The organism is Pseudomonas sp. WHRI 8519, from assembly GCF_040224055.2.
Lineage (GTDB): Bacteria > Pseudomonadota > Gammaproteobacteria > Pseudomonadales > Pseudomonadaceae > Aquipseudomonas > Aquipseudomonas putida_X.
In genome coordinates this window covers 967553-1023469 of record NZ_CP167996.1, presented here as the reverse complement: position 1 = coordinate 1023469, position 55917 = coordinate 967553, and the positions used below count along the sequence as shown (strand labels likewise).

Annotated in this window: 54 protein-coding genes and 1 other RNA gene (2 of these 55 only partly in view); 18 read left to right on the top strand and 37 right to left on the bottom strand. The window is 61.6% G+C overall.

Annotated elements, in window-relative coordinates; translation table 11 throughout:
- Nucleotides 1-771: the 5' portion of a DUF481 domain-containing protein gene (locus ABRP30_RS04700; RefSeq protein WP_349976479.1), read on the bottom strand. Its footprint begins 240 nt before the window's first position; 771 of the gene's 1011 nt are visible here — the first part of the coding sequence; the start codon lies at nucleotides 769-771; its stop codon lies beyond the left edge, outside the window.
- A gap of 152 nt (nucleotides 772-923) precedes the next feature.
- Between ABRP30_RS04700 and ABRP30_RS04695 the strand changes: the two genes are divergently transcribed.
- Together ABRP30_RS04695 and ABRP30_RS04690 are read left to right on the top strand one after the other, a co-directional pair.
- The gene (locus ABRP30_RS04695) at nucleotides 924-1277 is read left to right on the top strand and encodes an MGMT family protein (protein ID WP_241804735.1); all 354 of its coding nucleotides are present in this window, start codon (nucleotides 924-926) and stop codon (nucleotides 1275-1277) included.
- A gap of 43 nt (nucleotides 1278-1320) precedes the next feature.
- Nucleotides 1321-2868, top strand: a complete 1548-nt coding sequence (locus ABRP30_RS04690; RefSeq protein ID WP_349976480.1) for an AmpG family muropeptide MFS transporter — start codon at nucleotides 1321-1323, stop codon at nucleotides 2866-2868.
- Between the two features lie 63 nt (nucleotides 2869-2931).
- On the opposite strand, the gene ABRP30_RS04685 is transcribed toward ABRP30_RS04690, so the two are convergent.
- The 3 genes from ABRP30_RS04685 to ABRP30_RS04675 form a co-directional block, all read right to left on the bottom strand.
- On the bottom strand, nucleotides 2932-4176 hold the full coding sequence (locus tag ABRP30_RS04685) for an MFS transporter (RefSeq protein WP_349976481.1): 1245 nt from the start codon (nucleotides 4174-4176) through the stop codon (nucleotides 2932-2934).
- A gap of 222 nt (nucleotides 4177-4398) precedes the next feature.
- Entirely contained in the window at nucleotides 4399-5241 is an 843-nt protein-coding gene (locus ABRP30_RS04680; RefSeq protein ID WP_267821182.1) for a mechanosensitive ion channel family protein, read from the bottom strand.
- A 113-nt stretch (nucleotides 5242-5354) separates the two neighbouring features.
- Complete coding sequence (locus tag ABRP30_RS04675) at nucleotides 5355-5840, bottom strand: YajQ family cyclic di-GMP-binding protein (protein ID WP_267821180.1); 486 nt, start codon at nucleotides 5838-5840, stop codon at nucleotides 5355-5357.
- A 102-nt stretch (nucleotides 5841-5942) separates the two neighbouring features.
- Here ABRP30_RS04675 and ABRP30_RS04670 point away from each other — a divergent pair, with 102 nt between their 5' ends.
- Genes ABRP30_RS04670 through ABRP30_RS04660 form a run of 3 tightly spaced genes read left to right on the top strand, consistent with a single transcriptional unit; the run spans nucleotide 5943 to nucleotide 9496 of the window.
- The gene (locus tag ABRP30_RS04670; protein WP_349976482.1) at nucleotides 5943-6860 is read left to right on the top strand and encodes a putative 2-dehydropantoate 2-reductase; all 918 of its coding nucleotides are present in this window, start codon (nucleotides 5943-5945) and stop codon (nucleotides 6858-6860) included.
- Nucleotides 6861-6897: 37 nt separating this feature from the next.
- Nucleotides 6898-8928, top strand: coding sequence for an ATP-binding protein (locus ABRP30_RS04665; protein ID WP_267821176.1), 2031 nt, complete (start codon nucleotides 6898-6900; stop codon nucleotides 8926-8928).
- A gap of 1 nt (nucleotide 8929) precedes the next feature.
- Entirely contained in the window at nucleotides 8930-9496 is a 567-nt protein-coding gene (locus tag ABRP30_RS04660; RefSeq protein ID WP_349976483.1) for a cob(I)yrinic acid a,c-diamide adenosyltransferase, read from the top strand.
- A 40-nt stretch (nucleotides 9497-9536) separates the two neighbouring features.
- On the opposite strand, the gene ABRP30_RS04655 is transcribed toward ABRP30_RS04660, so the two are convergent.
- The 4 genes from ABRP30_RS04655 to secA form a co-directional block, all read right to left on the bottom strand.
- The gene (locus ABRP30_RS04655; RefSeq protein ID WP_349976484.1) at nucleotides 9537-10481 is read right to left on the bottom strand and encodes a Nudix family hydrolase; all 945 of its coding nucleotides are present in this window, start codon (nucleotides 10479-10481) and stop codon (nucleotides 9537-9539) included.
- Nucleotides 10478-11110, bottom strand: a complete 633-nt coding sequence (locus ABRP30_RS04650; RefSeq protein ID WP_349976485.1) for a glutathione S-transferase family protein — start codon at nucleotides 11108-11110, stop codon at nucleotides 10478-10480. The genes ABRP30_RS04655 and ABRP30_RS04650 overlap by 4 nt, the downstream gene beginning before the upstream one ends.
- A 131-nt stretch (nucleotides 11111-11241) precedes the next feature.
- Nucleotides 11242-12459 carry a bifunctional glutamate N-acetyltransferase/amino-acid acetyltransferase ArgJ gene (gene argJ / locus ABRP30_RS04645; protein ID WP_349976486.1) on the bottom strand — a complete coding sequence of 406 codons (1218 nt, stop codon included), beginning with the start codon at nucleotides 12457-12459 and terminating at the stop codon, nucleotides 11242-11244.
- Nucleotides 12460-12646: 187 nt separating this feature from the next.
- Nucleotides 12647-15382 (bottom strand): preprotein translocase subunit SecA, encoded by a 2736-nt coding sequence (gene secA / locus ABRP30_RS04640; protein WP_267821166.1) that lies wholly within the window; start codon nucleotides 15380-15382, stop codon nucleotides 12647-12649.
- A 311-nt stretch (nucleotides 15383-15693) separates the two neighbouring features.
- Here secA and ABRP30_RS04635 point away from each other — a divergent pair, with 311 nt between their 5' ends.
- Both ABRP30_RS04635 and ABRP30_RS04630 read left to right on the top strand, forming a co-directional pair.
- Nucleotides 15694-16161, top strand: a complete 468-nt coding sequence (locus tag ABRP30_RS04635) for a DciA family protein (RefSeq protein WP_349976487.1) — start codon at nucleotides 15694-15696, stop codon at nucleotides 16159-16161.
- Between the two features lie 100 nt (nucleotides 16162-16261).
- A complete protein-coding gene (locus tag ABRP30_RS04630) occupies nucleotides 16262-17221 on the top strand; it encodes a hypothetical protein (protein ID WP_349976488.1) in 960 nt (319 codons plus the stop codon).
- A gap of 83 nt (nucleotides 17222-17304) precedes the next feature.
- On the opposite strand, the gene lpxC is transcribed toward ABRP30_RS04630, so the two are convergent.
- The 18 genes from lpxC to rsmI all read right to left on the bottom strand — a co-directional run bounded on the left by lpxC (nucleotide 17305) and on the right by rsmI (nucleotide 36647).
- Complete coding sequence (gene lpxC / locus ABRP30_RS04625; protein ID WP_267821162.1) at nucleotides 17305-18216, bottom strand: UDP-3-O-acyl-N-acetylglucosamine deacetylase; 912 nt, start codon at nucleotides 18214-18216, stop codon at nucleotides 17305-17307.
- Nucleotides 18217-18328: 112 nt separating this feature from the next.
- The gene (gene ftsZ / locus ABRP30_RS04620; protein WP_003251871.1) at nucleotides 18329-19525 is read right to left on the bottom strand and encodes a cell division protein FtsZ; all 1197 of its coding nucleotides are present in this window, start codon (nucleotides 19523-19525) and stop codon (nucleotides 18329-18331) included.
- Between the two features lie 55 nt (nucleotides 19526-19580).
- On the bottom strand, nucleotides 19581-20837 hold the full coding sequence (ftsA, locus tag ABRP30_RS04615) for a cell division protein FtsA (RefSeq protein WP_012312872.1): 1257 nt from the start codon (nucleotides 20835-20837) through the stop codon (nucleotides 19581-19583).
- 14 nt (nucleotides 20838-20851) lie between these two features.
- Nucleotides 20852-21721 (bottom strand): cell division protein FtsQ/DivIB, encoded by an 870-nt coding sequence (locus ABRP30_RS04610; RefSeq protein ID WP_241804720.1) that lies wholly within the window; start codon nucleotides 21719-21721, stop codon nucleotides 20852-20854.
- A 4-nt stretch (nucleotides 21722-21725) separates the two neighbouring features.
- Nucleotides 21726-22682 (bottom strand): D-alanine--D-alanine ligase, encoded by a 957-nt coding sequence (locus ABRP30_RS04605; RefSeq protein WP_267821159.1) that lies wholly within the window; start codon nucleotides 22680-22682, stop codon nucleotides 21726-21728.
- Complete coding sequence (murC, locus tag ABRP30_RS04600) at nucleotides 22679-24127, bottom strand: UDP-N-acetylmuramate--L-alanine ligase (RefSeq protein ID WP_046784854.1); 1449 nt, start codon at nucleotides 24125-24127, stop codon at nucleotides 22679-22681. The genes ABRP30_RS04605 and murC overlap by 4 nt, the downstream gene beginning before the upstream one ends.
- Nucleotides 24120-25199, bottom strand: coding sequence for an undecaprenyldiphospho-muramoylpentapeptide beta-N-acetylglucosaminyltransferase (murG, locus tag ABRP30_RS04595; protein ID WP_349976489.1), 1080 nt, complete (start codon nucleotides 25197-25199; stop codon nucleotides 24120-24122). Before murG ends, murC begins: the two co-directional genes overlap by 8 nt.
- Entirely contained in the window at nucleotides 25189-26403 is a 1215-nt protein-coding gene (ftsW, locus tag ABRP30_RS04590; RefSeq protein ID WP_277818126.1) for a putative lipid II flippase FtsW, read from the bottom strand. Before ftsW ends, murG begins: the two co-directional genes overlap by 11 nt.
- The gene (gene murD / locus ABRP30_RS04585; protein WP_349976490.1) at nucleotides 26400-27746 is read right to left on the bottom strand and encodes a UDP-N-acetylmuramoyl-L-alanine--D-glutamate ligase; all 1347 of its coding nucleotides are present in this window, start codon (nucleotides 27744-27746) and stop codon (nucleotides 26400-26402) included. Before murD ends, ftsW begins: the two co-directional genes overlap by 4 nt.
- A 6-nt stretch (nucleotides 27747-27752) precedes the next feature.
- Complete coding sequence (gene mraY / locus ABRP30_RS04580; RefSeq protein ID WP_241804716.1) at nucleotides 27753-28835, bottom strand: phospho-N-acetylmuramoyl-pentapeptide-transferase; 1083 nt, start codon at nucleotides 28833-28835, stop codon at nucleotides 27753-27755.
- Nucleotides 28835-30202 (bottom strand): UDP-N-acetylmuramoyl-tripeptide--D-alanyl-D-alanine ligase, encoded by a 1368-nt coding sequence (gene murF / locus ABRP30_RS04575; protein WP_349976491.1) that lies wholly within the window; start codon nucleotides 30200-30202, stop codon nucleotides 28835-28837. Before murF ends, mraY begins: the two co-directional genes overlap by 1 nt.
- On the bottom strand, nucleotides 30195-31685 hold the full coding sequence (gene murE, locus ABRP30_RS04570) for a UDP-N-acetylmuramoyl-L-alanyl-D-glutamate--2,6-diaminopimelate ligase (protein ID WP_349976492.1): 1491 nt from the start codon (nucleotides 31683-31685) through the stop codon (nucleotides 30195-30197). Before murE ends, murF begins: the two co-directional genes overlap by 8 nt.
- The gene (locus ABRP30_RS04565; protein WP_267823888.1) at nucleotides 31682-33415 is read right to left on the bottom strand and encodes a penicillin-binding protein 2; all 1734 of its coding nucleotides are present in this window, start codon (nucleotides 33413-33415) and stop codon (nucleotides 31682-31684) included. Before ABRP30_RS04565 ends, murE begins: the two co-directional genes overlap by 4 nt.
- A complete protein-coding gene (gene ftsL, locus ABRP30_RS04560; protein ID WP_012312861.1) occupies nucleotides 33415-33708 on the bottom strand; it encodes a cell division protein FtsL in 294 nt (97 codons plus the stop codon). The genes ABRP30_RS04565 and ftsL overlap by 1 nt, the downstream gene beginning before the upstream one ends.
- On the bottom strand, nucleotides 33705-34652 hold the full coding sequence (gene rsmH / locus ABRP30_RS04555) for a 16S rRNA (cytosine(1402)-N(4))-methyltransferase RsmH (RefSeq protein ID WP_372490406.1): 948 nt from the start codon (nucleotides 34650-34652) through the stop codon (nucleotides 33705-33707). Before rsmH ends, ftsL begins: the two co-directional genes overlap by 4 nt.
- Nucleotides 34649-35104: a division/cell wall cluster transcriptional repressor MraZ gene (gene mraZ / locus ABRP30_RS04550; protein WP_011535546.1), complete on the bottom strand. Its 456-nt coding sequence runs from the start codon at nucleotides 35102-35104 to the stop codon at nucleotides 34649-34651. The genes rsmH and mraZ overlap by 4 nt, the downstream gene beginning before the upstream one ends.
- 308 nt (nucleotides 35105-35412) lie before the next feature.
- An RNA gene (rnpB, locus tag ABRP30_RS04545) (RNase P RNA component class A) lies at nucleotides 35413-35786 on the bottom strand.
- Nucleotides 35787-35852: 66 nt separating this feature from the next.
- The gene (gene rsmI / locus ABRP30_RS04540; protein ID WP_372490469.1) at nucleotides 35853-36647 is read right to left on the bottom strand and encodes a 16S rRNA (cytidine(1402)-2'-O)-methyltransferase; all 795 of its coding nucleotides are present in this window, start codon (nucleotides 36645-36647) and stop codon (nucleotides 35853-35855) included.
- A gap of 268 nt (nucleotides 36648-36915) precedes the next feature.
- Between rsmI and ABRP30_RS04535 the strand changes: the two genes are divergently transcribed.
- From ABRP30_RS04535 to ABRP30_RS04515, 5 genes are all read left to right on the top strand, one after another.
- Entirely contained in the window at nucleotides 36916-38733 is a 1818-nt protein-coding gene (locus ABRP30_RS04535) for a penicillin-binding protein activator (RefSeq protein WP_267821145.1), read from the top strand.
- Nucleotides 38733-39104, top strand: a complete 372-nt coding sequence (locus ABRP30_RS04530; RefSeq protein WP_267821143.1) for a YraN family protein — start codon at nucleotides 38733-38735, stop codon at nucleotides 39102-39104. Before ABRP30_RS04535 ends, ABRP30_RS04530 begins: the two co-directional genes overlap by 1 nt.
- A gap of 86 nt (nucleotides 39105-39190) precedes the next feature.
- Nucleotides 39191-39784 (top strand): phosphoheptose isomerase, encoded by a 594-nt coding sequence (locus ABRP30_RS04525; protein WP_008097558.1) that lies wholly within the window; start codon nucleotides 39191-39193, stop codon nucleotides 39782-39784.
- Nucleotides 39781-40359 (top strand): BON domain-containing protein, encoded by a 579-nt coding sequence (locus tag ABRP30_RS04520; RefSeq protein ID WP_267821140.1) that lies wholly within the window; start codon nucleotides 39781-39783, stop codon nucleotides 40357-40359. Before ABRP30_RS04525 ends, ABRP30_RS04520 begins: the two co-directional genes overlap by 4 nt.
- 79 nt (nucleotides 40360-40438) lie before the next feature.
- Nucleotides 40439-40657: a YgdI/YgdR family lipoprotein gene (locus ABRP30_RS04515; protein ID WP_349976493.1), complete on the top strand. Its 219-nt coding sequence runs from the start codon at nucleotides 40439-40441 to the stop codon at nucleotides 40655-40657.
- 52 nt (nucleotides 40658-40709) lie between these two features.
- On the opposite strand, the gene ABRP30_RS04510 is transcribed toward ABRP30_RS04515, so the two are convergent.
- From ABRP30_RS04510 to rplM, 7 genes are all read right to left on the bottom strand, one after another.
- The gene (locus tag ABRP30_RS04510; protein ID WP_267821138.1) at nucleotides 40710-41141 is read right to left on the bottom strand and encodes a ClpXP protease specificity-enhancing factor; all 432 of its coding nucleotides are present in this window, start codon (nucleotides 41139-41141) and stop codon (nucleotides 40710-40712) included.
- Nucleotides 41142-41151: 10 nt separating this feature from the next.
- A complete protein-coding gene (locus ABRP30_RS04505; RefSeq protein ID WP_241804707.1) occupies nucleotides 41152-41775 on the bottom strand; it encodes a glutathione S-transferase N-terminal domain-containing protein in 624 nt (207 codons plus the stop codon).
- Nucleotides 41776-41895: 120 nt separating this feature from the next.
- Nucleotides 41896-42675: a cytochrome c1 gene (locus ABRP30_RS04500; protein WP_267821134.1), complete on the bottom strand. Its 780-nt coding sequence runs from the start codon at nucleotides 42673-42675 to the stop codon at nucleotides 41896-41898.
- A complete protein-coding gene (locus ABRP30_RS04495) occupies nucleotides 42675-43886 on the bottom strand; it encodes a cytochrome bc complex cytochrome b subunit (RefSeq protein ID WP_241804923.1) in 1212 nt (403 codons plus the stop codon). The genes ABRP30_RS04500 and ABRP30_RS04495 overlap by 1 nt, the downstream gene beginning before the upstream one ends.
- The gene (petA, locus tag ABRP30_RS04490; RefSeq protein WP_267821132.1) at nucleotides 43886-44479 is read right to left on the bottom strand and encodes a ubiquinol-cytochrome c reductase iron-sulfur subunit; all 594 of its coding nucleotides are present in this window, start codon (nucleotides 44477-44479) and stop codon (nucleotides 43886-43888) included. Before petA ends, ABRP30_RS04495 begins: the two co-directional genes overlap by 1 nt.
- 263 nt (nucleotides 44480-44742) lie before the next feature.
- Nucleotides 44743-45135, bottom strand: coding sequence for a 30S ribosomal protein S9 (gene rpsI, locus ABRP30_RS04485; RefSeq protein WP_012312849.1), 393 nt, complete (start codon nucleotides 45133-45135; stop codon nucleotides 44743-44745).
- A 14-nt stretch (nucleotides 45136-45149) separates the two neighbouring features.
- Nucleotides 45150-45578: a 50S ribosomal protein L13 gene (rplM, locus tag ABRP30_RS04480; RefSeq protein ID WP_008097538.1), complete on the bottom strand. Its 429-nt coding sequence runs from the start codon at nucleotides 45576-45578 to the stop codon at nucleotides 45150-45152.
- A gap of 257 nt (nucleotides 45579-45835) precedes the next feature.
- Here rplM and ABRP30_RS04475 point away from each other — a divergent pair, with 257 nt between their 5' ends.
- Together ABRP30_RS04475 and ABRP30_RS04470 are read left to right on the top strand one after the other, a co-directional pair.
- Nucleotides 45836-46876, top strand: coding sequence for an NADP(H)-dependent aldo-keto reductase (locus ABRP30_RS04475; protein WP_267821129.1), 1041 nt, complete (start codon nucleotides 45836-45838; stop codon nucleotides 46874-46876).
- A gap of 222 nt (nucleotides 46877-47098) precedes the next feature.
- Nucleotides 47099-48019, top strand: coding sequence for a GlxA family transcriptional regulator (locus ABRP30_RS04470; RefSeq protein WP_267823885.1), 921 nt, complete (start codon nucleotides 47099-47101; stop codon nucleotides 48017-48019).
- 110 nt (nucleotides 48020-48129) lie between these two features.
- Here the strand turns inward: ABRP30_RS04470 and zapE are convergent, their stop codons facing one another.
- From zapE to ABRP30_RS04455, 3 genes are all read right to left on the bottom strand, one after another.
- Nucleotides 48130-49224: a cell division protein ZapE gene (zapE, locus tag ABRP30_RS04465; RefSeq protein ID WP_267821127.1), complete on the bottom strand. Its 1095-nt coding sequence runs from the start codon at nucleotides 49222-49224 to the stop codon at nucleotides 48130-48132.
- 85 nt (nucleotides 49225-49309) lie between these two features.
- Nucleotides 49310-50659, bottom strand: a complete 1350-nt coding sequence (locus ABRP30_RS04460) for a tryptophan--tRNA ligase (protein ID WP_267821125.1) — start codon at nucleotides 50657-50659, stop codon at nucleotides 49310-49312.
- 25 nt (nucleotides 50660-50684) lie between these two features.
- Complete coding sequence (locus ABRP30_RS04455; RefSeq protein ID WP_349976500.1) at nucleotides 50685-51320, bottom strand: alpha/beta fold hydrolase; 636 nt, start codon at nucleotides 51318-51320, stop codon at nucleotides 50685-50687.
- A gap of 136 nt (nucleotides 51321-51456) precedes the next feature.
- Between ABRP30_RS04455 and ABRP30_RS04450 the strand changes: the two genes are divergently transcribed.
- Together ABRP30_RS04450 and ABRP30_RS04445 are read left to right on the top strand one after the other, a co-directional pair.
- Complete coding sequence (locus ABRP30_RS04450; protein WP_241804702.1) at nucleotides 51457-51894, top strand: YhcB family protein; 438 nt, start codon at nucleotides 51457-51459, stop codon at nucleotides 51892-51894.
- A 165-nt stretch (nucleotides 51895-52059) separates the two neighbouring features.
- Entirely contained in the window at nucleotides 52060-52737 is a 678-nt protein-coding gene (locus ABRP30_RS04445) for a hypothetical protein (protein ID WP_349976494.1), read from the top strand.
- Nucleotides 52738-52799: 62 nt separating this feature from the next.
- On the opposite strand, the gene ABRP30_RS04440 is transcribed toward ABRP30_RS04445, so the two are convergent.
- Nucleotides 52800-54005 carry a methionine gamma-lyase gene (locus ABRP30_RS04440; RefSeq protein WP_349976495.1) on the bottom strand — a complete coding sequence of 402 codons (1206 nt, stop codon included), beginning with the start codon at nucleotides 54003-54005 and terminating at the stop codon, nucleotides 52800-52802.
- Between the two features lie 127 nt (nucleotides 54006-54132).
- On the opposite strand from ABRP30_RS04440, the gene ABRP30_RS04435 reads away from it, so the two are divergent.
- Together ABRP30_RS04435 and ABRP30_RS04430 are read left to right on the top strand one after the other, a co-directional pair.
- Nucleotides 54133-54612: an Lrp/AsnC family transcriptional regulator gene (locus tag ABRP30_RS04435; RefSeq protein WP_241804699.1), complete on the top strand. Its 480-nt coding sequence runs from the start codon at nucleotides 54133-54135 to the stop codon at nucleotides 54610-54612.
- 113 nt (nucleotides 54613-54725) lie between these two features.
- Nucleotides 54726-55917 carry the 5' portion of an S-type pyocin domain-containing protein gene (locus ABRP30_RS04430; protein ID WP_349976496.1) on the top strand. It continues 1148 nt past the right edge of the window, so the window shows 1192 of its 2340 coding nt (coding positions 1-1192); its start codon is at nucleotides 54726-54728; the stop codon falls past the right edge of the window.

The following is a 55917-nucleotide window of genomic DNA, read 5'->3' as shown; positions in this document are numbered from 1 at the left end:
CACCGCTGCCGCATAGAAGTTGTCCTTGCTGCCATCCTGGTATTCGAAGTCGGTGCGGTTGATCAAAGAGCCGAGCGAGAACGCGCCCAGTTCGTCATCCCAGAACTGGTAACCGGGGCCGGTACCCACGGTGCGCTGGCGCGCCAGATCCTCGATGTGATCACGCTTGTACTCAAGACGGCCCTGCCAGAACCACTTCTCGGTGATGAAGCGATCGAGCGCGTACTCCGCGCTCCAGTTGTTGGTCGTGGTGACCTCGTCCTTGGTCTCGCGGTTGTACTCGCCTTCAGCGTTGTGCCGCCAACGGCCATGGCGGGCCGTGGTCTTGAAGCCGATGTCATAGTCATCGGTATCGTTCTCCGCGCGTTTATAGTCCAGCGCGGCATCGACATTACCTTTCCAGACCAAGTCCTCGACCACAGGCTTGGGCTTCATGATCTGCTCGATGCTGGCAAGCTCGACAGTCTTGGGCGCGTCACCATTGGCCAGGGTCACCTTGCCCGGTTCAGCGGCCTTCAACGACTTGGCCCGTTCCCCGTTGTAGGCATCCTGCTTGACCAGCAACTCCTGGTCGCTCTCCAAGGTCCGCACCTGTTTCCAATCCAGCGAGATAGAGCCACCGTAAGGGGTCTCCAGCAACAACTTGCCACCGTCAAAAACGCGAATCTTGCCGCTCAAGCGGTCACCGTTCTTCATCCACACGGTGTCGGCGAACGCAGAAGAAGCGCACAAGGAAACGGTCAGCAGGCACAGCAAGGATCTAGAATGCATAAGCGAAATACAGGTTCGATTAGACGAATGAGCCGGGCATTATCCGGATGCGGACGACCAGAGCAAGGAAAGACCCACCACCATGGCGTTGAGTTCAATACGCATTTACCGTGACCATTGGTCCGGTTTCACTTCAGGCCAGGGCTGCCGGGATGTCTGAGGGATATGAGCACGCGCTGGAAACACCCGAGGCCCGACGAACGGCGCTTTATTCGGTACTGGGCCAGGTGCCTGCCGGCAAGGTGGTCAGCTACGGTCAGCTCGCCGAATTGGCAGGGCTTGGCCGAGCGGCGCGTTGGGTTGGCAGGACCCTTGGCCAGCTGCCTGCGGACACCCGCCTGCCGTGGCACCGAGTGCTGGGTGCCGGCGGCCGTCTGAGCCTGGCGCTGGGCACGCCATCGGGTGACGAACAAAGGGCGCGGCTGCGTGCGGAAGGCGTGAATGTAGCCAATAATCGTGTGGATATGATGCGCCATGGCTGGCGCCCGATGGAGCACAGCGGTTAGAGTGCGCGTTTTGTTTTCGCAAACTTGAGGCAGATGTTGGCCCATGCCCCGTAAAACCTGGCGCGCTGCGCTCGCTGCCTATGCCAGCCCGTCAACCCTGGTGCTTCTGCTGCTCGGCTTCGCTGCCGGTCTGCCCTACATGCTGGTGTTTTCGACCCTGTCGGTGTGGCTGCGCGAAGCTGGCGTGGCGCGCGAAACCATTGGCTACGCCAGCCTGATCGGCCTGGCCTATGCCTTCAAATGGGTATGGTCCCCGCTGCTCGATCAGTGGCGGCTGCCGCTGCTCGGTGGGCTGGGTCGCCGGCGCTCGTGGCTGTTGCTGTCACAGGCACTGGTGGTGATCGGCCTGGTGGGCATGAGCCTGTGTGACCCCCAACAGCACCTGTCGTGGCTGATCGCTCTGGCTGTGCTGGTCGCGTTCGCGTCGGCCACCCAGGACATCGCCGTCGACGCCTACCGCCTGGAGATTGCCGACGATCAACGTCAGGCCGCCCTGGCCGCAAGCTACATGGCCGGTTACCGGATCGCTGCGCTGCTCGCCACCGCTGGCGCCCTGTTCTTTGCCGAGTGGTTCGGTTCCACGGGCTTCAGCTACCTGCACAAGGCCTGGGCCGGCACTTACGTCCTGTTCGGTGTGATGATGCTGCCGGCGCTGTTCACCACGCTGGTGATGCGCGAACCTCCCGTGCCCCTGCGCACCCAGTTGTCGGCAGCCCGCTACGGGCTTATCCACCAACTGGCTTCGGTGTTCGTGCTGATCATCCTTTTGGTATCGGTGCCGGCAAGCTTCACCCAGCTGTTCAACACCGATTGGGCCAGCGTCATCTTCGGCGATGCCACACCACTGGACCTGCTGCTCGAAGACCGCGCCTTCCTGCGCCTGATTCTCTATATACTGCTGAGCTGGGCGTGCCTGTCGGGCATGGGCCGTCGCGGCCTGGCGCCAGTGCTGACGCCAGTCAATGATTTCATCACCCGTTACCGCTGGCAGGCCCTGCTGCTGCTGGGGCTGATCGCCACCTACCGGATGTCGGACACGGTGATGGGCGTCATGGCCAACGTGTTTTACATCGACATGGGCTTCACCAAGGACCAGATTGCCAGCGTCAGCAAGATCTTCGGCCTGATCATGACCTTGGTGGGCGCAGGCGCAGGTGGGCTGCTGATCGTGCGCTTCGGCATCCTGCCGATCCTGTTCATCGGCGGTGCGGCTTCGGCGGCGACCAACATCCTGTTCCTGATGCTGGCCGACATGGGGCCGAACCTGCAAATGCTGGTGGTGACCATTTCCCTGGACAACTTCAGCTCGGGCCTGGCGACATCGGCGTTCGTCGCCTACCTGTCGAGCCTGACCAACCTGAAGTTCTCGGCCACGCAATATGCCCTGCTGAGCTCGATCATGCTGCTGTTGCCACGCCTGATCGGCGGCTATTCGGGGGTGATCGTCGAGAAGTTCGGTTATCACGACTTCTTCCTGATCACCGCCCTGCTGGGTGTACCGACCCTGATCCTGATCGCCTTGCAATGGCGACAGGAAGCAGGCCGCGGGAAACAGGCACCGGTGGATAACTCGGCGACCGAGCAGCACTGAGGGACACTCGCGGACGTTACCAGCCCCATCGCCGGCTTGCCGGCAATGGGGCCACTGCCATCGCTACTGAGCGACAGCACCCTCATCAGGCCGGCCACCTACCACAGACCACAACGGCCAGAGCGCCAGCGCCCCCGCTACCCCTGCCGCCAGTGCGAAGTGCATCAAGCTCGACCCCGCCCCGATCATGGCCATGAGCGCCCCGCCCAGGCCCAACAAGGCAATGGTGATCATCCCCAGCATCGCAGACACCAACCCTTTGCTCTGATCGCTGGAGAACAGCGTCATGCGGTACAGCACCGCATTGGCCACGCCCAGGCCCAGCGCATACAGCGACATGCCCGCCACCACGCTGGTCACGCTGGGCCAGTACCAGGTGGCTAGCACCATCAGGCCCAAACCTGCCAGGTACGGCCACAGCGCGCCGCGCACCAGCGCCGGCAGCGGATAGCGATCAGCGATGCGGTTGATGATCAGGTTACCCAGGATCAGCCCGCCGAATACCGGCAACTGCCACAGGGCATATTCCATCGTGCTGAGCCCCTCGTCGTGGATAAGCAACACGGGAGAGAGGCCGATCCAGCCGATCAGCGGCAGGCCCACCAGGCCCAACGCCGCGCTGCCGGCGACGAAACGCCGGTTGGCCAGCAGCTGGCCATAGCCCGCCAGTAGCGGCAGCAGGTGGATCGGCGTGAACGGCAAGCGGGAGCCGTCGCGCCGCTCCACACCCAAGGTCTCGGGCATCAAGCGGTACAGCAGCCCCCACACCAACACCGCACCGGCGGCGAACGCCACGAACAGCCAGCGCCAGTCCAGCCATTGCAACATCAAGGTACCCACCAGCGGGCCGAGCAGTGGCGACAGCAAGGCAATATTGGCCAGCAACGCCATCATCCGCACCGCATCGGCCTCGCTGAACGCTTCGTTCAGGGCCGGGTAGCTGACCGTCACCACAAAGCCCAGGCCGATGCCCTGCAATAGCCGCAGCAGGTTGAAAAGGCCAATGTCTTGCACCCAATAGGTGGCCAGGCAAGCGGCACCAAACAGCGCGCAACCGGCCAGCAGCAGTGGACGACGACCATAACGGTCGGCCAGCGGGCCGATCAGCCACTGCAATACCACACCACCGAGCAGGTACAGGTTCAATGCGTGGGGGATGTAGTCGGGGCTGGCCTTCAGGTGGTCGACCACCACCGGCATGGCCGGCATGACAGCGTCGCTGGCGAGGTAGGTCAGCAGTTCGAACAGGGCCAGGGTCAGGCCGAACAACAGGGCTCTGAGAGGGTTGATGTACAGCAATGGTTTCATGGTGAGTATCGGTGCAAAGGCAGGTGGGGCTAGGCTATATGCCAGAAATGACGCGGCTTGGCTGTGAACAAGTGTAACGACAAGGGGCCGCTGCGCGCACCAATCGCCACCAAGCCGGCCCCCACAGGCTCACTGCAAACATCCGGCGCAGTGCATTAACTGTGAGAGCCGGCTAGCCGGCGATTGGGCCACACGGCGGCCCCTTTGTCATAACCTGAAGCGTTACTGCACGGCAGACTCCTGGACCACTCGAATCACCCGCTGCGGGAACGGAATGTCGATGCCTTCGGCCTTCAGGCGATCACGCGCATGTTCATTGAGCATGAACATCACATCCCAGTAATCGCTGGTCTTGGTCCACAGGCGCAGCGAAACGGTGATCGAGCTGTCACCCAGGGTCGACACCACGGCCTGCGGCGCAGGGTCAGCCAGCACGCGAGGGTCCTGCGCAAGCTCGAGCAGGACGTTGCGTGCCACCTGGAGGTCGGCCTCGTAATCCACACCCACGTCGAACACCACCTTGCGGGTCGGCTGACGGTTGGTGTTGGTGATGATGCCGTTGGACAGGCTGCCGTTAGGCATGATCACTGTCTTGTTGTCACCGGTGCGCAACACGGTGTGGAAGATCTGAATGCTGTCTACCGTTCCCGCCACACCCTGCGCCTCGATCCAGTCGCCGATGCGGAACGGGCGGAACATCAGGATCAGCACGCCGCCAGCGAAGTTCGCCAGGCTGCCCTGCAAGGCCAGGCCGATGGCCAGGCCGGCGGCACCGATGGCTGCAACGAAGGAGGTGGTTTCGATGCCGATCATCGACGCCACGCTGACCACCAGCAGCACTTTCAGCACGATGTTGGCCAAGGTGCTGATGAAGCCCTGCAGCGCCAGGTCGGCGTTACGCAGCCCCACCAGTTTGCCCAGGCGGGCGCTGACCTTGTTGACGATCCACCAGCCGACCGCCAGGGTCAGCAGTGCCAGCAGCACACGGCTGCCGTATTCCATGATCAAAGGGATCCAGGTCTGCGACTGGCGGACCAGCTGATCGACTTCAGCGTTCAAATCCATGTTCATCTCCTGGTACCGAACGGCACGTACACGTAAAACCGGCCACCACACTATCAGCGGCCATGACCCCCATGGACATCATTGCGCCATCGGGGTTCCTGGTGACACCAGGATCAGTCGCGGAAGTTGTTGAACTGCAGCGGCATGTCGAACTCTTTGGCACGCAAGGCAGCGATGGCTTCCTGCAGGTCATCCCGCTTCTTGCCGGTCACCCGCACCTGCTCACCCTGGATCGCAGCCTGGACCTTGAGCTTGGCATCCTTGATGTGGGCGACGATTTTCTTGGCCAGCTCTTTGTCGATGCCTTCGCGGAACGTGGCTTCCTGCTTCATTTCCTTGCCCGAGGCGTAGGCGTCTTTGACTTCCAGGCACTTGACGTCGATCTTGCGCTTGACCAGCGCCAGGCGCAGGATTTCGATCATCGCCTCGAGCTGGAACTGAGCCTCGGCAGTCAGCATTACGGTCTGTTCCTTGTCCTTGAACTCAAAGCTGCCCTTGCCTTTGAGGTCGTAACGACGGTCGAGCTCCTTGATGGCGTTTTCCACAGCGTTCTGCACTTCGTGCTTGTCCAGTTCCGATACCACGTCGAACGAAGGCATGGTTGTTCTCCATAAAATAAAAGCGCGCTCAGTCTGAAGATGGAGCGCGTCGGGGTTTGAAGGTTAAAATGCGGGCTTATTATAACGGGTTGCGAAACGCAGATGAGCAGCACCTGGCATATTCTCGGCGCCGGTAGCCTCGGCACCCTCTGGGCTTGCCGGCTGGCACGCGCCGGCAAGGCGGTGCGCCTGATTCTGCGCGATCGTCAGCGGTTGCAGGCCTATGAACAGGCTGGCGGCTTGACCCTGGTCGAACAGGACCACCCCAATCATTACGCGATCCCTGCCGAAACAGCCGATGCCAATGGGCCGGTGCACCGCCTGCTGGTGGCGTGCAAGGCCTACGACGCAGCACCTGCCATCGCACAGCTGGCCCCGCGCCTGGCCGCTGGCGCTGAAATCGTGCTGCTGCAGAACGGCCTGGGCAGCCAGGACGAAGTCGCCGATCAGGTACCGCAGGCCCGCTGCATCTTCGCCTCCAGCACCGAGGGTGCGTTCCGCGAGGACGACTGGCGGGTACGCTTCGCCGGCCACGGTTTCAACTGGCTGGGCGACCCGGCCAACCCCGCCGCGCCGGAGTGGTTCGACGAGCTCCACGACGCCGGCATCCCGGCTCAATGGACCGTGGACATACTGACCCGCCTGTGGCGCAAACTTGCGCTCAATTGCGCGATAAACCCGCTGACCGTACTGCACGACTGCCAGAACGGCGGGCTGCTGGGGCATCTTGGCGAAGTCGATGGGCTGATAGCAGAACTGGGCGAGCTGCTGGGCCGCTGTGGCCAGCCCCAAGCTGCCGATGATTTGGGCGAAGAAGTTCATCGGGTGATTCTCGCCACGTCAGCCAACTACTCTTCCATGTATCAGGATGTGCGTGCTGGCCGGCGTACCGAGGTGCACTACCTGCTTGGCCACGCCTGCCGCGCAGCCACGCGCCATGGCATGGAGCTGCCTCGGCTGGAACACCTGCACCAGAGACTGGTCGATAACCTGCGTGCTCGTGGCTTGCCAAGCGCCTGACGCGCCCCATCAACCGGATACGGACATTGCCTAGCCCATGACCTTGCGCCAACGCCTGGAAAACCTCCCGGTCGGGCAGAAGCTGCTGGCCGCCCTGCTGGTGCTGCTGGTGACCATCCTGCTGGTGGCCAACCTGACCTTCATCAGCGCCGCCTACTGGATCACCCAGGAGAGCATGGCGCCGCAAGCGTTGCAGACCATCGGCCGCCTGGTCGCCAACCCTCAGCTGGCCGCACGCGCCGGCGAATCCCCAGACGCTGCCACGGCACTGCTCAAAGAGCTGGACAGCTATACGCCGCTGCGCGCTGCGGCGGTCTATGGTGGCGATGGTCGCATGCTGGCCCAATTGCAACATGGCGACCCGCTTGCCCTGCCCAAGCGCTATCGAAACATCGACAGCTGGCGCTTGATGGAGTTTCGCAGCACCGAACTGATCCGTATCCCCCGTGATGCCCGCCCGCCCGCACACCTGCTGCTGGTGGCCAGCAGCGAACTACCCACCGCGTTCTATACCGGCACCCTGAGTGCCAGCCTGGCGATCCTGGTATTCAGCATTCTGTTATGGCTGGTCATCGCCCGGCAGATCAAGCGCCTGATCACGCAGCCGATCAATCAGCTCGAAGAACTCAGCCGCCAGGTCACCCGCGAAGAAAGCTACGCGCTGCGCGCCAAACGGGGCAACGACGATGAGATCGGCAGCCTCGCCGATGCCTTCAACACGATGCTATCGCGCATCGAGGCGCGCGAGCAGCAACTCAAGCGCACCCGCGACGAATTCCAGGACGCTTACGATCAGGCCCAGGGCCTGGCCGAGGAAACCCGCCATACCAACCGCAAGCTGGAACTGGAAGTCCAGGTGCGCAGCAAGATCGAGAAAAAACTCACCGGCTTTCAGAATTATCTCAACAGCATCATCGACTCCATGCCTTCGGCGCTGATCGCCCTCGACGAGCAGCTCTATGTCACCCAGTGGAATCACGAGGCCACGGTGCTCTCCGGCACGCCGCTGGACGAAGCGCTGAATCAGCCGATCTTCATCGCTTTCGAGCCGCTCAAGCCGTTCCTGCCGCAGCTCAAGGAAACCGTGGAAAAACACCGTGTCGCCAAGATCGAGCGGGTGACCTGGGCCAAAGGCGATGACCTGCGCCATTACGCCCTGACCTTCTATCCACTGATGGGTGGCGGTGGCCGCGGCGTGGTCATCCGCATCGACGACATCACCCAGCGCCTGTCGCTGGAGGAGATGATGGTGCAATCTGAGAAGATGCTTTCGGTCGGCGGCCTGGCGGCCGGCATGGCGCACGAAATCAACAACCCCCTGGGGGCGATCCTGCATAACGTGCAGAACATCCGCAGGCGCTTGTCGCCGGAGCTGCCACGCAACCAGGAGCAAGCCGGCGAGCTGGGCATCGACCTGCCCAGCGTCAATCGCTACCTGGAGAGCCGCGAAGTGCCGCAACTGCTGGATGGCATTCAGCAGGCCGGCGCCCGGGCGGCCAAGATCGTCACCCATATGCTCAGTTTCAGCCGCCGCAGCAACCGCCAACTGGCGCCCTGTGACCTGCCGGCATTGATCGACCAGGCCGTGGAAATCGCCGGTAACGACTTCGACCTGGCCATCGGTTTCGATTTCAAGGGCCAAGCCATTGTCCGCCAGTTCGACCCCAACCTGGGGCCGGTGCCGTGCACCGCCAACGAGCTGGAGCAAGTGCTGCTCAACCTGCTGAAGAATGCCGCCCAAGCCATTCACCAACGGCCTCAACCCTGCGAGCCAGGAAAGATCACCCTGCGCACCCGGCTCAGCCCCCCGTGGGCCGAGATCCAGGTCGAGGACAACGGCGTCGGCATGCCCGAAGCAGTCCGCAAGCGCACCTTCGAGCCGTTCTTCACCACCAAGGAAATCGGCCAGGGCACGGGGCTGGGCTTGTCGGTTTCCTACTTCATCATCACCAATAACCACAAGGGGCAGATGGAAGTGCATTCCACGCCCGGCCAGGGCACTTGCTTCACCCTGCGCCTGCCCCTCGGTCAGCCGTCTGCAGCGGCACCGAACCAGACGGAGACATGACATGGGCTATCGCCTGTCGAAAATCTACACCCGCACCGGCGACACTGGTGAAACCGGCCTTGGCGATGGGCGCAGAGTGCCCAAGGACCATCCTCGGATCGAGGCCATCGGCGAGGTGGACAGCCTCAACAGCCAGCTTGGGCTGCTGCTGGCCGGCTTGGCAGAACAAGGCCTGGATGAGGTCAGCGAGGTTCTCGCGCCTTGCCAGCATCGCCTGTTCGACCTCGGCGGCGAGTTGGCGATGCCCAGTTACAAGGCGTTGAACGAGGCCGAGGTGCAACGGCTTGAGGCCGCCATCGATGAGTGGAACGAGGAGCTGGGACCGCTGACGAACTTTATCCTGCCCAGTGGCTCGGCGCTGGTCGCCCAGGCGCACGTCTGCCGAAGCCTGGCGCGCAGTGCGGAGCGACGCTGCCAGCAATTGAATGCGCTTGAGCCTCTGGAAGGTGTGGGGCTGGCGTACATCAATCGCCTTTCCGATCTGCTGTTCGTGGCGGCGCGGATCATCGGGCGGCGGCAGGGCATTGCCGAGGTGCTGTGGCAGGCTGCGCAAAAGCCAGCAGGCTGAAACCGCAAGGGGCTGCGTGGCAGCCCCTGCGATAGCCGGTTCAGCTCTCAGGCCAAAAGGCCCGAATCCCGGCAACACCTTGCGCCCCGGCTTCCCAGGCCTGCTCACGCGCCTGTGGCCCTACACCACCGAGCAGGAACACCGGCTTGCCGAAGCCGGCAATCAAGCGCTGAGCCTCATCCCACCCCAGCGGCGCGGCGTCAGGATGGGTCTGCGTCGCCTGCACTGGCGACAGCGTGACGAAATCCACGCCCATCTGCTCAGCCAGCGCCAGCTCTTCAGCACTGTGGCAGGACGCTGCCAGCCAACGCTCTTTAGGGAAAGGCCGACCCTTGGCGGCATATTTACGCAGTTGCGCAGCCGTCAGGTGCCAGCCGGCAGAGGGGAAATCGCCCAACCACTCCAGCGGCCCCTTGAGCATCAACTGGGCCTTGCCCGCACATAGCCCCACTGCATCCACCGCCACATCGCGGTACTTGGGATCGTACATGTCCGGCGCACGCAACTGGATCAGGCGGATACCGGCGGCGACTGCCTTCTGTATCCCCTTGAGCAGCTCGGGCACGTCCAGGCCGTCCGGGGTGATCAAGTACTGATCGGGCAGGCGCGCGGCGGCCACGATCGGCTTGTTGGCCTCGGGGAACGCATACTGCGGCAAGTCCCTGGGCGACACCCAGGCCAGCGGCTGGCCTTCAGCGCCATGGGGTTCGCCGGTGAACGCTTCGACCTCACGGACATCGAGCAATACCTGCTTGTCCGGGTAGTCGTGGCTGACCTTGATCAGCGCCCGAGAACGGGTCACCTGGATTCCCAGCTCTTCGCGAAGCTCCCGAGCCAGCGCCGCCTCGACGCTTTCGCCCTCCTCCACCTTACCGCCGGGGAATTCCCACAGGCCGCCCTGATGCTGGCTGCCAGCGCGTCGGGCAATGAGGATGCGGCCGTCTGTACCGCGGATGACACCTGCTGCTACATGAATCCGTTTCACCCTTCACGCTCCGCCAGGCCTGCTTGCTGCCAGGCCTTGAAGGCTGGCCATTGGTAAATGGTTTCGACATAGGTCGCGGCGTGCGCTGGCAGCTCTACACGGTAAGCGCGCAGGCGCACGGCAACTGGAGCGAAGAAGGCATCGGCCAGGGTCGGCTTGCCGAACAGGAATGGCCCACTGTCCTTGGCCACCAGACGGCATTCGGACCACAGCGCGACGATACGGTCGATATCCACCTGCACATCCAGCGGGATGGTTTCCAGCGCCTCGTCCCGGGAAAGATCGAACGGCATGGCGCCACGCAGGGCGAAGAAACCGCTGTGCATCTGCGCGCAGGCCGAACGGGCCTGGGCACGGGCGGCAATATCGACAGGCCACAGGTGCGCCTCGGGGTGGCGCTCGTTGAGGTATTCGGCGATGGCCAGGGAATCGGCGATCACCCCGTGCTCGGTCTTGAGCAGCGGCACCTTGCCGGTGGAAGAAAATGCGAGAAGGCGCTGACGGGTGTCGGGCTGGTTGAGTTTGATCAGGGTCTCTTCATAGGGAACGCCGGCCAGCTCGAGCGCCAGGGCGCCGCGTAGCGACCAGGAAGAATACAGCTTGTCGCCGATGATCAGGTGATAGCTCATGGGTCGGCTCCGATGATGTGGCAATGTCGGTAGGCCTGAGGCTGCAGTGCAGCCTGTCGCCAGCCAGCCGGCTCCCTGCTGCTCAGTGCAATGACTGCGGGAGGCGGCGCGCCGGCGATGAGGCCGTTGGATCAGGTACGGTATTCGGCGTTGATCTTCACGTATTCGTGGGACAGGTCGGTGGTCCAGATGGTTTCGCTGCACGGGCCACGGCCCAGCTCGATACGGATGGTGATCTCTTCCTGGGCCATCACCGCCGAGCCCTGCTCTTCGGTATAACTCGGGCTGCGGCCGCCTTTGCTGGCGATACACACAGTGTCGAGGTACACGTCGATCAGGCTTACATCCAGCGCAGGCACCCCAGCGCGCCCTACGGCAGCGAGGATGCGGCCCCAGTTCGGGTCGGAGGCGAACAGCGCGGTCTTGATCAGCGGCGAGTGAGCCACAGCGTAGCCGACATCCAGGCATTCCTGGTGGTTGCCACCGCCATTGACCTGCACGGTCACGAACTTGGTAGCGCCTTCGCCGTCACGGACGATGGCCTGGGCCACTTCCATGCACACTTCGAACACCGCCTTCTTCAGTGCGTCGAACAACGCGCCGCTGGCCTCGGTGACTTCTGGCAGGCCCGCTTTGCCAGTGGCGATCAGCATGCAGCAGTCATTGGTCGAGGTGTCGCCATCGATGGTGATGCGGTTGAACGACTTGTTGGCGCCGTCGAGCATCAGGTCCTTGAGCACGGCCGGGGCGACTTTGGCGTCGGTGGCGATATAGCCGAGCATGGTGGCCATGTTCGGGCGGATCATGCCGGCGCCTTTGCTGATACCGGTGACGGTCACGGTCACGCCTTCGTGCTGGAACTGACGGCTGGCACCCTTGGGCAGGGTGTCGGTGGTCATGATGCCTGTGGCAGCTTCAGCCCAGTTGTTTTCCGACAGGTTGTCCAAAGCGGCCTGCAGGGCACCTTCGATCTTTTCGACCGGGAGCGGCTCTCCGATCACACCGGTGGAGAATGGCAACACCGATTCGGCAGGCACGCCGGCCAGTTCCGCCAGCTTGGCGCAGGTACGCTCAGCGGCGGCTAGCCCCGGCGCACCGGTACCTGCGTTGGCGTTGCCAGTGTTGGTCAGCAGGTAACGCACAGTGCCCTGAACGCGTTGCTTGGCGAGGATCACCGGTGCTGCGCAAAAGGCGTTGAGGGTGAATACGCCTGCCACGCTGGAGCCCTCGGCGCAGCGCATGACCACCACATCCTTGCGCCCTGGGCGCTTGATGCCGGCAGAAGCGATGCCGAGTTCAAAACCCGGAACCGGATGCAGGGTGGGCAAAGGACCAAGACCAACAGCCATTAGAGCGCTCCTAGAAAAACGGTGAAGTGATAAGGGAAGAGCAGGGCCGCTTCGCGCCCCATGTGCGGCACAAGGCCGCTCCTACAGGGACCGAGCCAACCCGTGGGCGAGCGCGATGTGTGAGAGCGGCCTTGTGTCGCGAAAGGGCCGCACTGCGGCCCCCGGCTTTTACAAACGCCCGTTCAGATCACTCGATCTGACCATGGCAATGCTTGAACTTCTTGCCCGAGCCACACCAGCACGGCTCGTTGCGGCCCAGCTTCTGATCGTTGCGTACCGGCGCCACGGCGACCGCCACTTCGGCACCTTCTTCGCTCAGTTGCTCGCTCTCAAGGCCGGGCGCAGGGGCGTGCTGGAACTGCATGCGGCTGGCCAGTTCTTCGGCTTCGCGGCGCAGTCGGGCTTCTTCTTCGACCGGGTCTTCGCGGCGTACCTGAACGTGGGACAGCACACGGATAGTGTCGCGCTTGATCGACTCGAGCAATTCCTGGAACAGGGTGAAGGATTCGCGCTTGTACTCCTGCTTCGGGTTCTTCTGCGCGTAACCACGCAGGTGAATGCCGTGGCGCAGGTGGTCCATGGTCGACAGGTGGTCTTTCCACAGGTCGTCCAGCACGCGCAGCAGGATCTGCTTCTCGAAGGTACGCAGGGCGTCGATGCCGGCCTGGTCTTCCTTCTCGTTGTAGGCGTCGGTGATTTCCTTCAACAGCTTCTCGCGCAGGGTCTCCTCGTAGAGGTGATCGTCCTCGTCGAGCCACTGCTGGATCGGCAGCTTGATGCCGAAGTCGCTGGCCAGCGAAGCCTCCAGGCCGGCCACGTCCCACTGCTCGGGCAGCGATTGCGGCGGGATGTGCTGGCTGATGGTGGCATCGAGCACTTCCTGGCGGAACTCGGCGATGGTGTCACCGATGTTCTCGGCAGCCAGCAGGCTGTTGCGCATGTGGTAGATCACCTTGCGCTGTTCGTTGGCCACGTCATCGTATTCGAGCAACTGCTTACGAATATCGAAGTTGCGGCCTTCGACCTTGCGCTGCGCCTTTTCGATGGCGTTGGTGACCATGCGGTGTTCGATGGCCTCACCGGACTGCATGCCCAGTGCTTTCATGAAATTCTTCACCCGATCGGAGGCGAAGATACGCATCAGGCTGTCTTCCAGCGACAGGTAGAAGCGGCTGGAACCCGGGTCGCCCTGACGGCCGGAGCGGCCACGCAGCTGGTTGTCGATACGGCGCGATTCGTGGCGTTCGGAGGCGATCACGTGCAGGCCACCGGACTCGATCACCTGCTGGTGCCGCTTCTGCCAGTCGGCCTTGATCTGGGCGATCTGCTCGGGGCTTGGGTTCTCCAGGGCAGCCACTTCGGCTTCCCAGTTACCCCCCAGCAGAATGTCGGTACCACGGCCGGCCATGTTGGTGGCGATGGTCAGTGCACCCGGAGCCCCCGCTTGCGCGATGATCTCGGCTTCCTTTTCGTGGTACTTGGCGTTCAGGACCTTGTGCTCGATGCCTTCCTGCTTCAGCAGGTTCGACATGTGCTCGGAGGTTTCAATGGTCGCAGTACCCACCAGCACCGGACGGCCCTGGGTCATGCTTTCCTTGATGTCGGCGATGATCGCAGCGTACTTCTCGTCCGCGGTCAGGTACACCAGGTCGTTGAAATCCTTACGCGCCAGCGGCTTGTTCGGCGGGATCACCATCACGTTCAGGCCGTAGATCGACTGGAACTCGAACGCTTCGGTGTCAGCGGTACCGGTCATGCCGGACAGCTTGGTGTACAAGCGGAAATAGTTCTGGAAGGTGGTCGACGCCAGGGTCTGGCTCTCGGCCTGGATGTTCAGGTTTTCTTTCGCCTCGATGGCCTGGTGCAGGCCTTCGGACAGGCGACGGCCCGGCATGGTCCGGCCGGTGTGCTCGTCGATAAGCAGGACCTGACCGTCCTGAACGATGTACTCGACGTTGCGGTGGAACAGCTTGTGCGCACGCAGGCCGGCGTAGACATGAGTCAGCAGGCCCAGGTTGTGCGACGAATAGAGGCTCTCGCCTTCGGCCAGCAGGCCGGACTGGGTGAGCATCTCTTCGATGAACTGGTGACCGGCTTCGTTGAGTTCGACCTGGCGGCTTTTCTCGTCGATGGTGAAGTGGCCTTCCTGGGTGACCTGGCCTTCGACTTCTTCGATGTGCTGGGTCAGGCGCGGGATCAGGCGGTTGATCTCGATGTACAGCTTGGAACTGTCTTCGGCCTGGCCGGAGATGATCAGCGGCGTACGGGCTTCATCGATGAGGATCGAGTCGACTTCGTCGATCACGGCGAAATTCAGTTCACGCTGGAATTTCTCGTCCAGGCTGAAAGCCATGTTGTCGCGCAGGTAGTCGAAACCGAATTCGTTGTTGGTGCCGTAGGTGATATCGGACGCATAGGCAGCGCGTTTTTCCTCTGGCGGCTGGAAGGCCGAGACGATGCCGACCGACAGGCCGAGGAACTCATACAACGGGCGCATCCAGTTGGCGTCGCGGCGCGCCAGGTAGTCGTTGACCGTGACCACGTGAACCCCTTTGCCGGAAAGGGCGTTGAGGTAAACGGCCAGGGTACCGACCAAGGTCTTGCCTTCACCGGTACGCATTTCTGCGATCATGCCCTCATGCAGGGTCATGCCGCCGATCAGCTGAACATCGAAGTGGCGCATGCCCATCACGCGCTTGCCGGCTTCACGGGCCACGGCGAAGGCTTCAGGCAGCAGTTGGTCCAGTGTCTCGCCCTTGGCCAGACGCTCCTTGAACTCTGCGGTTTTGGCGCGCAGTTGCTCATCGGAGAGGGCGACCATTTTCTCTTCGAAGGCATTGACGATGTTCACCGTCTTGAGCATGCGTTTCACTTCACGCTCGTTCTTGCTTCCAAAAAGTTTCTTTAACAAAGGCGCAAACATATCGGCAGGATCTTCCACACGTAGGGATGGAGGGCGGCCCCATGAGTCGCCCGTGCAGCCCTTGGGCCGCATGCGAACGAGCATTCTACCCGGAAACGATGGTGAGGAAAGTGGTGGATTTCCACGATGCTGGCACAGCGCTTAGGCGGGGCGTTTTCTAAGATAAGGGCATTTTCGCTGAGTTCAACCCGGAGCATCATGAAACGTATCGAGAATGACTCTTGTCCGGCTGGCGTACGAGGGCCCTGGCGCCGCCAGGCAGGCCGGTGGAGGTGTTAGACTGCCGGTCTTGTAACCCGATGCGACGCCCAATGGCCTACAAACCCTCCCCCGCCCAGCCCCCTTCAGCACTGCTGCGCCAGGTGCGCCCGCTGCGCCTGTTGCTGAACCAGGCCGAACGCCTGGCGCACCTGCAGCGCCTGCTGGAAAGCCAGTTGCAACCGGCTGCCCGCGAGCACTGCCATGTGGCTTCGTGGCGCGATGGCACACTGTTGCTGGTGGTGACGGACGGGCACTGGGCCACACGCCTGCGCTATCAGCAGAAGCGCCTGCTGGCGGCATTGCAGACCATGGAGGCGTTCGGCAACCTCAGGCGCATCCTGTTCAAAGTGCAGCCACCGCTGGTTCCGGCCAAACGCGGTACAAATACCACGGAGTTGTCCGTCAATGCCGCGCAGAGCATTCGCGGTTCTGCCGAAGGCATTACCGACGAAAAGTTGCGCGCGGCACTGGAGCGTTTGGCCAACAATGCTTCACGCGTCACAAAGCCTTCAGAATAAAACACGCAAAAAAAACGGTATTTTACGACTGATAATTTTACCAGTAGCCGGTAAATTTTCGAGATGGTTTATTGAGCGTTCTCAACCTAGGAACTGCGCCATGACCATGCCCACGACTGACTATAGCGAACACACAACTTTCACTGAAAAAGAATACAACGGCTGGAACGCCATTCGCAGCAAGCACTCACTCACATTCAACACCGCAAATGAAAGCAATATCTATGTTGAATATAACTCGCCAGCGAACCTTCCACCGCTTCCCCAGCATGATGGCGTGCTGCTGATCCAGAAGACGATAAGCGGCCTGATCGCGGGACACCTCTACTCCATCAGCCTGCGTGTCAAGCGGTTCCCCAAGGACCCCGTCCCGCACCTCACCTGGTACATAGACGACACTGTCCAGCACCGCTCAAGGCTTGAAAACCACCACGACTGGCAACGTTTCGTTGTCGACTTCCGCGCTACCGCCCCGACTCATACCCTGACGCTTGGCAGCTTCGAACCTGACAATACACATGTGCATTTCGCTTTCGACGATATCCGCATTTATCCGCACGTACTTCACATCAATTTCGAAGAACAGCCCCATGGCGAACAGCTTATTCTACCCGGGCAATCACTCGTACTTCCGCACCTAACGCTGCGCCATGTGAGCAGCAAGAATGGAGCTAAAACTGGCATTGAGATCGTCAATCAACCCGTTGAAAACAGGGCGGAAGGAAAGGCACTTGTACTCTCCAAAGGCCAAAGCTCGGACGAGAGTAAAGTAGCACTGGACCTGAACGGTGAATATGGGTACATGGCGTTTGCCTGGAGCCTGATTCATTACACAGGGTCAGTAAGTTTCTTCACCTCGACTGAGCCAGATCCGCTAAGAACAATCAACCTTGAGAGTGACGGCACACCCCAGCACTTCCTGGTGAGGTTCCGGTCGCCCAGCGGCAAGCCAATCACACGCGTGGAATTCACCTCGCAGGACCACAGTTACATCGATTTCATCCTGCTGAAAACGCATGCTGTCCTGAGCGCCCACGACACAGATAGCGATGACGCATGACGCCCCCAAGGATGCCTGGAAAACTCAGCACATAAAAAAGGCCACCCGAAGGTGGCCTCAATCACTAGAGAGAGTGTTCGAACTTACACGGCCGCAACAGGGCGCATATAAGAGATCGGTGCCGTACTGGCATCTTCGAAAGTGACCACTTCCCAGGCGTCGGTTTCCCTGATCAGCTTACGCAGCAGCTGGTTGTTCAGCGCGTGCCCGGACTTGTAGCCCTTGAACTCGCCAATCAGGCTGTTGCCCAGCAGGTACAGGTCGCCGATGGCGTCGAGGATCTTGTGCTTGACGAATTCGTCTTCGGAGCGAAGACCGTCTTCGTTAAGTACGCCGGTCTCATCGACGACGATGGCGTTCTCGACACTGCCACCGAGCGCAAGGTTGTGCTTGCGCAGGTACTCGATGTCACGCATGAAACCGAAGGTGCGGGCGCGGCTGACTTCCTTGACGAACGAGGTGCTGGAGAAGTCGACGACGGCGCTCTGGGTCTGGCCCTTGAGGACCGGGTGATCGAAGTCGATCTCGAAGCTCACCTTGAACCCTTCGAAAGGCAGGAAGGTAGCGCGCTTGTCGCCCTCCTCCACTGTCACTTCACGCAGGATGCGGATGAACTTCTTGGCTGCGTCCTGTTCTTCCAGGCCGGCAGACTGAATCAGGAATACGAAGGGACCGGCGCTGCCATCCATGATCGGAACTTCCGAGGCGGAGAGCTCGACGTAGGCGTTATCGATGCCCAACCCCGCCATGGCGGAAAGCAGGTGCTCGACGGTATCGACCTTGACGTCACCGTTGACCAACGTGGTGGACATGGTGGTCTCACCGACGTTGGCCGCACGTGCCGGGATCTCGACCACAGGGTCGAGGTCGGCGCGACGGAAGACGATGCCGGTATCGACAGGCGCAGGCTTGAGGGTCAGATAGACCTTCTCCCCGGAGTGCAGGCCGACGCCTGTGGCACGGATGGTATTCTTCAGGGTGCGTTGTCTAATCATGGCATTGGCCGCTTCAGCGCAAATTGCGAACAGGTATCAACAAAGGCTGGGGATGATAACAGACCCGGCCTTTGCTGAACACCAATCACCCTTATACCCCTGATAAATTCCATTAATCGGCCTGACGACGCAGGAAGGCCGGGATATCCAGGTAATCCAGGTCATCCTGAGGGTTGAGTTTAGCTGCTGCGGCAGCGCCTGCGTGGGCCTGGTTGCGCATCACGGTCGGACGCTCCAGGTCACGGTAGTTGACCGCTGGCTGCTCCTGACGAACAGGGGCCGGGTTAGAGGCCTCGTACGCCTGCTGAGCGGTCTGCAGGGTGTTGTCGACCACCTTGACCGGCTTCTCGATGCGCGCGCCCAGGCCAGTGGCCACCACGGTCACGTGCAGCTCATCGCGCATGTCCGGGTCGATCACGGTGCCGACCTTGACCATCGCGTGGTCGGAGGCGAAGGCTTCGATGATGCTACCCACATCGGAGTACTCGCCCAGCGACAGGTCAGGGCCTGCGGTGATGTTCACCAGGATGCCGCGGGCGCCCTGCAGGTTGACGTCTTCGAGCAACGGGTTGCGGATTGCCGCCTCGGTGGCTTCGCGAGCACGGTTCGGGCCGCTGGCGCAACCGGTACCCATCATCGCCATGCCCATCTCACCCATTACGGTGCGCACGTCGGCGAAGTCGACGTTGATCATGCCAGGGCGCTTGATGATGTCGGAAATACCGCGAACGGCACCGGCCAGTACATCGTCAGCCTTGGCAAAGGCGGACAGCAGGCTGGCATCCTTGCCCAGGATGGTCAGCAGCTTCTCGTTGGGAATGGTGATCAGCGAGTCGACGCTCTCGGCCAGCATGCGGATGCCTTCATCGGCGATCTGCATACGTTTGCGACCTTCGAACGGGAACGGACGGGTCACCACGGCAACCGTGAGAATGCCCATTTCCTTCGCCACTTCGGCGATGATCGGCGCCGCACCGGTACCGGTACCGCCGCCCATGCCGGTGGTGATGAACACCATGTTGGTGCCCTGCAGCACCTCGGCGATGCGCTCACGGTCTTCCAGCGCAGCCTGACGGCCGACTTCCGGATTGGCACCGGCACCCAGGCCCTTGGTGACCCCGGTACCCAATTGCAGGATGGTGCGCGCGCCGATGTTTTTCAGCGCCTGAGCATCGGTGTTGGCGCAGATGAACTCCACACCTTCGATGCTGCTCTTGACCATGTGGTTGACGGCGTTGCCGCCGCCACCGCCGACACCGATCACTTTGATGACCGGGCTTTGCGGGACGTTGTCTACGAGCTCGAACATTTTCCCTCTCCTTTCAGTTCTCTAGTTGTCGCGCCTACCACTACTGCTTTGAAACTTAGAAGTTGCCCTGAACCCACCGCTTGAAGCGCTCAAGCACTGGGGCCTTCGGTTCATCGCCATAGCTGTTGCTGCTGCTGTTACCGGTCAGGGGCAGGTCTTCGGACTGCTTCTGCAGGCCGTACGCGAGCAAGCCCACGCCGGTGGAATAGATCGGGTTGCGCACCACGTCGCTCAGCCCCCGAACGCTGTGCGGTACGCCCAGGCGTACCGGCATGTGGAAAATTTCTTCTGCCAGCTCTACGGCGCCTTCCATCTTGGCGGTGCCGCCGGTGAGGACGATGCCGGCCGGCACCAGGTCCTCGTAGCCGCTGCGGCGCAGCTCGGCCTGGATCAGCGTGAAAAGCTCGTCGTAACGAGGCTCCACGACTTCAGCCAAGGCCTGGCGCGACAGTTCGCGCGGCGGGCGGTCGCCAACGCTCGGCACCTTGATGGTCTCGCCGGCGCCGGCCAGTTTGGCCAGGGCGCAGGCGTAACGGATCTTGATTTCTTCGGCGTACTGGGTGGGGGTACGCAGGGCCATGGCGATGTCGTTGGTGACCTGGTCGCCGGCAATCGGGATGACCGCCGTATGGCGGATCGCACCTTCGGTGAAGATGGCGATGTCGGTGGTGCCGCCACCGATGTCCACCAGGCACACGCCGAGCTCTTTCTCATCGTCGGTCAGCACCGAGTAGGCCGAGGCCAGTTGCTCGAGGATGATGTCGTCGATTTCCAGGCCACAACGGCGCACGCATTTTTCGATGTTCTGCGCCGCGTTGACCGCGCAGGTGACCACGTGAACCTTGGCTTCCAGGCGCACACCCGACATGCCCAGCGGCTCTCGCACGCCTTCCTGGTTATCGATCACGTAGTCTTGCGGCAGGGTGTGCAGCACGCGCTGGTCAGCCGGAATGGCCACGGCCTGTGCAGCGTCCAGCACACGCTCGAGGTCGGCAAGGCTGACCTCGCGGTCGCGGATGGCGACGATGCCGTGGGAGTTCAGGCTGCGGATATGGTTACCGGCCACACCGACGAACGCCGAGTGGATGCGGCAACCAGCCATCAGCTGAGCTTCTTCCACTGCGCGCTGGATCGACTGCACGGTGGATTCGATGTTCACCACCACGCCCTTCTTCAGGCCGCGGGAAGGGTGAGTACCGATCCCGACGATCTCCAGGGTACCGTCTTCGCCAACTTCACCCACCAGCGCCACCACCTTGGAGGTGCCAATGTCCAGCCCGACGATCATTTTGCCGCTATGCGCGTTTGCCATGGTCCTGCCTCTCTCTAATTCTTCGCAACGGCGGGTTGGGCCGTCGTCGGTGCGTTCGGTTCCCGCCAACCAACGGCAAGTCCGTTGGCATAACGCAGATCAATGCGGGCAATGTTGGTGATCTGCTCTTTGAGTGTCTTGTCGTAAATGGCAATGAAACGGCGCATTTTCTCCACCAGATGATCGCGCCCCAGCAGCAGCTCGACGCCCTGCCCGGTGCTGCCCGCACCGGTGGTCAGGAACCAGCTGCCACGCTCGCGCAGCTCCAGGCGAGCGATGGAAAAGCCCAGGGGGCGCAGCATCTGGCTCAATACCTGATACTGCTGCATGACTTGCTGCTGGGCACGCTGCGGCCCGGCCAACTGCGGCAGATGCTCATAGTTGGCCAGCTCGCGCGGGGTGAAGGCCTGGCCCTGGTTGTTGAGCAAGGCTTCCTCCCCCCAGCGTGCGACCGGCAACTGTTCTTCCAGGCGAATCACCACCTCGTCCGGCCAAACCCGGCGTACTTCGGCGTGGGCGATCCATGGCATCTGCTCGAGCTCGGCTCGCATCGCTGGGAGGTCGACGCTGAAGAAGCTCGCTGCCACGTAGGGCGCGATCCGCTGCTGCACCGACTGTTGGCTGATGTAACTGAGGTCGCCCTGCACGTCGATCTTGGTGATCGGCCGGTCGGCGTACGGCATCAGGCGAATGGCGCCCTCGTAGGCGCCAAAGCCTGCGGCCACCAGCAACACCGGCCACAGCAGGCGCTTGAGGCCGCCCAGGCTGGGCCGCGGCAGGCGCGCCGATACGGGCTCGTCGGCCACCAGTCGGCTGGCACCACGCGGCACCGGCTTGCTACGGCCGGTAACGGGTTGCTGCTGACGTATCATTGCGCCTTGCATGGTTTTAACCTCGCGTCGCTACGCTTTCGGCCAGGATCGCCAGCACCAGCTGCTGGAAGTCCAGGCCGGCCGCGCGGGCCGCCATGGGCACCAGGCTATGATCAGTCATGCCCGGTGCGGTGTTTACTTCGAGCAGCCAGAACCGGCCCTGCTCGTCCTGCATCACGTCCAGACGGCCCCAGCCTTCAATGCCGATGGCATCGCAGGCACGTGCGGTCAGGTCGATGAGCTCCTGTTCCTTGGCACTGTCCAGCCCGCACGGGATGCGGTACTGGGTGTCATTGGCGATGTATTTGGCGTCGTAGTCGTAGAACACGTGCGGGGTGCCCAATGCGATCGGCGGCAGCACCTGGCCACGCAGAACGGCGATGGTGAACTCCGGGCCGTGAATCCATTGCTCGACCAGCACCTGAGAATCGTATTTGGCGGCGTCTTGCCAGGCAGCAACCAGTTCCTGCTCGCTGTTCACCTTGGCCATGCCGATGCTAGAGCCTTCATGGGCAGGTTTGACGATAAGCGGGAAGCCCAGTTCCGTACCGGCTGCAACACAATCTTCTGCGCTGGCCAGCACGGCATGACGCGGGGTCGGAATGCCCAGGCTTTGCCACACCTGTTTGGTCCGCAGCTTGTCCATGGCCAGGGCCGAGGCGAGGATGCCACTGCCGGTGTAAGGGATACCCAGGCACTCCAGCAGCCCTTGCATGCTGCCATCCTCGCCACCCCGGCCGTGCAGGATGATGAAGGCGCGGTCGATGTTCTCGCTTTGCAGGCGGGCCAGCAGGTCGTCGCCCACGTCGATGGCGACCACGTCGACACCGGCGCTGCGCAGCGCCTCGATCACGGCAGCGCCCGACTTGAGCGAGACTTCACGCTCGGCGCTCTTGCCACCGTAGAGGACAGCGACGCGGCCGAACGCCTTGACGTCCAGGGTCGAATGCAGTTTTTCGTAGGCGCTGGTCATTTGGACTTCTCCTGCTTGGCGCCAGCGAACAGCGGGCTTTTCATCAATTGCGGGGCCAGGCCACCGACATCGCCGGCACCCTGGCACAGCAGGATGTCGCCGGCACGCAGCAGCGGCTTGACCAGCGGCGCCAGCTCGGCGCCACGTTCGATGTAGATCGGGTCCAGCTTGCCGCGCTGGCGAATGCTGTGGCACAGCTGACGGCTGTCGGCACCGGGTATCGGCTCTTCACCGGCCGGGTACACCTCCATCAGCAGCAGCACGTTGGCATCGCCCAGTACCTGCACGAAGTCGTCATACAGGTCACGGGTGCGGCTGTATCGGTGTGGCTGGTAGACGATGACCAGGCGACGGCTTGGCCAACCACCGCGCACGGCCTTGATCACCGCCGCCACTTCGGTCGGGTGGTGGCCGTAGTCGTCGACCAGCATCACGCTGCCGCCTTCAACCGGCAGTTCGCCGTATACCTGGAACCGTCGGCCAACGCCCTGGAAGCCGGAAAGCCCCTGCACGATGGCTTCGTCGCTGATACCTTCGTCGGTGGCGATGGCAATGGTGGCCAGGGCATTGAGCACGTTGTGGTTGCCCGGCATGTTGACCGACACTTCAAGCGGCTCACGATCACGGCGCAGCACGGTGAAGTGGGTCTGCATGCCCTTCTGGCTGACGTTGATTGCCCGGATGTCGGCCTCTTCGCTGAAACCGTAGGTCACGGTCGGGCGCTTGACCTGCGGCAGGATCTCGCGCACCACAGGGTCGTCCAGGCACATCACGGCCAGGCCATAGAACGGCAGGTTGTGCAGGAACTCGACGAAGGTTTTCTTCAGCTTGTTGAAGTCACCCTCGTAGGTGGCCATGTGGTCGGCGTCGATATTGGTGACCACGGCAACCATCGGCTGCAGGTGCAGGAAGCTGGCATCGCTTTCGTCGGCTTCGGCGATCAGGTAGCGGCTGGTACCCAACTGGGCATTGGTGCCGGCAGCGGTCAGGCGGCCACCGATCACGAAAGTCGGGTCCAGCCCACCTGCGGCAAACACCGAAGCCAGCAGGCTGGTGGTGGTGGTTTTGCCATGGGTACCGGCAACCGCCACGCCATGGCGGTAGCGCATCAGCTCTGCGAGCATTTCGGCACGCGGCACCACCGGGATACGCCGCTCGAGCGCAGTGGCGACTTCCGGGTTGGCCGGGTTGATGGCGCTGGACACCACCAGCACATCGGCATTGGCGGCGTTTTCGGCGCGGTGGCCAACGAAGATCTCGGCACCGAACGACTCCAGGCGCTGGGTAACCGGCGACACCTTGAGGTCCGAGCCGGACACTTCGTAGCCCAGGTTCAGCAGTACTTCGGCAATACCGCACATACCCACGCCGCCGATACCGACGAAGTGGATGCGATGAATGCGGCCCATCTTCGGCTGGGGCATGGCTTTCTGGCTTTCAACCATGGGCCACCTCCAGGCAGATATCGACCACGGTGCTGGTTGCGGATGGTTTGGCAAGGCTCCTTGCGGTGCGTGCCATGGTGTTGAGTTTCTCGGGTTGCATCAGCACCTCGTTCAGGCGTTCAGCGAGTTGCGCTGCGCCAGTTGTCGCTTGTGGCATGAGGAAGGCAGCGCCTTCCCGAGCCAGATATTGGGCGTTATGGGTCTGGTGGTCGTCGATGGCATGGGGCAAAGGCACCAGCATCGAAGGCAGGCCGGCCGCCGCGAGCTCGCTGACGGTCAGGGCACCGGCCCGGCACACCACCAGGTCAGCCCAGCCGTAGGCGTGGGCCATGTCCTTGATGAACGGCTCTACCTGAGCCTCGACACCCGCTTCTTGATAGCGCTCGGCGGTGATCGGCGCGTGGTGCTTGCCGGCCTGATGGAACACCTCGGGCCGCAGGTCAGCGGGCACCTCGGACAGGGCCTTAGGCAACAATTTGTTCAATGGTTCCGCACCCAGGCTGCCACCCATGACCAGCAGACGGGCACGGCGCTCGCCCAAGGGCGCACGCTGCGCGTCCATGAACAGCTCGGGGCGCACCGGGTTGCCGGTGGTACGCAGCTTGTCGCCCGCTTCGAAGGTGCCTGGGAAAGCCTCGCAAACGCGTGCCGACAACGGCACCAGCAAGCGATTGGCGGTACCGGCGCGGGCGTTCTGTTCGTGAATCACCAGCGGCACACCGCACAGGCGCGCGGCGACGCCGCCAGGGCCGGTCACATAGCCACCGAAGCCGATCACGCAGACCGGCTTGAGCTGGCCAATGATACGCCGCGCCTGAAGCACGGCCTTGACCAGGGTGAACGGCGCCTTGAGCAGCGACAGCTTGCCCTTGCCACGCAAACCGCTGACCTGGATCTGGTGCAGCGACAAGCCGGCCTGAGGGACCAGTTCATTCTCGATGCCACGGGGGGTGCCCAGCCAGTGCACGGTATAGCCGCGCGCCTGGAACTCACGTGCGCACGCCAGGGCCGGGAACACATGGCCCCCAGTGCCGCCCGCCATGATCAGTACGTTTTTGCCGTCAGCGGCCATGACTGGTCTCCTCGGCAAAATCGCTTTCGCTGAATTCGTGCTCCTCGCTGCCCAAATGCGTGCGGCTTTCCCATTCGATACGCAGCAACAGACCGACGCAGGCACAGCAGATCACCAGGGAACTGCCCCCGTAACTGAGGAAAGGCAAGGTCAGGCCCTTGGTCGGCAGCAAGCCGACGTTCACGCCAATGTTGATCAGGAACTGGCCAATCCACAGGAATGCCAGACCAAATGCCATATAGGCGGCAAAGTACTGCTTGGCCTTTTCGGCCCACAGGCCAATGTAGAGGGCACGCACGGTCACGAACACGAACAGCGCGATGGTCACCAGCGAACCGACCACGCCCAACTCCTCGGCCAGTACCGAGAACACGAAGTCAGTGTGCGCCTCAGGCAGGTAGAACTGCTTTTGCACACTGTTGCCCAGCCCTACGCCCAGCCACTCGCCGCGGCCGAAAGCGATCAGTGCCTGGGTCAACTGGTAGCCAGAGCCGAACTGGTCGGACCAGGGGTCGGTAAAGGTGATCAGGCGGGCCATCCGGTACGGCTGCGCCTGCACCAGTACGAATACGGCGACCACCGCCAGCGCCACCATCAGGCTGAAGCGGAACAACCCTACGCCGCCGAGGAACAGCATGGCCGCAGCAGCGCCCATCATGACCACGGTGGCACCGAAGTCCGGCTCCATCAGCAGCAGGCCGGCCATTGGCAGCAGCACGATGAACGGTTTGAAAAAGCCCATCCAGCTTTCGCGTACTTCGGTCTGCCGACGTACCAGGTAGCCGGCGAGATAAATGACCACGAAGACCTTGGCGATCTCCGAAGGCTGGACGTTGAAGAAGCTGAAGCCGATCCAGCGCATCGAGCCGTTCACCTCACGACCGATGCCAGGCACCAGCACCAGTACCAGCAGGCCAAAGGCGCCCACCAGCATCATGAAGCCCATGCGCTGCCATGTGGCGATCGGTACCAGCAGCGTCGCACCACAGGCGACCAAGCCAATGGCCACGTAAACCAGATGGCGGTACATGTGGTACAGCGGGTTACCTGACTGTGCTGCGGCCACTTCCGACGAGGCCGACGTGATCATCACCAGGCCCAGGCCCAGCAGCGCCAGGCAGCCGGCGAGGAAGGCGAAGTCGAGGTCGATGCCACGGCCACTGACCAGCGGCGACGGGTACGGCTTGAGGATGCCGAAGATCATGCCAGCCCTCCCGCCGCCTGGGCGAACAGCCGCCCGCGTTCTTCAAAGTTCTTGAACATGTCCAGGCTGGCACACGCCGGCGACAGCAACACGGCGTCCCCCGGCAGGGCCAGCTCGGCGCATTGCTGCACAGCTTCGTCCAGCGTCTTGACCCGCACCTGCGGCACGGCATCACCCAGCGCCTCGGCCAAGCGCTGCGCATCGCGACCGAGCAGCACAACGGCGCGGCACATGCGCGCCACCGGTTCACGCAGGGCGGCGAAATCGGCACCCTTGCCGTCGCCACCGGCGATCAGCACAAGCTTGCCGTCGATATCCGCGCCCAGGCCTTCGATGGCGGCCAGGGCCGCGCCGACGTTGGTCGCTTTGGAATCGTCGTACCAGTTCACACCGTTGCGGGCTCGTACCCACTGGCAACGATGAGGCAGGCCGCCGAATTCGCGCAGGGCCTCGAGCATCGGCTCGAACGGCAGACCGGCAGCATGCCCCAGGGCCAGGGCCGCCAATGCGTTGCTCTGGTTGTGGGCACCACGCACTTTCAGCTCACGGGCCGGCATCAATGCCTGGAACTCGAAAGCCAGGTACTTCTCACCCTCGACTTCACGCAGGCCGAAAGCCTTGAAGTCCGGCTGATTCAGGCCAAAGCTCCAGCACGGGCGGCCTTCGACCGGCAACGGCCGGCTCAGGGCATCCTGGCGGTTCACCACCACCTGGCGGGCGCCACGGAATATCCGGTGCTTGGCCAGGTGATAGGCCGGCAGGCCGCTGTAGCGGTCCATGTGGTCTTCGCTGATGTTCAGCACGGTGGCCACTTCGGCGTTGAGCTGGTCGGTGGTTTCCAGCTGGAAGCTGGACAGTTCCATGACATACAGCTCGATGTCATCGCTGAGCAGGTCCAGGGCAGGAGTCCCCAGGTTGCCGCCGACGGCCACGCGCTTGCCGGCCTTGGCGGCCATCTCGCCGACCAGGGTGGTCACCGTGCTTTTCGCATTGGAGCCGCTGATCGCCACGATCGGCGCCTTGGCATGGCGGGCGAACAGTTCGATGTCACCGGACAGCTTCACGCCACGCGCCGCCGCCTGCTGCAGGGCCGGCGTGGCCAGCGCCAGGCCGGGGCTCACGTACAGCTCGTTGGCGCGGCACAGGAAATCCACGTCCAGTTCACCACAGCGTACTTCCACCTGCGGGTAATCACGGCGCAGGGTGTCCAGTTCCGGCGGTTGCTCGCGGGTGTCGGCGACCGCAAAGGCAATGCCCTGGTTCGCCAGGAAGCGAACCAGGGACATGCCGCTCTTGCCGAGGCCGACAACGATGCGGAATTGGTCGGAAGCGATCAGTGACACGCTCGTCTACCTCAGTTTCAGGGTTGCAAGGCCGATCAGCACCAGAATCACGGTGATGATCCAGAAACGGACAATCACCCGCGGCTCAGGCCAGCCCTTGAGTTCAAAATGGTGGTGGATCGGTGCCATACGGAACACGCGCTTGCCGGTCAGCTTGAAGGAGGCGACCTGGATCACCACCGACAGGGTTTCCATCACGAAGATGCCGCCCATGATGAACAGCACGATTTCCTGGCGCACGATCACGGCGATGGTGCCCAGTGCGGCGCCCAGCGCCAGCGCACCGACGTCGCCCATGAACACCTGGGCCGGATAGGTGTTGAACCACAGGAAGCCCAGGCCGGCGCCGATCAGCGCGCCGCAGAACACAATGAGTTCACCCGAGCCCGGTACATAAGGAATGAGCAAGTACTCAGCGAACTTCACGTTACCCGACAGGTAGCAGAAGATGCCCAGCGCACCACCGACCATTACCGTAGGCATGATCGCCAGACCATCGAGGCCATCGGTCAGGTTGACCGCATTGCTGGAGCCGACGATGACGAAGTAGGTCAGGATGACGAAGCCGATGCCCAGCGGGATGGTGACATCCTTGAGGAATGGCACGATCAGGGTGGTCTCGACAGTGGTGGGAGCCGTCTGGTACAGGAAGATCGCCGCCGTCAGGCCGAACACCGACTGCCAGAAGTACTTCCAGCGGCTAGGCAGGCCGCGCGAGTTCTTTTCGATCACCTTGCGGTAGTCATCGACCCAGCCGATGGCGCCGAACAGCAGCGTGACGATCAGTACCGTCCACACATAGCGATTGGACAGGTCCGCCCACAGCAGGGTGCTGATGCCGATGGCGGACAGGATCAAGGCACCACCCATGGTTGGCGTGCCGGATTTGGACAAGTGCGATTGCGGGCCGTCATTACGGACGGCCTGACCGATCTGGCGGATCTGCAGGGTACGGATCATCCACGGGCCCAGCCACAGCGCCAGCGACAGCGCGGTCAGTACGCCAAGGATCCCACGCAGGGACAGGTACTGGAAGACCGCGAAGCCTTTGTGGAACTGTTGCAGATACTCAGCCAACAGCAGCAGCATTAATGTTTCTCCCCGCTGGCACCGCACAGTGCAGCCACGACGTTTTCCATCGCAGCGCTGCGCGAGCCCTTGATCAAGATAGTGGTATTGCTGGCAGTTTCGGCGCGAACGGCCTCGATCAGCTCAGCTTGCGTTGCGAAATGACGGCCATTGGCGCCGAACGCCTTGACCGCATGTGTCATGTTGGTACCCACTGCGTACAGGGCATCGACCTTACCGCGAGCGTAATCGCCCACCTGATGGTGACCTTCTTGCGCCCACTGCCCCAGCTCGCCGATATCCCCCAGAACCAGAACGGTGCGCCCGGAAAAGCCGGCGAGTATATCAATGGCCGCGCACATCGAGGTGGGATTTGCGTTGTAACTGTCATCGATCACGCGCACGCCACTCGGGGCGATTTGCGCCACGGTACGGCCCTTGACCGGCTGCATGGCGTTAAGGCCCGCGGCAATGCCACTCAGGGTCAGACCAACGGCATGCGCGGCGGCGGCAGCGGCCAGGGCGTTGCTGACGTTATGCTCACCGAGCACGTTGAGCTGCACGGCCACCGATGCACCGGCGCCGTGCAGTGTGAACGACGGGCACCCCCGCGCGTCGCGACCGATGTCGGTGGCATGGAAGTCGGCGCGGGCGTCGCTGCGGGCAAAACTGATGACCTTGTGGGCACCCGCGCGCGCCTTCCAGATGGCAAAGGCCTTGTCGTCCAGATTGAGGATGGCAATGCCGCCCTCGCCCAGCCCTTCGAGTATCTCGCCCTTGGCTTCAACGATCTTCTCTGGCCCGCCGAACTCGCCGACGTGGGCTGTACCGGCATTGTTGATGATGACTACCTGTGGCTGGGTGAGGCCCACGGTGTAGCGGATCTCGCCAATGCGCGAAGCGCCCAGCTCGATGACGGCGGCGCTGTGTTGGGGGGCAATTTCCAGCAGTGTCAGCGGTGCCCCCAGGTCGTTGTTCAGGTTGCCACGGGTGGCATGAACAGGGCCACGGGTACGCAGGATGCAGGCAAGCATCTCTTTGACCGTGGTCTTGCCACTGGAGCCGGTGATGGCGACCACCGGCTTGTCGTAGCAGGCACGGTTCAGCGCACCGAGCTGGCCAAGGGCCAGACGGCAGTCGGCGACCACCAGCTGCGGCAAATCGACATCGGCCACTTCACACTCCACCAGCGCTGCCACGGCGCCCTTGGCCTGCACATCGGCCAAGTAGTCGTGGCCGTCGAAACGCGGCCCCACCAGGGCGACGAACAACTGCCCGGCGCCGACGCTGCGGCTGTCGATGCTGACACCGCTGAAGCTGGCGTCGGCGCCGACCAGGCGAGCGCTCAGCGCTGCGGTCAGCTGGCTGAGTGTCATGGGCTTAAGCATGTGGAGCCTCCCAGGCTGCAAGTGCCTTTTCGGCTTCGACCAAGTCAGAGAAATCATGGCGTTGGCCATTGATTTCCTGGTAATCCTCATGCCCCTTGCCCGCCAGGACGATGACGTCAGAAGCGGCAGCAGAAGCGATAAGGTGTGCGATGGCCTCGCCGCGGCCCGCGACGAACTCGACGTCGGCGGGGCGGACAAAGCCGGGGCGAATGTCGTTGAAGATCGCCTGTGGGTCTTCGGTACGAGGGTTATCGTCAGTGACCAGTACACGATCAGCCAGGCGCTCGGCCACTTCGGCCATCAGCGGACGCTTGCCCCGATCGCGATCGCCACCACAACCGAACAGGCACAGCAACTGGCCGTGGGCGTGCGGGCGCAGGGCTTGGAGTACCTGCTCCAGGGCGTCAGGGGTGTGCGCGTAATCGACCACCACCAACGGCTTCTGACCGCCGCCAAGACGCTGCATGCGCCCCACCGGACCTTTCAACTGCGGGGTGACCTTGAGGATTTCGTCCAGCGAATAATCCAGCGCGAGCAAGGTCGCCACGGCCGCGAGCATGTTGCTCAGGTTGAACCGGCCCAGCAGTTGGCTGCGCAAGGTACGTTCACCCTGGGCGGTGACGATGATGGCCCGTACGCCATCGTCATCGAACCTGGCTTCACGGCAATACAAGGAAGCGTCGGGGTTTTCCAGGCTGTAGCTGAGCAGACGGGTCTCGATATGGTCGACACTCGGACGACGGGCAAAATCAGCCGCCAGACGACGGCCGAAACCGTCATCCAGGTTGACCACCTGGCAACGCAGGCTAGGCCAGGCGAAAAGCTTGGCCTTCGCGGCCTCGTAGGCCTCCATGCTGCCGTGATAGTCCAGATGATCACGGGACAGGTTGGTCATCACCGCGATATCGAATTCCAGCGCGGCAACACGCCCCTGCTCCAGAGCATGCGAGGATACTTCCATCGCCACGGCCTTGGCCCCGGCCTTTTTCAGGTCGTACAGCGTCGACTGCACCGCAATCGGATCTGGCGTGGTCAGTCGGCCGCTCTGCAACTCACCATAAAATCCGGTACCCAGGGTACCGATCAGGCCGCACCTTTGGCCAAGCGCATCTAGCGCCTGGGCCACCAGTTGAGTGACGCTGGTCTTGCCATTGGTACCGGTAACCCCGACCAGGTTCAGCTGACGGCTCGGCTCGCCGTAGAAGCGGCCGGCAATATCCGACAGCTGGGCGATCAGGCCTTTGACCGGGATCAGCGGCACATCGGTGATCGGCAGCACCTGGGTGCCCTGCTGCTCGTAGGCGACCGCAGCGGCACCACGGGCCAGCGCGTCGCTGATATGGTCGCGGCCATCGACCTTGGCCCCCGGCACGGCCAGGAACAGGTCACCTGCGCGCACAGCCCGGCTGTCCAGGGTCAGCTCACGGATCAGTGGGTCGCGACTGGCGTGGGCGAAAAGCTTGCTCAGTGGCATTGTCATCATCCACGCCCTCCCTTGGCGGGTGCTGCATTGACTTGTTGCGGGTCGGCAGGCGGTGGCAGGTTGTCTGGCGGCACATTCATCAGCCGCAGGGTGCCCGACATGACGTTGCTGAACACCGGCGCCGATACCAGGCCACCGAAATAACCGCCTTTGCGCGGTTCGTCGATGACCACGACAATGGCGTAACGCGGGTCGCTCATTGGCCCGAAGCCGGCGAACAGCGAGCGGTAGGCGTTTTCGGTGTAGCCCTTGGAGCCCACTGTGGCTTTACGCGCGGTACCAGACTTGCCGCCCACGTGATAGAACGGCACCTGGGCGCGGAACACCCCGCGCGGCGCCTCGATCACTTGCTGCAACATGCCTTGCACGGTTTTGGCGGTGTCCTTTGGAATGGCCTGGACTGCCTCCGGGGCCTTGTCGACCTTGAGGATCGACAGCGGCACCATCTTCCCGTCGTTGGCCAGCGCCGCATAGGCATGCACCAGCTGCAAGGCGGTAACCGAGACGCCGTAGCCATAGGACAAGGTCGCGGTTTCGGCCTTGCGCCACTCACGATGGTTCGGCAGGTTGCCAACCCGCTCGCCCGGGAACCCAAGGCCGGTGTACTGGCCAAGGCCGACCTGGGACATGACCCGGTAGATGGCTTCGCCGCCGATATCGAAGGCGATCTTGCTCATGCCCACGTTACTGGAGTTGATCAGGATGCCGGTCAGGTCGAGGATCGGCCCCTCGCTCCTGGACACGTCCTTGATGGTGTAGCGGCCGATCTGCAGGCTGCCCGGGTAGACTTCGACCTTGTCGGTGGGCTTCCAGCGCCCACTCTCCAATGCAGCGCTCATGGAGATCGGCTTGACCGTGGAGCCTGGCTCGAACACGTCAATGATCGCCCGGTTACGCATCGCCGACGGGAACATGGTGCGGCGGTTGTTGGGGTTGTAGGTCGGCTGGTTGACCATCGCCAGGACCTCACCGGTCTTGACGTCCATGATCACCAGGCTGCCGGCCTTGGCATCCTGCTCGGCGATCGCGTTACGCAGCTCGCGCGTGGCCAGGTATTGCAGGCGCAGGTCGATGGACAACGCCAAGGTCTTGCCGGCCTTGGCGTTCTTGGTTACCTGAATGTCCTTGATCAAGCGGCCACGCCGGTCCTTGATCACTTGCCGCTTGCCGGGCACCCCGGCCAGCCACTCATCGTAGGCCAGCTCTACCCCTTCGCGGCCATGGTCATCCAGGTCAGTGAAACCGACCATGTGAGCGGTGACATCGCCGGCGGGATAGAAGCGGCGGAATTCTTCGAGGCCGTATACACCCGGCACTTTCAGGTCGAGCACATGCTGCCCCTGCTCTGGGGTCAGACCGCGGACCAGGTAGATGAATTCTTTGCTGGCCTGCTGGGTCAGGCGCTCGCTCAGCTGCTGGGCGTTCTGCCCCAATGCGGCGGCCAGTTGCGGCCAGCGGTCCTTGGACGCTTGCATTTCCTTGGGGTTGGCCCACAGGGTGGTGACAGGCGTACTGACGGCCAAGGGCTCACCATTACGGTCGGTAATCAGGCCTCGGTGTGCCGGAATAGGAATATGACGCAGGCTGCGGGCATCGCCCTGGCCCTTGAGGAAGTCACGGTCGACCACCTGCAAGTCGATGATGCGCCAGCAGATGGCGCCGACCATCAACGCCAGCAGGCCGATCACCACGCGGAAGCGCCAGGGGTAGAGTGCACCTTCGAGCTTCATCATGGCGCCACCATCCGTACTTCGTCGGCGGCAGGCACGTGCATCTTCAGTTGCTCGGAAGCCAGGTTCTCGATGCGGCTGGCAGCGGTCCAGGTGCTTTGTTCGAGGATCAGCCGGCCCCACTCGGCCTGGGCCTTGTCGCGCTCATTCAACTCGCCGTACAGGGTGTTGAGCAACTGGCGATTCCAGTGGGCGCTGTACGACACGGCAATGGCCGAAACAAGCACGCCAACGAACAGCAGAAGCATCAGGAAGCTTCCGCCTGGCAAAGGCTTGGCAAATAGCCGGCTCACCGAAGCTTCTCCGCCACCCGCATCACGGCGCTGCGCGACCGCGGGTTGGCCTTGAGCTCGGCTTCGGAAGCAAACTGAGCCTTGCCGATCAGACGGATTTTCGGCTCGAAGGCCTTGTGCTGAACCGGCAGGTTGCGCGGCAGGTTGTCCGCTTCACCCTTGACCAGTTTGCGCATGAACAGCTTGACGATACGGTCTTCCAGCGAATGGAAGCTAATCACCGCCAGACGGCCGCCGACTTCCAGCGCATCGAGTGCAGCCTCAAGGCCGGCCTCAAGATCGCCCAGTTCGTTGTTGACGTGAATGCGCAGGCCCTGGAAGGCACGGGTTGCCGGGTTCTTGCCCTTTTCCCAGGCAGGGTTGGCGACCTTGAGCACTTCGGCCAGGTCCGCAGTCCGGGTGAACGGCTGCTTTTCGCGGCGCTCTACCACGGCGCGCGCCATGCGGCCGGCAAAACGTTCCTCGCCATACTCTTTGAAAACGCGGGCAATTTCCTCCACCGGCGCGGTGGCGATGAACTCGGCAGCGCTGATGCCCTGGTCGGGGTTCATGCGCATATCCAGCGGGCCATCATTGAGGAAACTGAAGCCCCGCTCGGGGTCGTCCAGCTGGGGCGAGGACACGCCCAGGTCGAGCAGGATACCGCTGACCTTGCCAGCCAGGCCTCGCTCGGCCACTTCAGCGCCCAGTTCGGCAAAACTGCGCTGCACAATGACAAAGCGGCCGTCTTCGGCCGCCAGCGCTTGCCCCGTGGCAATCGCTTGAGGATCTTTGTCGAAGCCCAGCAGCCGACCATCCGGCCCGAGCTTGCTGAGGATCAGACGGCTGTGCCCGCCGCGGCCGAAGGTGCCGTCGAGATAGCAACCGTCGGCGCGCAGGGCCAATGCCTCGACAGCTTCGTCGAGCAGGACGGTGATGTGGTTGAAGCCGCTATCTATGGTCACAGGATCAGGTCACGTAAATCGTCGGGCATGGCGCCCGGTTGTTGGATAGCTGCAAGGTCGGCTGCCGAAACTGCGTTCCAGGCATCCTCATCCCACAGCTGGAATTTGTTCAGTTGCCCCACCAGCATCGCCTTCTTGTCCAGCTTGGCGTACTCCCGCAGGCGGGGCGGTACCAGGAAACGGCCACTGCCGTCGAGCTCCAGGTCAACCGCATTACCGATCAGCAAACGCTGCAGGCGGCGGTTTTCCTCACGCAACGACGGCAAGGCACGCAACTTGGCTTCAATCTGTTCCCACTCATCGAGGGGGTAAACGCACAAGCAGGGGTCGACGGCGTCGATGGTCACGATCAACTGACCATTGCAACGCGAATCGAGCTCGTCACGGTACCGGCTCGGCATGGCGAGACGGCCCTTGGCATCGAGGCTGACGGCGTTGGCTCCGCGGAACACGGCTGCGATTCCCCACAATGGTAGCTTTTTTGTGCCAGAAAACCCACTTCATCCCACTTTCTGCCACTTGCGCACACTATAGGAATCCGTCCGCTGCACCGTCAAGGCGCGTTCATACGGAAAACCCTTACAGGACCGAGATTTAGCTCAATAAAGGAAGGAGGAAGGACTACAGAGGGTAAAAAAAAGCGTGAAAAATCAAACCCACTCAAACGGATACCGTTTGAACTTAAAGTGATTTATGAAGAGTAAGATCTTTTCGGTATTACAAACGCGCTCTGCCATCGATCAAGCAGAAGGGAGGAGAGGTGGAGAGTCGATCTGTAAGCCGGGTTTTGTCGAGGACAGTCATTCCTCTACGACGGCCATCACTGGACGCCTCTAGCAACCTACCCGGTTCCGACGCGGGCCACGCCTGATGGAACCCTATTTGGTCTTGCTCCGAGTGGGGTTTACCTAGCCACGAACTGTTGCCAGACGTGCGGTGCGCTCTTACCGCACCTTTTCACCCTTACCGGCACCGAAGTGCTTAGGCGGTTATTTTCTGTGGCACTTTCCGTAGGCTCGCGCCTCCCAGGCGTTACCTGGCACTCTGCCCTATGGAGCCCGGACTTTCCTCCCCCCGCCGTTACGCAACAAAAGTTGCGGAACCAAAGCGGGCAGCGACTGTCCGATCGACTCTCCGGCGCCAAGGTTAACGGCAGCTGCGCTCAAGAACAAGCAATACCGCAATTATATCAAAGCGCCACTACTGCGCTTTCTGCTTTTCCAGTGCTGCCTGATACAACAGGTTCTTGCGCACGCCGGTGATCTCCGCCGCCAGGGCCGCTGCACGCTTGAGCGGCAATTCGGCCAAAAGCAGGTCCAGTACACGCTGCGCCTGGACGCTGATCGCCGCCTCACCCTCCGGCGCACTCCAGCCACCGACCAACACCACGCACTCGCCGCGCTGCTGGTTGCTGTCACCCGCCACGAACTCGCGCAGCTCCCCGAGCGGCAAGCCTTTGAGGGTCTCGAAGGTTTTGGTCAGCTCACGCGCGAGCAACGCCGGGCGCTCGGCACCGAACACCAGTTCCATGTCCTCCAGACACTCAAGAATGCGATGGGGCGCCTCGTAGAAAATCAAGGTACGCGGCTCTTCCTTGACCTGTTCGAGCCGGGCACGGCGGCCTGCGCTTTTGGCGGGGAGGAAGCCTTCGAAAATGAACCGATCAGAGGGCAGCCCGGCCGCCGAAAGCGCGGCAATCAGCGCACAGGCGCCAGGCACAGGCACCACATCGACGCCGGCGGCTCGCGCCTGGCGCACCAGGTGGTAACCAGGGTCGGAAATCAATGGCGTACCGGCATCGGAAACCAGCGCCACATCCTCACCGGCCAGAAGCTTGGTGATGAAACGCCCGCCTTCGTCCCGCTCATTGTGCTCGTGACAGGCAGCCAGCGGCGTATCGATGCCGAAATGCTGCAGCAGGCGGATCGAGTGCCGGGTGTCCTCGGCGGCGATCAGGGCGACGTTAGCCAACACCTTCAATGCCCTGGCGCTCATGTCGTCGAGGTTGCCAATGGGGGTCGCGACCACGTACAGCGTCCCCACGGTGGATTTCGAAGCCCCTGCCACATCAGTCACTGCGCACACCTGCCTTTCGGATCAAAGGCGCCATTGTAGCCCGAGCGCCGGTAACAGGGCGCAAAGAACTTCACCTGCAGCCACCTCAGGTACACCTATAGTGAAGGTTCGCGTTCAGCAACATCGCGCCCCGGCCAACGCTTGGGTACAATTGCCGGCCAACTTGATCGAGTAACAGGACCTTTACATGATCGCTTGCCTGCGGCTGCTCACAGCCCTCTGCCTCGCTGCCTTGCTGGCAGCCTGCGCCAGCTCGCCCTCATCCAGCCTCGGAGAGCTGCCACGCACGCCGGACGCCAGCATCGAGCAACTGCTCGAGAAAGCGGCGGCCAGCACGTCTGCCGAAGATGCCGCCCTGCTGCGCCTGAGCGCTGCCGACCTGGCATACAAGCAGAAGGACTACCCGCGCGCGGCACGCATTCTCGAGCAGGTCCCCATGGATACGCTCAAGCCTGCCCAACAGATCTTCGCCGCCACACTGGGCGCCGAACTGGCCATGAGCCGCAACCAGCCCAAAGCCGCCCTCAGCGCCTTGTCGCACCCCAGCCTGCAGCACCTCGGCCAATTGCCGGCCGAGCAGCAGGTGCGTACGTATAGCGTCCACGCCGCCGCCCTGGAAGCCGACGGTCAAGCCCTGGCCGCTGCGCAACAGCGCGTGATGCTGGCCCCACTGCTCAGCGGCCAGGCTGCCGCCGCCAACAATGACGCGACCTGGGCCTTGGTCGCCTCGCTGCCGGCAGAGCAACTGCAGCAGCCCGCTGGCGATCAGACCCTGGCCGGCTGGACCCGCCTGGCTCTGGCCGTGAAAAGCGCAGGCACGCTGGAGCAGCAGCAGGCCGCGATCGAGACCTGGCGCCAGCAACACCCAGACCATCCCGCGGCACTGCAGCTGCCATCGGCCTTGGTCAAGCTCAAGGAACTGGCAAGCCAGCCGCTGACCAAGATCGGTCTGCTGCTACCCCAGGAAGGCCCGCTTGCCGGTGTCGCCCGCGCCCTGCGTGACGGCTTCATGGCCGCGCACTTCCAGGCCCAGCAGGCGGGCCAGCAAGCGCCGGCCGTACAGGTGTATGACAGCTCACGCATCGGCTCGCTGGATGACTTCTATCGCCAGGCCCAGGCCGATGGCGTGCAACTGGTAGTCGGCCCGCTGGAAAAAGCGCTGGTCAAGAAGCTGGCCGCCAACGCCCAGCTGCCCATCACCACCCTCGCCCTGAATTACGCTGACGCGGGCCAGACCGCCCCGCCACAACTTTTCCAGTTCGGCCTGGCTGCCGAAGACGAAGCCCGCGAAGTATCGCGCCGCGCCCGCGCCGACGGCATGGTTCGCGCGGTGGCCCTGGTGCCGGCCGGTGAATGGGGCGACCGCGTGCTTGCCGCGTTCCGCCAGGACTGGGAAGGCAATGGCGGCACCATCCTCGCCGCCGAACGCATCGCCCAGCCAGTCGCCCTGGCCCAACAGATCGCCAATCTGTTCCAGCTGCGCCAGAGCGAAGGCCGCGCACAGAGCCTGCAGAGCACCGTGGGCGGCACCATTGCTGCGCAACCCTCGCGCCGCCAGGACATCGACTTCATCTTCCTCGCCTCGACCCCGCAACAGGCACAGCAGATCAAGCCCACCCTGAACTTCCAGTACGCTGGCGACGTTCCGGTCTATGCCACCTCGAACCTGTACAGCGCCAGCGGTGACGTCAACCAGTACAACGACATGAACGGCATCCGTTTCTGCGAAACCCCGTGGCTGCTCGACACCACCAACAGCCTGCGTCAGCAGGTGGTCCAGCAGTGGCCACAAGCCGCTGGCAGCCTGGGCCGTCTATATGCCATGGGTGTAGACGCCTATAGCCTGGCGCCCCGCCTGGGCCAGCTCAAAGCGCTGCCGGATAACCGTGTACAGGGACTGTCGGGCAGCCTGAGCATGAACGCCAGTCAGCGCATCGAGCGCCAGCTGCCGTGGGCTGAATTTTCGGGCGGCCAGGTCAAGCGCCTGCCCGATACCCTCCGCTGATGCCCCAAGCATCGCCAACCAGCGCCGGCCATGCCGCAGAAAACCAAGCCCTTGAGTTTCTTCAAGGGCAAGGCCTGCAACTGCTGACGCGTAATTGGCGATGCAAAGGTGGCGAGCTTGATCTGGTCATGCTCGACACCGATACAGTAGTATTCGTCGAAGTCCGCTATCGGTTGCACGCGGGCTTCGGTGGCGCCCTCGGCAGTATCGACGGGCGCAAGCAGAGGCGACTGGTGCATGCCGCCAGCCTTTTTCTGCTGAAGGAGTCTTGCTGGGCCAACCACCCGTGCCGCTTCGATGTTGTCGCCTTGCAGGGTAGCCACCACGCAGGCAGGCCGCTTCAATGGCTGAAAAACGCCTTCGAATGCTGAACCCACTCCCCTTTTATTGCTCTATGTTTCGCGGGCTGGTCCCTGTTGCGTGTAGCAAAGGCCACCGCCCCACTTAAGGTCACCAGATGGACATGCAATCCCGAATTCGCCGGCTGTTCCAGGCCAGCATCGATACCAAGCAACAGGCAATGGACATCCTGGCACCGCACATCGAGCAGGCCAGCCTGGTCATGGTCAATGCGCTGCTCAACGAGGGCAAGATGCTCGCCTGCGGCAACGGCGGCTCGGCCGGCGACGCCCAGCATTTCTCGTCGGAACTCCTCAACCGCTTTGAGCGTGAGCGTCCGAGCCTGCCGGCGATCGCCCTGACCACCGACAGCTCGACACTGACCTCGATTGCCAACGACTACAGCTACAACGAAATCTTCTCCAAGCAGATTCGCGCCCTCGGCCAGCCCGGCGACGTGCTGCTGGCGATTTCGACCAGCGGCAACTCGGCAAACGTGATTCAAGCGATCCAAGCGGCACATGATCGCGAAATGATTGTCGTAGCATTGACCGGGCGTGACGGTGGCGGCATGGCTTCGCTGCTGTTGCCCGAGGACGTGGAGATCCGCGTACCCTCGACGGTCACTGCACGCATCCAGGAAGTCCACCTGCTGGCGATCCACTGCCTGTGTGATCTGATCGACAGCCAACTGTTCGGGAGTGAAGAATGATCCCCAAGCGCCTCGGCCTGATGGCCCTGACCCTGTGCCTGAGCGTCACCGGCTGCAGCTCGGTACTGACCTCGACCCGCAATTCGCCGATCGAGGATGATCGCGGCACTCGCACCATCGGCAGCAAGATCGATGACTCGCTGATCGAAACCAAGGCCTCGGTAAACATCGCGAAAGCCAGCCCTGATCTGGACGAAGGCTCGCACATTGTCGTCAGCAGCTACAACGGCGTTGTCCTGCTCGCCGGCCAAACCCCGCGCGCCGACCTCAAGAGCCTGGCCGAGCAGACCGCCAGCCAGGTACAGCGGGTCAAGCGGGTGCATAACGAGCTGCAGGTAATGCAACCCTCCTCGATCCTTGCACGCAATAACGACGCCTGGCTGACCACCAAGATCAAGACCCAGATGCTCACCGACAATGCCGTGCCCAGCTCGCGCATCAAAGTGATCACCGAGAACGGTATCGTCTACCTGCTCGGCCTGGTTACTCAGCAGGAAGCCAACTCCGCCACTGCCGTGGTACAGGGCGTGTCGGGCGTGCAAAAGATCGTCAAGCTGTTCGAGTACATCGACTGACCCCCTTGCCTGCACCAGCCCTTGAACGCGGGTGCAGGCAACCTGATCGCTCTACCTTCGCAACCTCAGGAAACACCGTATGAAAAAGCTTCTGCTGCCCGCCCTGCTGATCGGCGCCTTCGCCACCCTGGCCGGCTGCTCCACCCCAAGCCTGATTACCCTGAACGACGGTCGCGAGTTCCAGACCGTTGACGAGCCGACGTTCGATCAGGAGTCCGGCTTCTACGAATTCCAGCAGCTGGATGGTAAACAGACCCGCGTTAACCGTGAACAGATTCGCACCATCAGCGACCTGTAACCATCACCGCGCAGCAAAGAAAAAGGCGACCCTGACGGATCGCCTTTTTTCGTTACTTGACCACCTTCAGGCTCGGCCGCCCAGTCGGACGCGGCGGCTGGCCACCCCCTTCCGGCGGGCCGTCGTCGTCCGGCTCGACACCCTCATCTTCCGGCTCTTCGCCGTCCATCAACGGAGGCTCCAGCTCGAAGACCATGCCTTGGCCGTTCTCGCGGGCATAAATACCCAGAATTGCGCCGACCGGCACGAACAACGAGTGGGCAACACCACCGAAGCGCCCTTCGAAGCTCACCGCATCGTTGTCCATGTGCAGGCTGCGCACGGCACTTGGGGAGATGTTCAGGACGATCTGGCCGTCACTGGCGAAACCTTGCGGCACCTGGACTGCCGGGTATTCGGCATTGACCAGCATATGGGGCGTGCAATCGTTGTCGACGATCCACTCGTACAGTGCTCGAACCAGATAGGGGCGACTGGAGTTCATCAACGGCTCCTTAAAGCTTACGCATTTCACGTTCAACGGAAGACAGGCTCGCCAGGAAAGGCTCGCGGGCGAACTGTCGCTCCATGTAATCCAGCAGCGGCTTTGCTTGCCGCGGCAATTCGATACCCAGTACCGGCAAACGCCAGAGTATGGGCAATAGACAACAATCGACCAGGCTTTGCTCATCGCTCATGAAGCAAGCGAACTCGTTGAACAAGGGCGAGACGCCCGTCAGGCTCTCACGCAGCGCCTTGCGCGCCTCGGCACGGGCGGCATCACTGCTGCGCGAGTCGAGCACGGTATCGGCCAGCACGCACCAATCACGCTGAATGCGATGCATCAACAAGCGGCTGTTACCACGCGCCACCGGATACACCGGCATCAGCGGCGGATGCGGATAACGCTCCTCGAGGTACTCCATCACCACGGTCGATTCATACAACGCCAGGTCGCGATCGACCAGGGTCGGCACGCTGCCGTAAGGGTTCACCTCACCCAGCTTGGGTGGCAGACGACCGGGATCGACGTCGATGATCTGCACGCTGACACCTTTCTCGGCGAGAACCAGGCGTACCCGATGAGAATAATGATCAGCGGGGTCGGAATAGCAGGCTAACCTGATGGTCGCGCCCATGTAGCGCCTCCTCGCATGGGGATGCTTGTGAAACTGCAAATGCAAACGCGCCCTGGAGGCCCCTTCGCTTAGACGAGGGGGCGCCCAGGGCGCGTTCAACTACCAGAAACTACTGCGTGATCAGTGCACGTCCTTCCAGTATTCGCGCTTGAGCAAGTAGGCGAACACGAAGAAGAAGGCCAGGTACAGCAACACATAGGTGCCGATGCGCTGGCTTTCCAGTTTGACCGGGTTGGCCGAATAGGCCAGGAAGGTCACCAGGTTCTTGACCTTCTCGTCGAACTGCTCAGGCGTCAGGGTACCGGAATTCGGCGTGATGGTCAGCTGGTCACACGCTTCATGGGTCAAAGGGCTGCCGGTCAAGGGGTCGAATTGCTTCTTGCCATCGACCACCCTCTGCACCTGCTTGCACCCGATCACCTGGTTACCCTGCAGCCCGACCAGCACATTGGGCATGCCGACGTTCGGGAATACCTTGTTGTTGACCCCATAAGGCCGCGATTTGTCCTCATAGAAGCTGCGCAGGTAGGTGTACAGCCAATCGGTACCCCGCACCCGGGCAACCAGGGTCAGGTCAGGCGGCGCAGCCCCGAACCAGGTCTTGGCATCATCGGGCTTCATGCCGATGTTCATGTGGTCGCCGATCTTGGCCCCGGTGAACACCAGTTTCTCGAGCATCAGCTCATGGGGTATTCCCAAGTCATCGGCTACGCGCTCGTAACGCTGGAACTTGGCGCTGTGGCAACCCATGCAATAGTTGGCGAAAGTCCGCGCACCATCCTGCATCGCAGCCTTGTCCGTCAGGTCGATATCGACTTTGTCCAGCTCCAACCCCGGCCCGGCAGCAAAGGTAAAGGCAGGCATCACTGCCAGCAAAAATACTGCAATCAACTTTTTCATCAGCCAGTCACCCTTTCCGGAACCGGTTTGGTCTTCTCAAGCCTTGTGTAGAACGGCATCAACAGGAAGTAGGCGAAGTACAGCACGGTGCACACCTGCGACAGCAGCGTGCGGCCTGGGGTAGGCGCCAGCACCCCCAAAATGCCGAGGATGACGAAGGAAATGCAGAACACCAGCAGGAAGACCTTGCTGATCCAGCCCTTGTAGCGCATTGAGCGTACCGGGCTTCGGTCGAGCCAAGGCAACACGAACAGCACGGCGATCGCCGCCCCCATGGCGATTACGCCCATGAGCTTGTCGGGCACCGCACGCAAAATCGCGTAGAACGGCGTGAAGTACCAGACCGGCGCGATATGCTCAGGCGTCTTGAACGCGTTGGCCTGTTCGAAGTTGGGTTTTTCCAGGAAGTAGCCGCCCATTTCCGGGAAGAAGAACACTACCGCACAGAAGACGAACAGGAACACCACCACGCCGACAATGTCCTTGACGGTGTAGTACGGGTGGAACGGGATACCATCCAGCGGGATACCGTTCTCGTCCTTTTTCTTCTTGATATCGACCCCATCAGGGTTGTTCGAACCCACCTCGTGCAAGGCGAGGATGTGCAACACAACCAGCCCGAGAATGACGATCGGCAGGGCCACTACGTGCAGCGCAAAGAAGCGGTTGAGGGTGATGCCAGAAATCAGGTAGTCACCGCGGATCCACTGGGTCAGGTCGTCGCCGATCACCGGGATTGCTCCGAACAGCGAGATGATCACCTGGGCGCCCCAGTACGACATCTGCCCCCAAGGCAGCAGATAGCCCATGAAGGCCTCGGCCATCAGCGCCAGGTAGATCAGCATACCGAACAGCCAGACCAGTTCCCGTGGCTTTTGGTAGGAGCCATAGAGCAGGCCGCGGAACATGTGCAGGTAGACCACCACGAAGAACGCCGAAGCGCCGGTGGAGTGCAAATAACGCAAGATCCAGCCGTACTCCACGTCACGCATGATGTACTCGACCGACGCGAAGGCCTCTTCCGCCGAGGGCGTGAAACTCATGGTCAGCCATACACCGGTGACGATCTGGTTGACCAGCACCAACAGGGCCAACGAGCCGAAGAAATACAGGAAATTGAAGTTCTTGGGCGCGTAATACTTGCTCAGGTGATCTTCCCACATCTTGGTGGCGGGGAAGCGAGCATCAATCCAGTCCATGAACTTGCTCATCATGCTTTCTCCTGGTCGACGCCGATGACGACGATGTCATCCGACTCGTAAGAGTGCGGTGGCACTGGCAGGTTGAGAGGTGCTGGCTGCGATTTGTAGACACGCCCGGCCAAGTCGTAGTGGGAACCGTGGCAGGGGCAGAAGTAACCCCCCACCCATTTCGGCCCAAGGTCGGCGGGCGCGACTTCCGGGCGGAAGGTCGGCGAGCAGCCAAGGTGGGTGCACAGGCCTACGAGAATGAGGATTTCCGGCTTGATCGAGCGCACCTGGGGGTCGACGTACTCCGGCTGCACCGAGGCCTTCGATTCAGGGTCGGCGAGCTCGGCCGTGACCTTCGTGAGGTTCCCCAGAATCTCGTCCGTTCGCCGCACGATGAACACTGGCTGACCGCGCCACTCCGCCACCATCTGCTGCCCAGGTTCGACCTTGGCGATGTTGACCTTCACCGGTGCACCAGCCGCCTTCGCCTTGGCACTGGGAAACCATGACCCCACGAACGGTACCGCAGCCCCCACTGCCCCCGCTGCCCCGACCACGGATGTCGCGGCTACGAGGAAGCGGCGCCGGCCTGCGTTGACGCCGTCATTGCTCATTCAGTCCTCTCCCATCAGCTTGCTTGGCCTGTTGAATCAGGCCTGTACTTAGGTAATGTCTGTGGCACCCAAAATTGGCCGCCATGGTAAGAAACAAATCCACACAGTGACAAGGTGATTAACCCCGGTATGGGCTACAACCCTCGCTTTGCTTGATCTGCGTCTATGCGGCAGGACACCACGGACATGCTGACAGGTTAGTTCAAGACATAAAAAAAGCCCGGTTCCAAGGAACCGGGCTTTTTTCGACTGCCGAAGCGGTATTAACGCTTGGAGTACTGAGGACGCTTACGCGCTTTACGCAGACCCACTTTCTTACGCTCGACTTCACGAGCGTCGCGGGTGACGTAGCCAGCACGACGCAGAGCGCCACGCAGGGTTTCGTCGTATTCCATCAGAGCGCGGGTGATACCGTGACGGATCGCACCGGCTTGACCGCTGACACCACCACCGGCAACGGTGACGTAGATGTCGAACTTCTCGGTGCTCTCGGTCAGCTCCAGCGGCTGGCGAACAACCATGCGAGCGGTTTCGCGGCCGAAGAAGGTGTCCAGAGGACGGTTGTTGATGGAGATGTTACCAGTACCCGGACGCAGGAAAACGCGAGCGGTTGCGGTCTTGCGACGGCCAGTGCCGTAATTTTGAGTCGCCGACATAATGAACTATCCCGTTAGATCTTCAGTTCTTGAGGCTGCTGAGCAGTGTGTGGGTGAGCAGCACCCGCGTACACTTTCAGCTTACGGTACATGTCGCGACCCAGCGGGTTCTTCGGCAGCATGCCTTTGACCGCGGTTTCGATAACACGCTCAGGGGCCTTGGCGATCAACTTCTCGAAGTTGATTTCCTTGATACCGCCCGGGAAGCCGGAGTGGGAGTAGTACATCTTGTCGGAAGACTTGGCGCCAGTTACACGGATTTGCTCGGCGTTGATAACGACGATGTAGTCGCCGGTGTCAACGTGAGGGGTGTATTCTGGTTTGTGCTTGCCACGCAGACGGCTAGCGATTTCGGTAGCCAGACGACCCAGGGTCTGGCCAGCGGCGTCGACTACGAACCACTCGCGCTTTACTGTTTCCGGTTTAGCAGTAAAAGTTTTCATTCTCTAAAGCCTCAGAGGCCGCCCAGCGAAAAATAGACGGCGAATCTTACTGGATAGTGCACAGCTTGCCAAGGGCAAACGCGCAGCCGAACACAGACGCTTTTGGGGGCTCGGGTCGGGCACGCCAATGTTCGACGGGGTTCTTCCTGTGTGGTGGTGCATCACTTCCGCCACACGGAGAGGTGCCGAATTATCCAGATTGCGCGAAAAATTTCAACCTGCTTTTATGGGTGTCTTTGCCTAGGAGTGTTTTCCCGATGGAATACCGCAAGCTTGGCCGTACCGATCTCGATGTCAGCGCCCTGTGCCTGGGCACCATGACCTGGGGCGAGCAGAACAATGAGGCCGAGGCCTTCGCCCAGATCAAACTGGCCAAAACCAGCGGGGTCAACTTCATCGACACCGCAGAAATGTACCCCGTGCCGCCACGCCCGGAGACCTATGCCGCCACCGAGCGCATCATCGGCAACTGGTTCCGCCAGCACGGCGACCGCGATGAATGGGTTCTCGCCAGCAAGGTCGCAGGCCCCGGCAACGGTATCAGCCATATCCGCGACGGCCAGCTCAAGCACAACCGCCAGCATATCGTAGCGGCGCTGGATGCAAGCCTTGAGCGCCTGCAGACCGACCGTATCGACCTGTATCAGCTGCACTGGCCGGAGCGCAGCACCAATTTCTTCGGCAAGCTGGGTTACCAGCACCTGGCGCATGACCTGTTCACCCCGCTGGAAGAAACCCTCGAGGTGCTTGACGAGCAGGTGCGGGCAGGCAAGATCCGCCACATTGGCCTTTCCAACGAAACGCCGTGGGGCACCATGAAGTTCCTGCACCTGGCCGAAACCCGCGGCTGGCCCCGGGCGGTGTCGATACAGAACCCGTACAACCTGCTCAACCGCAGCTTCGAGGTGGGCCTGGCGGAAGTGGCCATCCGCGAGCAGTGCGGCCTGTTGGCCTACTCGCCGCTGGCCTTCGGCATGCTGTCGGGCAAATACGAAAACGGCGCCCGACCAGAAAATGGTCGCCTGACCCTGTTCAGCCGCTTCGCCCGTTACTCCAACCCACAGACAGTGGCGGCCTGCAGCCGTTATGTGCAACTGGCCCAGGCACACGGGCTGGACCCGGCGCAGATGGCCCTGGCATTCGTCACCCGCCAGCCCTTCGTGACCAGCAACATCATCGGTGCCACCGACCTGGTGCAACTTCAGAGCAACCTCAACAGCCTGGAGCTGAACCTGAGCGATGAGCTACTGGCGGCGATCGAAGCGATTCATCAGGAGCAGCCGAACCCCGCGCCTTGAGCGAAGCTGCAAGCTGCAAGTCAGAGTGAGTGTTGCACTCGCTGCTTTTTTCTTGCCGCTTGCAGCTCGAAGCTTGCAGCTCGACAAAAAACATAAGACGATCCAGCCGGTGATTGACCACTCTACCCTATAAGAACAATGACAATGATGTTTACCCAACCCTCCGCGTCGCTGCGGCGCGTCAGCATCCTGGCCATTGACAAGGTGTTCGCTTCGACCTTGATGCAAGCCAAGGACTTTTTCCACCTCGCCAGCCTGCGCTACAGCAAACAGCTGGGCCTGGGCTTGCAGCCCATGTTCGAGATCTGTCTGGTGAGCCCCGACGGCCAGCCGGTGGACAGCTTCAGCAATGTGCAGCTGCCGGTCGATGGCGGCCTGGATGACGCCGATGTGATCATCCTTCCGGCCTTCTGGGAAGACTTCGACAACCTGCTGCAACGTTATCCGCAAGTGCTGCCCTGGTTGCGCGAGCAACATGCCCGCGGCGCCGTACTGTGCGCTGAAGCCAGCGGGGTGTTCTGGCTGGCCGAGGCCGGCCTGCTCGACGGCAAGGAAGCGACCACCTACTGGCGCTTCTTCACCAGCTTCGCCGAGCGCTATCCGAAAGTGCGTCTGAACCAGGACAAGCACCTGACCGACGCCGACAACCTTTACTGCGCCGGCGGCACCACTTCGGCCTGCGACCTGTACATCTACCTGATCGAACGCTTCTGCGGGGCCAACGTAGCCCGCGCCGTGGCCCGCGACATCCTCTATGAAGTGCAGCGCAACTACACTCCCGGGCGCATGGGTTTCGGCGGCCAGAAGCTGCACCAGGACCTGATCATCCTGCAGATCCAGCACTGGCTCGAGGAGCACTTCGCCGACAAGTTCCGCTTCGAGGATGTGGCCCGCAACCATGGCATGAGCATCCGCAACTTCATGCGGCGCTTCCAGGGCGCGACCGGCGACAAGCCGCTGCACTACCTGCAGCGGCTACGGATCGAGACGGCCAAGGGGCTGCTGTCGAGCACGCGCAAGAGCATCAAGACCATCAGCTATGAAGTCGGCTATGACGATGCGAGTTTCTTTGCGCGGCTGTTCCGCCAGCACACGGAGTTGTCACCGAACCAGTATCGGCAGCAGTTTGTGCAGGAAGCCTGAAGGGCTTTCTGAGCGGCAAGCTGCGAGCTGCAAGCCACAAGAAAAAGCCAAAGCAATCCGCGTACTGCTTTGGCTTTTTCTTGCAGCTTGCAGCTTGAAGCTTGCGCCCGTCAGGGCTTGTGGGCGCGGGAGAGGAATTCGTGCGACTGCATTTCCAGCAACCGGCTCAAGGTGCGCTGGAACTCGAAGCTCAGGCGCCCGCCGGTGTACAGATCCTTGAGCTCTACCTCGGCCGAAATGATCAGCTTGACGTTGCGGTCATAGAACTCGTCCACCATGTTGATGAAGCGCCGGGCGATGTCGTCGGTGGTGACGCCCATCTGCTCGACATTGCTCAACAGCACGGCATGGAAAATCTTGCCCAGCTCAATGTAGTCGTTCTGGCTGCGCGGCCCATCGCACAGGGCGCGGAAGTCGAACCAGGCAACATCGTCACAGGTCCGCAAGGCATGGATCGGACGGTTCTCGATCATCAGCACATCATTGTCGACGGCCTGGGTGCACTCGGGTGTCAGCGCCTTGAAGCTCGCCCGCATGCTCTGCTCGGCAGCCTCGTCGAGCGGGAAGTGGAACAGTTCGGCCTGCTCCAGGTGGCGCAGGCGGTAGTCGACCCCGCTATCGACGTTCACCACGTCCGTGTACTGCTTGATCATGGCAATGGCCGGCAGGAAGCGCGCACGCTGCAGGCCATCCTTGTACAGGCCGTCCGGGACGATGTTGGAGGTCGCCACCAGCGACACGCCGTTCTTGAACAGCTCTTCCATCAGGGTGCCGAGGATCATGGCATCGGTGATGTCGGAGACGAAGAATTCATCGAAACAGATCACCTTGGCTTCATCGCTGAAGCGCTTCGCGATGATGGTCAACGGGTTCTTCTCGCCCTTGAGGGTTTTCATCTCCTCGTGCACACGCTTCATGAAGCGGTGGAAGTGCGTACGCATCTTCTGCTTGAACGGCAGCGCTTCATAGAAGGTATCGACCAGGTAGGTCTTGCCCCGGCCTACCCCGCCCCAGAAATACAGGCCCTTGACCGGCGTCTGTTCCTTCTTGCCGAACAGCTTGCCGAACATGCCCGGCTTGTTGTTCTGCGCGTGTACCAGGTCGTCGTACAGACGCTGCAAGTGACGCACCGCAGTTTCCTGCGCCGCATCATGGAAGAAGTCGGGACGTTTCAGATCTGCTTGATATCGTTCTAGGGGCGTCATGATTTCGTTAGCGAGGCAACAAAAAACGGGCCGTCACTGTAGCGAGCGGCCCGCTTAATGGCAATCAGACTTGCGTCAAACTGTCTCAGTCCTGCTGCGGCGCCAGGGCTTCACGCAGGCTTTGAACAGCCACGTCGCGGGCCTGAGCACTGGCGAACTGCGGCCCGTCTGCGACCTGCTCGCCGTTCAGCCACAGGCTGAAGCTCAGGCCTTCGACACGCACGTCGGCATCGCCACCTTGCTGCAACTGCTTGCTCACCGCACCCGCGCTCTTGCCATCGGCGAAGCTGCGGGACAACAGCAATTGCTCGCCATCGGCGGCCAACAGGCGGAAGCGGAAGCTGCCATCCTCGTCACGGAAGCTGACGAAGCGTGCGCTCTTGACGGCCTTCTTCTTAACCTCGGTGGTGGCCTGCACGCTGCTGCGGAACGAGCGCAGGCCCACCGCCTCGCGCAGTTGCTCGAGGAACGGCGTGGCAGTCTTGCGGGCCTTGGCGGCGCCTGCCAGCAAGATGTCTTCCAGGTCCGACGGGCGGGAAATCAGTTGATGATAGTGCTCACGCTTCTCGGCCAGTTGCCCGTCAAGCAGCTGAAACAGGCGCTGCTTGGCTTCGCCCCAGCCCAGGCCCTGCAGCAGCTCTTCGCGGAACTCGGCGCATTGCGCCGGCGTCGAGAAGGCCTGGAACAGGGTGAACAGGTGCGCGTTGTCCGGGTCTTTCGCTTCGCCAGGTGCGCGCGAGTCGGTCACGATGCGCGAAATGGCGTCTTTCATGTCCTTCGCGGTAGAGAACAGCGGGATGGTGTTGTCGTAGCTCTTGGACATCTTGCGCCCGTCCAGGCCAGGCAAAGTCGCCACGCTTTCTTCGATGACCGCCTCTGGCAGGGCGAAGAAGTCCTTGCCCTGGCCAAACAGGTGGTTGAAGCGCTGGCCGATGTCACGGGCCATTTCCACGTGCTGGATCTGATCGCGCCCCACCGGCACCTTGTGGGCGTTGAACATCAGGATGTCCGCCGCCATCAGTACCGGGTAGCTGTACAGGCCCATGGTCACGCCGGCGTCCGGGTCTTCGCCATTCTCGAGGTTCTTGTCCACCGAAGCCTTGTAGGCGTGCGCGCGGTTGAGCAGGCCCTTGGCCGCAACGCAGGTGAGCAGCCAGGTCAGCTCAGGGATCTCGGGAATATCAGACTGACGGTAGAAAGTCACTTTGTCCGGGTCCAGGCCGCCGGCCAGCCAGGTTGCAGCGATTTCCAGACGAGAGCGCTGGATGCGCAGGGGGTCATCGCACTTGATCAGGGCGTGATAGTCGGCCAGAAAGTAGAACGAGTCGGCACCCGGCTGCTGGCTGGCGACGATCGCCGGGCGAATGGCACCGGCGTAGTTGCCCAGGTGTGGAGTACCGGTGGTGGTGATACCAGTGAGAATGCGCGTGGTCATGGGTGTTCGCTTATTCAGGCTTGGCTCAATTCGAAAGGCGCGGCAGCAGCAGATCCTTCAGATCGGTCAGCTTGCCATGGAAGAAGTGTCCGCATTCTGCCACTTTCAGCAGCTCATGGGGGCGCGGCAGCGCGTCAGACCATTCGTAAACGAGCTGCGGTGCAACGACTTCGTCGGCATCTGGCTGCACCACGGTGATCGGGCAGCGCTGCGGCAAGGGGAACTCTGCAGTCAGGCGCATCACTGCCGGGGCAATCATGAACAGGTGCTGCAGCGTCACACCCTCGCTCTCAAGGCGCCCGGCCAGGCTGGTGGCGACAAAGCCGCCGAACGAGAAGCCCATCAGCACCAGGGGCAGGTGCGGGTGCTTTTCACGCAACCAGGCCGCGGCAGCCTGTGCATCGGCCACTTCACCAGCGCCCATGTCATGGCTGCCCGCGCTCTGGCCGACACCGCGGTAATTGAAGCGCAAGGTCACGTAGCCAGCGTCGCGGGCAGTACGCTGCAGGGTCGAGACCACCTTGTTGAGCATGGTGCCACCCTGAACCGGATTGGGGTGGCAGATCAGCACCGCGCCACGGGCGTCGGCCACGTCCAGGTACAAGGCTTCCAGCTGGCCGGCGGGGCCATCGATGAACAAGGGGGTTTCGCGGACAAGCAAGGCACTCACTCCGTGACCTCGAAGGGGGTCGATTCGTCTAGGGTAGGAATTCTGTTCTGATTTGCGATCGCTCGCGGTATACAGCGCAGGTCTGAGCCGTTAACGTAAAGCAAAGCCGTTTATAGAGGAAGGACTCGTGGAACTCTCGCTCCTTGTTTGGTTGTTGCCAACCCTGGCCCTGGTCATCGGTGTGGCGGTCGGTTTCATCGTGGCCCGCCTGTTGCCCAATGCGGCGCCCAGCAATACCCAGCGCCAACTGGATGACATCCAGAAGCGTTTCGACAGTTACCAGAACGAAGTGGTCACCCACTTCAACAGCACCGCCATGCTGGTCAAGAAACTGACCCAGAGCTACCAGGACGTGCAGGATCACCTTGCCGAAGGCGCCAACAACCTGGCCCTTGACGATGTCACCCGTCAGCGCCTGCTGGCTGCCCTGCACTCTGAAGGCACCCAAGGTCCACGTGACCGCCTGACCCCGCCGAAGGACACTGCTGAAGTGCCACGCGACTATGCACCGAAGTCGCCGAACTCGCCGGGCATGCTCGACGAGAGCTACGGGCTCAAGCGCTGATCGATTGCCAGGGAGGAGTGGCTAGCCGCTCCTCCTGCTTCACCCCTCCAGACAAACCTGCCGCAAAGGTTCAGCCTTCTTCACCCCGCCTCAGGCCGCATTTCCTACTGCCGGCCAATCAAGCACTTCAGGATCCTGCATAAGTCCCTCAACCGGAGTAGACCTATGCTGACTAATCGACAACGCTCTTTCATTGCCACCGTCGAAGTCGTGGATGGCACGTCGCACTTCCTCGACGTACTGCACAGTGGGCCCGCCGAACTGGAAAAAACTTCAACGAGCCCCCCTGGCAGCCTGACTGCGGGCGGCCTGGCGACGGCCGGATTTGCCAGTCGAACATTTCGCAGAGCCCTTCGCCGAGCCGGACAAAATGAAGCGCGCCGAAAAGATGAGCCAAAGAAAATTGAACAACCAGTCAAACGAGACGAGTCACATTACCTCGGCCACGTATCGGACACAGTCAGTTGTCCGCCTTTGAAACTTTACTTCCGCCGGGTAGATAACGGCTACCGGCTGTTTGTCCGTTCAGAAGTGCGTCACGGGCATGCGCTGTACATACATGACGAGGACTGCGTGGGTGCTTTCCGCTCGCCACTGAAGGGTGCCTACCCAACGCTGTTCGACTTACTCGACTGCGACGATACGCCAATTCCCTTCGAAGACCTCGCCGACCAAGCAATCGTGCGCCTGGCACCTGCTGGAAGACGAACCCCTCTTATGCTGCGTACTTTCAATGGGGTGCCGTTTACCTACATCTGCAAGCAGGGTCAGCAACCTCTTGAGTTACGCCTGAACATCCTTGAAAGAAACGCCGCTTATCTCAATGACCCAGACGAAATCTGAGGCCACGCACGTTATAGCGACTGCGCAGTGCAGGTATACGGTTTTATCCGCGAAAGGCCAGTTCAGCCAGCCTGGTGGCTGGCCTTAAGCGCATGCTCGATATCTGCCAGCAAGTCCTCCACATCTTCCAACCCCACCGACAACCGCACCAGCCCCTCTGAGATGCCATGATGCGCCCGCTCTTCGGGCGTATAGCTGGAATGGGTCATGCTCGCCGGATGCTGCGCCAGCGACTCGGCATCGCCCAGGCTCACCGCCCTGGCAAAGAGTTGCAGCGCATTCATGAAGCGCCGCCCAGCCTCGATCCCGCCCTTGAGTTCGAAAGCAATCATCCCGCCCGGCAAGCGCATCTGCCGCTGCGCCAGCTCGTATTGGGCAAACGATGGCAGCCCTGGATACTGGATCAGCTCCACCTGGGGCTGGCGCGCGAGAAATTCGGCTACTTGCTGGGCATTGGCGCAGTGACGATCCATGCGCAGCGCCAGGGTCTTGATGCCGCGCATCAGCAATGAGGCATCGTGCGGCGACAACACCGCACCGGTCATGTCCTTGAGGCCTTCAAGGCGAATCCGATCCACCAGTGCCTTGCGCCCTATCACCAGCCCGGCCGTGATATCACCGTGGCCACTGAGGTACTTGGTCGCCGAATGCACCACCAGATCGGCGCCCAACTCCAATGGCCGCTGCAGGTACGGCGTGCAATAGGTGTTGTCGACCACGATATGCAAGTCATGCCCCCGCGCCGCTTCAGCCACTGCCGCAATATCGACCAGTTGCATGTTCGGGTTGGCCGGCGTTTCGAAATAGATCACCCGGGTTTTAGGGGTGATCGCGGCCTTCAGCGCCTTGGCGTCATTGAGGTCGACATGGCGGACCTTTACCCCGAACTCGCCGATGCCATGGTGCATATAGGCAAAGGTGCAGCCATACACCGTGCGCCCGACAAGCAGCTCGTCACCGGGGCGCAACAGGGTCCATAGCGTCGAGGTGATGGCCCCCATGCCCGACGCCAGCGCCAGGCCCGCCTCGCCCCCCTCCAGTGAAGCCATGCGCTGCTCCAGCAAGGCCAGGGTCGGGTTGGAAATACGGCTGTAGAAATGCCCACCCTCCTCCCCGGCAAAGCACGCCGCGCCGTATTCAATGCTGGGGAAGGCATAGGTTGAAGTCTGGTAAACCGGTGGCACCAAGGCACCGTTGTGGGAAAGCGGGTCGTAGCCATGGTGGATGGCGCGGGTGGAAAAACCGGTGTTGTTATGGGAGTCGCGCATGGCAACAGCCTCTGGTGGTTTGTTATAAGCTTATGCCACCGAGCTGCCTGAAATTTTCCAAAATTGCCCACACATTCGCGCCTGTTTTGGAAAGAAAACAACAAATACAACACCAGGAGGGCAAATCATGCCTTCAAGCCTCGACCGTACCGACCGCGCTCTGCTCGCGGCCTTGCAGGACAATGCCCGCCTTACCATCTCCGAACTCGCCGACCAGGTCGCGCTGACGACCTCGCCTTGCTGGCGACGGGTCAAGTTGCTGGAAGACAACGGTTATATCACCGGTTACCAGGCCATCTTGTCGCCCAAGTCGCTGGGGTTTGGGGTGACGGCGTTTGTCAGCATCATGATGGATTCGCATACCAAGGAGATGGCTCTGGCGTTCGAGCAAAGGCTGATGGAGATTCCCGAGATTGTGGCTTGCCACAACATCTCTGGGCGGTATGACTTTCTGCTGGAGATACTGGCGCGGGACCTGGAATCGTTTGGGGAATTTACCCGGGAAGTGCTGCAGCGGTTGCCGGGGGTGAAAGAGATCTATTCGAGCTTTTCCTACAAGGCCGTTAAGGAAAAACGGGTAATTCCTGTATCTGAAGTACACATTTGAATCAGATCTTTCAAGTCGGTGGGAAGTCTCCTACCGATTGACAAGCCGCGCCTGACATACACGAAAAACCAGCCGTAGCACGCTTGCCATGTAGCGATCAGGAGGATGACTACATGGCTCAAGATGACACTATCAAATTTGGTGAACCCTTCCGTGATTCCCGCAATGCGCTGAATCTGAATGAGGGGCTCTGGATGAACGAGGAGGCCCCAGACCGAGCACCGCTCCCTCCTTTGTCCGGCGGCGGGGGACCAGGCTACGGCGGCTGGGGGCTCAACCAAGGAACCCCAAGAGGAACCAGCCCCAGTCGGTCAGACATTTCAAGGATCATATCCGCGCGCAGGGTCTTAAGCGAAGAATATCAAATTATTGAAAAAGACTACGAAGAGCAATATGCCCCGCAATTAAGTAAACTTCCAGAAACAGTGGGAGCCTTAAAGCTCCAAATTTCAACTGAAGCTTCCAACTCCCCTGACCCACTTTCCCAAGCGATAGCACAACAGAAAATTTTAACCTCGCGCATCACTCAAATCCGCGATGGCTACCTGCAAATTGTGCCAAATGCCAACGCATATTACGGCGCCCTAGCGTTTTATAAGCGCGCCGACTCGATGATGAGCAGGCTGCTGGAGCCTGGAGTATTCACTGAAAGGGATGAAGCGTTCGCAAGGGCGTTTTCTTCGCGATTACAGCGATCCTGGGAGGGTGCCTATAAATTACACATCGAAGCCCACAAGCACCAAGCGTTGGCTGACGACCTCAGTGCCGTGGCAGCGCAAGTGGATGGAGCGGAACTGAGCCACCCTCCGGTTGACCTCATCAAGGCTGCCGAGCGTAGAACAACGCAAATCATTGCCGAACGGCAGATTTACTTCAATTGCTTACCCAATGTTCTGCAGCATGAATTGAGCCAGCAGACCACTATCGACAGCTCATGGACGCTAGCCCAAACACTCAATGCTTATTTGGCAACCGCCACACGCATGGTGCAAGCCAAGCAATCTCAGATCCCGACATTTAAACAAAAAAACCCGCAGATCAACGGCCCCCTGTCAAAGCCTCAGCTTGAAGCACTTTTGCATCTTGTCGACGAACAACGTTTAAGACGAGCCGGTCCACGCTGGAAGGAGTATCACCAAGCCCTGGCACTGAGCGAGTCGATCAGGTTTCTCGGCGCGTACTCCAGCAGTACGCAGAATCTGGTTCGTCGCGCCAATGAAGTTGAACAATTACGCGCCCAGCATGCCAGTCAGCTAGAGGTTGAACGTCAGAAGGCGGAAGCTGAACGCCTGGCGGCAGAGGAAG

Excerpts from the sequence above, each read along its gene's own strand:
- ABRP30_RS04635 (WP_349976487.1), top strand. The coding sequence starts at position 15,694 with ATGGCCTACAAACCCTCCCCCGCCCAGCCCCCTTCAGCACTGCTGCGC.
- ABRP30_RS04435 (WP_241804699.1), top strand. The coding sequence starts at position 54,133 with ATGCCTTCAAGCCTCGACCGTACCGACCGCGCTCTGCTCGCGGCCTTG.
- murG (WP_349976489.1), bottom strand. The coding sequence starts at position 25,199 with ATGGCCGCTGACGGCAAAAACGTACTGATCATGGCGGGCGGCACTGGG.
- ABRP30_RS04690 (WP_349976480.1), top strand. The coding sequence starts at position 1,321 with ATGCCCCGTAAAACCTGGCGCGCTGCGCTCGCTGCCTATGCCAGCCCG.
- ABRP30_RS04665 (WP_267821176.1), top strand. The coding sequence starts at position 6,898 with ATGACCTTGCGCCAACGCCTGGAAAACCTCCCGGTCGGGCAGAAGCTG.
- ABRP30_RS04525 (WP_008097558.1), top strand. The coding sequence starts at position 39,191 with ATGGACATGCAATCCCGAATTCGCCGGCTGTTCCAGGCCAGCATCGAT.
- ABRP30_RS04610 (WP_241804720.1), bottom strand. The coding sequence starts at position 21,721 with ATGCAAGGCGCAATGATACGTCAGCAGCAACCCGTTACCGGCCGTAGC.
- ABRP30_RS04505 (WP_241804707.1), bottom strand. The coding sequence starts at position 41,775 with ATGGGCGCGACCATCAGGTTAGCCTGCTATTCCGACCCCGCTGATCAT.
- ABRP30_RS04650 (WP_349976485.1), bottom strand. The coding sequence starts at position 11,110 with ATGAGCTATCACCTGATCATCGGCGACAAGCTGTATTCTTCCTGGTCG.
- ABRP30_RS04470 (WP_267823885.1), top strand. The coding sequence starts at position 47,099 with ATGCAAGCCAAGGACTTTTTCCACCTCGCCAGCCTGCGCTACAGCAAA.
- ABRP30_RS04685 (WP_349976481.1), bottom strand. The coding sequence starts at position 4,176 with ATGAAACCATTGCTGTACATCAACCCTCTCAGAGCCCTGTTGTTCGGC.
- ABRP30_RS04515 (WP_349976493.1), top strand. The coding sequence starts at position 40,439 with ATGAAAAAGCTTCTGCTGCCCGCCCTGCTGATCGGCGCCTTCGCCACC.
- ftsW (WP_277818126.1), bottom strand. The coding sequence starts at position 26,403 with ATGATCTTCGGCATCCTCAAGCCGTACCCGTCGCCGCTGGTCAGTGGC.
- ABRP30_RS04680 (WP_267821182.1), bottom strand. The coding sequence starts at position 5,241 with ATGGATTTGAACGCTGAAGTCGATCAGCTGGTCCGCCAGTCGCAGACC.
- ABRP30_RS04520 (WP_267821140.1), top strand. The coding sequence starts at position 39,781 with ATGATCCCCAAGCGCCTCGGCCTGATGGCCCTGACCCTGTGCCTGAGC.
- ABRP30_RS04440 (WP_349976495.1), bottom strand. The coding sequence starts at position 54,005 with ATGCGCGACTCCCATAACAACACCGGTTTTTCCACCCGCGCCATCCAC.
- ABRP30_RS04495 (WP_241804923.1), bottom strand. The coding sequence starts at position 43,886 with ATGAGCAAGTTCATGGACTGGATTGATGCTCGCTTCCCCGCCACCAAG.
- ABRP30_RS04460 (WP_267821125.1), bottom strand. The coding sequence starts at position 50,659 with ATGACCACGCGCATTCTCACTGGTATCACCACCACCGGTACTCCACAC.
- secA (WP_267821166.1), bottom strand. The coding sequence starts at position 15,382 with ATGTTTGCGCCTTTGTTAAAGAAACTTTTTGGAAGCAAGAACGAGCGT.
- argJ (WP_349976486.1), bottom strand. The coding sequence starts at position 12,459 with ATGGCTGTTGGTCTTGGTCCTTTGCCCACCCTGCATCCGGTTCCGGGT.
- petA (WP_267821132.1), bottom strand. The coding sequence starts at position 44,479 with ATGAGCAATGACGGCGTCAACGCAGGCCGGCGCCGCTTCCTCGTAGCC.
- mraY (WP_241804716.1), bottom strand. The coding sequence starts at position 28,835 with ATGCTGCTGCTGTTGGCTGAGTATCTGCAACAGTTCCACAAAGGCTTC.
- ABRP30_RS04500 (WP_267821134.1), bottom strand. The coding sequence starts at position 42,675 with ATGAAAAAGTTGATTGCAGTATTTTTGCTGGCAGTGATGCCTGCCTTT.
- ABRP30_RS04535 (WP_267821145.1), top strand. The coding sequence starts at position 36,916 with ATGATCGCTTGCCTGCGGCTGCTCACAGCCCTCTGCCTCGCTGCCTTG.
- ABRP30_RS04605 (WP_267821159.1), bottom strand. The coding sequence starts at position 22,682 with ATGACCAGCGCCTACGAAAAACTGCATTCGACCCTGGACGTCAAGGCG.
- ABRP30_RS04565 (WP_267823888.1), bottom strand. The coding sequence starts at position 33,415 with ATGAAGCTCGAAGGTGCACTCTACCCCTGGCGCTTCCGCGTGGTGATC.
- ABRP30_RS04660 (WP_349976483.1), top strand. The coding sequence starts at position 8,930 with ATGGGCTATCGCCTGTCGAAAATCTACACCCGCACCGGCGACACTGGT.
- ABRP30_RS04510 (WP_267821138.1), bottom strand. The coding sequence starts at position 41,141 with ATGAACTCCAGTCGCCCCTATCTGGTTCGAGCACTGTACGAGTGGATC.
- ABRP30_RS04675 (WP_267821180.1), bottom strand. The coding sequence starts at position 5,840 with ATGCCTTCGTTCGACGTGGTATCGGAACTGGACAAGCACGAAGTGCAG.
- ABRP30_RS04445 (WP_349976494.1), top strand. The coding sequence starts at position 52,060 with ATGCTGACTAATCGACAACGCTCTTTCATTGCCACCGTCGAAGTCGTG.
- ftsZ (WP_003251871.1), bottom strand. The coding sequence starts at position 19,525 with ATGTTCGAGCTCGTAGACAACGTCCCGCAAAGCCCGGTCATCAAAGTG.
- ABRP30_RS04530 (WP_267821143.1), top strand. The coding sequence starts at position 38,733 with ATGCCCCAAGCATCGCCAACCAGCGCCGGCCATGCCGCAGAAAACCAA.
- murF (WP_349976491.1), bottom strand. The coding sequence starts at position 30,202 with ATGCTTAAGCCCATGACACTCAGCCAGCTGACCGCAGCGCTGAGCGCT.
- ABRP30_RS04630 (WP_349976488.1), top strand. The coding sequence starts at position 16,262 with ATGACCATGCCCACGACTGACTATAGCGAACACACAACTTTCACTGAA.
- murE (WP_349976492.1), bottom strand. The coding sequence starts at position 31,685 with ATGATGACAATGCCACTGAGCAAGCTTTTCGCCCACGCCAGTCGCGAC.
- murC (WP_046784854.1), bottom strand. The coding sequence starts at position 24,127 with ATGGTTGAAAGCCAGAAAGCCATGCCCCAGCCGAAGATGGGCCGCATT.
- lpxC (WP_267821162.1), bottom strand. The coding sequence starts at position 18,216 with ATGATTAGACAACGCACCCTGAAGAATACCATCCGTGCCACAGGCGTC.
- ABRP30_RS04475 (WP_267821129.1), top strand. The coding sequence starts at position 45,836 with ATGGAATACCGCAAGCTTGGCCGTACCGATCTCGATGTCAGCGCCCTG.
- zapE (WP_267821127.1), bottom strand. The coding sequence starts at position 49,224 with ATGACGCCCCTAGAACGATATCAAGCAGATCTGAAACGTCCCGACTTC.
- rplM (WP_008097538.1), bottom strand. The coding sequence starts at position 45,578 with ATGAAAACTTTTACTGCTAAACCGGAAACAGTAAAGCGCGAGTGGTTC.
- ftsA (WP_012312872.1), bottom strand. The coding sequence starts at position 20,837 with ATGGCAAACGCGCATAGCGGCAAAATGATCGTCGGGCTGGACATTGGC.
- rsmI (WP_372490469.1), bottom strand. The coding sequence starts at position 36,647 with ATGAGCGCCAGGGCATTGAAGGTGTTGGCTAACGTCGCCCTGATCGCC.
- rpsI (WP_012312849.1), bottom strand. The coding sequence starts at position 45,135 with ATGTCGGCGACTCAAAATTACGGCACTGGCCGTCGCAAGACCGCAACC.
- ABRP30_RS04695 (WP_241804735.1), top strand. The coding sequence starts at position 924 with ATGTCTGAGGGATATGAGCACGCGCTGGAAACACCCGAGGCCCGACGA.
- ABRP30_RS04670 (WP_349976482.1), top strand. The coding sequence starts at position 5,943 with ATGAGCAGCACCTGGCATATTCTCGGCGCCGGTAGCCTCGGCACCCTC.